68 protein-coding genes, 1 tRNA gene and 2 other annotated features (2 of these 71 running past the window's edge) are annotated in these 56,413 nt (G+C 45.5%); all 69 genes read left to right on the top strand.

Annotation, left to right across the window (positions count from 1 at the left end):
* A protein-coding gene (gene ispF, locus B5Y67_RS26035) for a 2-C-methyl-D-erythritol 2,4-cyclodiphosphate synthase (protein WP_242976053.1) crosses the window boundary here: on the top strand, positions 1-209 show its 3' portion. The gene continues 277 nt to the left of window position 1, outside the view; 209 of the gene's 486 nt are visible here — the last part of the coding sequence; the start codon falls outside the window, past its left edge; it ends in the stop codon at positions 207-209.
* A gap of 69 nt (positions 210-278) precedes the next feature.
* Positions 279-1,727, top strand: coding sequence for a glutamate--tRNA ligase (gltX, locus tag B5Y67_RS20080; protein WP_088228169.1), 1,449 nt, complete (start codon positions 279-281; stop codon positions 1,725-1,727).
* Between the two features lie 95 nt (positions 1,728-1,822).
* Positions 1,823-2,035, top strand: a binding site (T-box leader).
* Positions 2,036-2,113: 78 nt separating this feature from the next.
* A complete protein-coding gene (cysE, locus tag B5Y67_RS20075) occupies positions 2,114-2,860 on the top strand; it encodes a serine O-acetyltransferase (protein ID WP_242976078.1) in 747 nt (248 codons plus the stop codon).
* Entirely contained in the window at positions 2,757-4,187 is a 1,431-nt protein-coding gene (gene cysS / locus B5Y67_RS20070; RefSeq protein WP_088228167.1) for a cysteine--tRNA ligase, read from the top strand. Before cysE ends, cysS begins: the two co-directional genes overlap by 104 nt.
* 17 nt (positions 4,188-4,204) lie before the next feature.
* Positions 4,205-4,609 (top strand): ribonuclease III domain-containing protein, encoded by a 405-nt coding sequence (locus B5Y67_RS20065; protein ID WP_088228422.1) that lies wholly within the window; start codon positions 4,205-4,207, stop codon positions 4,607-4,609.
* Positions 4,610-4,633: 24 nt separating this feature from the next.
* Positions 4,634-5,314 (top strand): FAD-dependent thymidylate synthase, encoded by a 681-nt coding sequence (thyX, locus tag B5Y67_RS20060; RefSeq protein WP_088228166.1) that lies wholly within the window; start codon positions 4,634-4,636, stop codon positions 5,312-5,314.
* Positions 5,311-6,060: a 23S rRNA (guanosine(2251)-2'-O)-methyltransferase RlmB gene (gene rlmB, locus B5Y67_RS20055; RefSeq protein ID WP_242976052.1), complete on the top strand. Its 750-nt coding sequence runs from the start codon at positions 5,311-5,313 to the stop codon at positions 6,058-6,060. Before thyX ends, rlmB begins: the two co-directional genes overlap by 4 nt.
* A gap of 339 nt (positions 6,061-6,399) precedes the next feature.
* Positions 6,400-7,050, top strand: coding sequence for an RNA polymerase sporulation sigma factor SigH (sigH, locus tag B5Y67_RS20050; protein ID WP_047808613.1), 651 nt, complete (start codon positions 6,400-6,402; stop codon positions 7,048-7,050).
* A 98-nt stretch (positions 7,051-7,148) separates the two neighbouring features.
* Positions 7,149-7,224, top strand: a tRNA-Thr gene (locus B5Y67_RS20045).
* 170 nt (positions 7,225-7,394) lie between these two features.
* Positions 7,395-7,544: a 50S ribosomal protein L33 gene (rpmG, locus tag B5Y67_RS20040; RefSeq protein WP_014825554.1), complete on the top strand. Its 150-nt coding sequence runs from the start codon at positions 7,395-7,397 to the stop codon at positions 7,542-7,544.
* 85 nt (positions 7,545-7,629) lie between these two features.
* Positions 7,630-7,851 (top strand): preprotein translocase subunit SecE, encoded by a 222-nt coding sequence (secE, locus tag B5Y67_RS20035; protein WP_047808614.1) that lies wholly within the window; start codon positions 7,630-7,632, stop codon positions 7,849-7,851.
* Between the two features lie 42 nt (positions 7,852-7,893).
* Positions 7,894-8,421 (top strand): transcription termination/antitermination protein NusG, encoded by a 528-nt coding sequence (gene nusG / locus B5Y67_RS20030; RefSeq protein WP_088228165.1) that lies wholly within the window; start codon positions 7,894-7,896, stop codon positions 8,419-8,421.
* Between the two features lie 34 nt (positions 8,422-8,455).
* Positions 8,456-8,884: a 50S ribosomal protein L11 gene (rplK, locus tag B5Y67_RS20025; RefSeq protein WP_088228164.1), complete on the top strand. Its 429-nt coding sequence runs from the start codon at positions 8,456-8,458 to the stop codon at positions 8,882-8,884.
* Positions 8,885-8,933: 49 nt separating this feature from the next.
* On the top strand, positions 8,934-9,626 hold the full coding sequence (gene rplA / locus B5Y67_RS20020; protein ID WP_088228163.1) for a 50S ribosomal protein L1: 693 nt from the start codon (positions 8,934-8,936) through the stop codon (positions 9,624-9,626).
* Positions 9,627-9,664: 38 nt separating this feature from the next.
* Positions 9,665-9,795 (top strand) — a sequence feature (ribosomal protein L10 leader region).
* Between the two features lie 24 nt (positions 9,796-9,819).
* Complete coding sequence (gene rplJ / locus B5Y67_RS20015) at positions 9,820-10,347, top strand: 50S ribosomal protein L10 (RefSeq protein WP_088187394.1); 528 nt, start codon at positions 9,820-9,822, stop codon at positions 10,345-10,347.
* Positions 10,348-10,398: 51 nt separating this feature from the next.
* Positions 10,399-10,779: a 50S ribosomal protein L7/L12 gene (gene rplL, locus B5Y67_RS20010; protein WP_088228162.1), complete on the top strand. Its 381-nt coding sequence runs from the start codon at positions 10,399-10,401 to the stop codon at positions 10,777-10,779.
* Between the two features lie 446 nt (positions 10,780-11,225).
* Positions 11,226-14,600 carry a DNA-directed RNA polymerase subunit beta gene (gene rpoB, locus B5Y67_RS20005; protein WP_088228161.1) on the top strand — a complete coding sequence of 1,125 codons (3,375 nt, stop codon included), beginning with the start codon at positions 11,226-11,228 and terminating at the stop codon, positions 14,598-14,600.
* Between the two features lie 27 nt (positions 14,601-14,627).
* On the top strand, positions 14,628-18,062 hold the full coding sequence (rpoC, locus tag B5Y67_RS20000) for a DNA-directed RNA polymerase subunit beta' (RefSeq protein ID WP_088228160.1): 3,435 nt from the start codon (positions 14,628-14,630) through the stop codon (positions 18,060-18,062).
* 67 nt (positions 18,063-18,129) lie between these two features.
* Entirely contained in the window at positions 18,130-18,381 is a 252-nt protein-coding gene (locus tag B5Y67_RS19995) for a ribosomal L7Ae/L30e/S12e/Gadd45 family protein (protein ID WP_088228420.1), read from the top strand.
* A gap of 89 nt (positions 18,382-18,470) precedes the next feature.
* A complete protein-coding gene (gene rpsL, locus B5Y67_RS19990; RefSeq protein WP_088228159.1) occupies positions 18,471-18,890 on the top strand; it encodes a 30S ribosomal protein S12 in 420 nt (139 codons plus the stop codon).
* Positions 18,891-18,933: 43 nt separating this feature from the next.
* Positions 18,934-19,404: a 30S ribosomal protein S7 gene (gene rpsG, locus B5Y67_RS19985; protein WP_088228158.1), complete on the top strand. Its 471-nt coding sequence runs from the start codon at positions 18,934-18,936 to the stop codon at positions 19,402-19,404.
* A gap of 39 nt (positions 19,405-19,443) precedes the next feature.
* Positions 19,444-21,522, top strand: a complete 2,079-nt coding sequence (gene fusA / locus B5Y67_RS19980) for an elongation factor G (RefSeq protein WP_088228157.1) — start codon at positions 19,444-19,446, stop codon at positions 21,520-21,522.
* 107 nt (positions 21,523-21,629) lie between these two features.
* Positions 21,630-22,832: an elongation factor Tu gene (gene tuf, locus B5Y67_RS19975; RefSeq protein WP_088228156.1), complete on the top strand. Its 1,203-nt coding sequence runs from the start codon at positions 21,630-21,632 to the stop codon at positions 22,830-22,832.
* Between the two features lie 230 nt (positions 22,833-23,062).
* On the top strand, positions 23,063-23,368 hold the full coding sequence (rpsJ, locus tag B5Y67_RS19970) for a 30S ribosomal protein S10 (protein ID WP_088187398.1): 306 nt from the start codon (positions 23,063-23,065) through the stop codon (positions 23,366-23,368).
* A 181-nt stretch (positions 23,369-23,549) separates the two neighbouring features.
* The gene (rplC, locus tag B5Y67_RS19965) at positions 23,550-24,179 is read left to right on the top strand and encodes a 50S ribosomal protein L3 (RefSeq protein ID WP_088228155.1); all 630 of its coding nucleotides are present in this window, start codon (positions 23,550-23,552) and stop codon (positions 24,177-24,179) included.
* A 23-nt stretch (positions 24,180-24,202) separates the two neighbouring features.
* A complete protein-coding gene (gene rplD, locus B5Y67_RS19960; protein WP_088228154.1) occupies positions 24,203-24,826 on the top strand; it encodes a 50S ribosomal protein L4 in 624 nt (207 codons plus the stop codon).
* On the top strand, positions 24,826-25,113 hold the full coding sequence (locus tag B5Y67_RS19955; RefSeq protein WP_088228153.1) for a 50S ribosomal protein L23: 288 nt from the start codon (positions 24,826-24,828) through the stop codon (positions 25,111-25,113). Before rplD ends, B5Y67_RS19955 begins: the two co-directional genes overlap by 1 nt.
* Before the next feature lie 30 nt (positions 25,114-25,143).
* Positions 25,144-25,971 carry a 50S ribosomal protein L2 gene (rplB, locus tag B5Y67_RS19950; protein WP_088228152.1) on the top strand — a complete coding sequence of 276 codons (828 nt, stop codon included), beginning with the start codon at positions 25,144-25,146 and terminating at the stop codon, positions 25,969-25,971.
* Between the two features lie 18 nt (positions 25,972-25,989).
* Entirely contained in the window at positions 25,990-26,271 is a 282-nt protein-coding gene (rpsS, locus tag B5Y67_RS19945) for a 30S ribosomal protein S19 (protein ID WP_047808631.1), read from the top strand.
* 22 nt (positions 26,272-26,293) lie between these two features.
* On the top strand, positions 26,294-26,635 hold the full coding sequence (gene rplV, locus B5Y67_RS19940) for a 50S ribosomal protein L22 (RefSeq protein ID WP_047808632.1): 342 nt from the start codon (positions 26,294-26,296) through the stop codon (positions 26,633-26,635).
* A 4-nt stretch (positions 26,636-26,639) separates the two neighbouring features.
* Entirely contained in the window at positions 26,640-27,302 is a 663-nt protein-coding gene (rpsC, locus tag B5Y67_RS19935; protein WP_088228151.1) for a 30S ribosomal protein S3, read from the top strand.
* Positions 27,303-27,740: a 50S ribosomal protein L16 gene (gene rplP / locus B5Y67_RS19930; RefSeq protein WP_088228150.1), complete on the top strand. Its 438-nt coding sequence runs from the start codon at positions 27,303-27,305 to the stop codon at positions 27,738-27,740.
* Positions 27,730-27,933 carry a 50S ribosomal protein L29 gene (rpmC, locus tag B5Y67_RS19925; protein ID WP_088228149.1) on the top strand — a complete coding sequence of 68 codons (204 nt, stop codon included), beginning with the start codon at positions 27,730-27,732 and terminating at the stop codon, positions 27,931-27,933. The genes rplP and rpmC overlap by 11 nt, the downstream gene beginning before the upstream one ends.
* 23 nt (positions 27,934-27,956) lie before the next feature.
* Positions 27,957-28,217: a 30S ribosomal protein S17 gene (rpsQ, locus tag B5Y67_RS19920; protein ID WP_053006266.1), complete on the top strand. Its 261-nt coding sequence runs from the start codon at positions 27,957-27,959 to the stop codon at positions 28,215-28,217.
* Positions 28,218-28,253: 36 nt separating this feature from the next.
* A complete protein-coding gene (gene rplN / locus B5Y67_RS19915) occupies positions 28,254-28,619 on the top strand; it encodes a 50S ribosomal protein L14 (RefSeq protein WP_088228148.1) in 366 nt (121 codons plus the stop codon).
* 13 nt (positions 28,620-28,632) lie between these two features.
* Positions 28,633-29,001: a 50S ribosomal protein L24 gene (gene rplX / locus B5Y67_RS19910; RefSeq protein ID WP_088228147.1), complete on the top strand. Its 369-nt coding sequence runs from the start codon at positions 28,633-28,635 to the stop codon at positions 28,999-29,001.
* Between the two features lie 20 nt (positions 29,002-29,021).
* Positions 29,022-29,561, top strand: coding sequence for a 50S ribosomal protein L5 (gene rplE, locus B5Y67_RS19905; protein WP_088228146.1), 540 nt, complete (start codon positions 29,022-29,024; stop codon positions 29,559-29,561).
* A 20-nt stretch (positions 29,562-29,581) separates the two neighbouring features.
* Positions 29,582-29,767 (top strand): type Z 30S ribosomal protein S14, encoded by a 186-nt coding sequence (locus B5Y67_RS19900; RefSeq protein WP_083995860.1) that lies wholly within the window; start codon positions 29,582-29,584, stop codon positions 29,765-29,767.
* Positions 29,768-29,796: 29 nt separating this feature from the next.
* Positions 29,797-30,195, top strand: a complete 399-nt coding sequence (gene rpsH, locus B5Y67_RS19895) for a 30S ribosomal protein S8 (protein WP_047808639.1) — start codon at positions 29,797-29,799, stop codon at positions 30,193-30,195.
* 24 nt (positions 30,196-30,219) lie between these two features.
* Positions 30,220-30,777: a 50S ribosomal protein L6 gene (gene rplF / locus B5Y67_RS19890; protein WP_047808640.1), complete on the top strand. Its 558-nt coding sequence runs from the start codon at positions 30,220-30,222 to the stop codon at positions 30,775-30,777.
* A gap of 53 nt (positions 30,778-30,830) precedes the next feature.
* Positions 30,831-31,199, top strand: a complete 369-nt coding sequence (gene rplR, locus B5Y67_RS19885) for a 50S ribosomal protein L18 (protein WP_088228145.1) — start codon at positions 30,831-30,833, stop codon at positions 31,197-31,199.
* 27 nt (positions 31,200-31,226) lie between these two features.
* Positions 31,227-31,727, top strand: a complete 501-nt coding sequence (rpsE, locus tag B5Y67_RS19880) for a 30S ribosomal protein S5 (protein ID WP_088228144.1) — start codon at positions 31,227-31,229, stop codon at positions 31,725-31,727.
* A 12-nt stretch (positions 31,728-31,739) separates the two neighbouring features.
* Positions 31,740-31,919: a 50S ribosomal protein L30 gene (gene rpmD, locus B5Y67_RS19875; RefSeq protein WP_014825587.1), complete on the top strand. Its 180-nt coding sequence runs from the start codon at positions 31,740-31,742 to the stop codon at positions 31,917-31,919.
* An 18-nt stretch (positions 31,920-31,937) separates the two neighbouring features.
* The gene (gene rplO, locus B5Y67_RS19870) at positions 31,938-32,378 is read left to right on the top strand and encodes a 50S ribosomal protein L15 (protein ID WP_088228143.1); all 441 of its coding nucleotides are present in this window, start codon (positions 31,938-31,940) and stop codon (positions 32,376-32,378) included.
* A 1-nt stretch (position 32,379) separates the two neighbouring features.
* The gene (gene secY, locus B5Y67_RS19865; RefSeq protein WP_088228142.1) at positions 32,380-33,666 is read left to right on the top strand and encodes a preprotein translocase subunit SecY; all 1,287 of its coding nucleotides are present in this window, start codon (positions 32,380-32,382) and stop codon (positions 33,664-33,666) included.
* 13 nt (positions 33,667-33,679) lie between these two features.
* Complete coding sequence (locus B5Y67_RS19860; protein WP_088228141.1) at positions 33,680-34,321, top strand: adenylate kinase; 642 nt, start codon at positions 33,680-33,682, stop codon at positions 34,319-34,321.
* A gap of 6 nt (positions 34,322-34,327) precedes the next feature.
* Positions 34,328-35,074, top strand: a complete 747-nt coding sequence (map, locus tag B5Y67_RS19855) for a type I methionyl aminopeptidase (RefSeq protein WP_088228140.1) — start codon at positions 34,328-34,330, stop codon at positions 35,072-35,074.
* A 39-nt stretch (positions 35,075-35,113) separates the two neighbouring features.
* Positions 35,114-35,332: a translation initiation factor IF-1 gene (gene infA / locus B5Y67_RS19850; protein ID WP_014825592.1), complete on the top strand. Its 219-nt coding sequence runs from the start codon at positions 35,114-35,116 to the stop codon at positions 35,330-35,332.
* An 18-nt stretch (positions 35,333-35,350) separates the two neighbouring features.
* Positions 35,351-35,464, top strand: a complete 114-nt coding sequence (gene rpmJ, locus B5Y67_RS19845) for a 50S ribosomal protein L36 (RefSeq protein ID WP_083995862.1) — start codon at positions 35,351-35,353, stop codon at positions 35,462-35,464.
* A gap of 93 nt (positions 35,465-35,557) precedes the next feature.
* Positions 35,558-35,929, top strand: a complete 372-nt coding sequence (rpsM, locus tag B5Y67_RS19840) for a 30S ribosomal protein S13 (protein ID WP_047808647.1) — start codon at positions 35,558-35,560, stop codon at positions 35,927-35,929.
* 18 nt (positions 35,930-35,947) lie between these two features.
* Positions 35,948-36,337: a 30S ribosomal protein S11 gene (gene rpsK, locus B5Y67_RS19835; RefSeq protein ID WP_088187407.1), complete on the top strand. Its 390-nt coding sequence runs from the start codon at positions 35,948-35,950 to the stop codon at positions 36,335-36,337.
* Positions 36,338-36,350: 13 nt separating this feature from the next.
* Positions 36,351-36,980 carry a 30S ribosomal protein S4 gene (rpsD, locus tag B5Y67_RS19830; protein WP_088228139.1) on the top strand — a complete coding sequence of 210 codons (630 nt, stop codon included), beginning with the start codon at positions 36,351-36,353 and terminating at the stop codon, positions 36,978-36,980.
* Between the two features lie 69 nt (positions 36,981-37,049).
* Positions 37,050-37,997, top strand: a complete 948-nt coding sequence (locus tag B5Y67_RS19825) for a DNA-directed RNA polymerase subunit alpha (RefSeq protein ID WP_047808649.1) — start codon at positions 37,050-37,052, stop codon at positions 37,995-37,997.
* 24 nt (positions 37,998-38,021) lie between these two features.
* Complete coding sequence (gene rplQ / locus B5Y67_RS19820; RefSeq protein WP_047808650.1) at positions 38,022-38,360, top strand: 50S ribosomal protein L17; 339 nt, start codon at positions 38,022-38,024, stop codon at positions 38,358-38,360.
* 105 nt (positions 38,361-38,465) lie between these two features.
* Entirely contained in the window at positions 38,466-39,881 is a 1,416-nt protein-coding gene (locus B5Y67_RS19815; RefSeq protein ID WP_282432802.1) for an ATP-binding cassette domain-containing protein, read from the top strand.
* A gap of 14 nt (positions 39,882-39,895) precedes the next feature.
* The gene (locus B5Y67_RS19810; RefSeq protein WP_088228137.1) at positions 39,896-40,660 is read left to right on the top strand and encodes an energy-coupling factor transporter transmembrane component T; all 765 of its coding nucleotides are present in this window, start codon (positions 39,896-39,898) and stop codon (positions 40,658-40,660) included.
* A gap of 31 nt (positions 40,661-40,691) precedes the next feature.
* Complete coding sequence (gene truA, locus B5Y67_RS19805; RefSeq protein WP_088228136.1) at positions 40,692-41,564, top strand: tRNA pseudouridine(38-40) synthase TruA; 873 nt, start codon at positions 40,692-40,694, stop codon at positions 41,562-41,564.
* 199 nt (positions 41,565-41,763) lie between these two features.
* Positions 41,764-42,195, top strand: a complete 432-nt coding sequence (gene rplM, locus B5Y67_RS19800; protein ID WP_088228135.1) for a 50S ribosomal protein L13 — start codon at positions 41,764-41,766, stop codon at positions 42,193-42,195.
* 24 nt (positions 42,196-42,219) lie between these two features.
* The gene (rpsI, locus tag B5Y67_RS19795; protein ID WP_047808654.1) at positions 42,220-42,615 is read left to right on the top strand and encodes a 30S ribosomal protein S9; all 396 of its coding nucleotides are present in this window, start codon (positions 42,220-42,222) and stop codon (positions 42,613-42,615) included.
* 129 nt (positions 42,616-42,744) lie between these two features.
* Positions 42,745-43,473 (top strand): N-acetylmuramoyl-L-alanine amidase, encoded by a 729-nt coding sequence (locus B5Y67_RS19790; protein ID WP_088228134.1) that lies wholly within the window; start codon positions 42,745-42,747, stop codon positions 43,471-43,473.
* A 259-nt stretch (positions 43,474-43,732) separates the two neighbouring features.
* On the top strand, positions 43,733-44,899 hold the full coding sequence (locus tag B5Y67_RS19785) for a M20 family metallopeptidase (protein WP_088228133.1): 1,167 nt from the start codon (positions 43,733-43,735) through the stop codon (positions 44,897-44,899).
* 364 nt (positions 44,900-45,263) lie between these two features.
* Positions 45,264-46,289: an N-acetyl-gamma-glutamyl-phosphate reductase gene (gene argC, locus B5Y67_RS19780; RefSeq protein WP_088228419.1), complete on the top strand. Its 1,026-nt coding sequence runs from the start codon at positions 45,264-45,266 to the stop codon at positions 46,287-46,289.
* Positions 46,290-46,307: 18 nt separating this feature from the next.
* Positions 46,308-47,570, top strand: a complete 1,263-nt coding sequence (argJ, locus tag B5Y67_RS19775; protein WP_088228132.1) for a bifunctional glutamate N-acetyltransferase/amino-acid acetyltransferase ArgJ — start codon at positions 46,308-46,310, stop codon at positions 47,568-47,570.
* Between the two features lie 17 nt (positions 47,571-47,587).
* A complete protein-coding gene (gene argB / locus B5Y67_RS19770; RefSeq protein ID WP_088228131.1) occupies positions 47,588-48,484 on the top strand; it encodes an acetylglutamate kinase in 897 nt (298 codons plus the stop codon).
* A gap of 102 nt (positions 48,485-48,586) precedes the next feature.
* The gene (locus B5Y67_RS19765; RefSeq protein ID WP_088228130.1) at positions 48,587-49,798 is read left to right on the top strand and encodes an acetylornithine transaminase; all 1,212 of its coding nucleotides are present in this window, start codon (positions 48,587-48,589) and stop codon (positions 49,796-49,798) included.
* Between the two features lie 214 nt (positions 49,799-50,012).
* Positions 50,013-51,113 carry a glutamine-hydrolyzing carbamoyl-phosphate synthase small subunit gene (gene carA / locus B5Y67_RS19760; protein ID WP_088228129.1) on the top strand — a complete coding sequence of 367 codons (1,101 nt, stop codon included), beginning with the start codon at positions 50,013-50,015 and terminating at the stop codon, positions 51,111-51,113.
* Positions 51,103-54,297, top strand: coding sequence for a carbamoyl-phosphate synthase large subunit (gene carB, locus B5Y67_RS19755; RefSeq protein WP_088228128.1), 3,195 nt, complete (start codon positions 51,103-51,105; stop codon positions 54,295-54,297). Before carA ends, carB begins: the two co-directional genes overlap by 11 nt.
* A gap of 232 nt (positions 54,298-54,529) precedes the next feature.
* Positions 54,530-55,474 carry an ornithine carbamoyltransferase gene (argF, locus tag B5Y67_RS19750; RefSeq protein WP_088228127.1) on the top strand — a complete coding sequence of 315 codons (945 nt, stop codon included), beginning with the start codon at positions 54,530-54,532 and terminating at the stop codon, positions 55,472-55,474.
* 76 nt (positions 55,475-55,550) lie between these two features.
* Positions 55,551-56,413, top strand: partial view of an argininosuccinate synthase gene (locus tag B5Y67_RS19745; protein WP_088228126.1) — the 5' portion only. 346 nt of this gene lie beyond the right edge of the window; the window shows 863 of its 1,209 coding nt (coding positions 1-863); the start codon lies at positions 55,551-55,553; its stop codon lies off the right edge, out of view.

The following is a 56,413-nucleotide window of genomic DNA, read 5'->3' as shown; positions in this document are numbered from 1 at the left end:
TTGGAAATATTGACAGTCTTATCGTAGCAGAGCGTCCGAAGCTTGCTCCTTTTATACCCCAGATGCGCTCAAATCTCGCTCGGGCTTTAGATGTTGACCTTGAAAGCGTATCCGTGAAAGCAACAACTACGGAACGACTGGGCTTTGAAGGACGAAGTGAAGGCATTGGGGCCCAGGCTATTGTTAATGTCGTAAAGGATAAGCGATAAAAATGTTTTAAGAATTCTTTTGCCCTAAGAGACGGAAATTCTCAGAGAATTTTTTTAAGGTGGTTTGTTATGAAAGAAGTTAGGACGAGATTTGCTCCAAGCCCGACAGGCTATATGCATATTGGCAACTTAAGAACTGCTATTTATGAATATTTAATTGCGAAATCTCAGAGCGGAAAATTTTTGTTAAGAGTAGAAGATACAGATCAAGCCCGTTTTGTCGAGGGCGCTGTTGAAGTGATTTTAAAAACGCTGAATATTGTTGGTTTAAAGTACGATGAAGGCCCTGATATCGGAGGACCTTATGGGCCTTATGTCCAAAGTCAAAGGAAATCAATTTATAAGGAATATGCTGATAAGCTTGTTGAATTAAAGGGTGCTTATTTCTGCTTTTGCTCTAAAGAGCGAGGCGAAGGCTTAGGAAACAACAGTCAATCTGCAACTGTTCCTATCAAGCATCATTGTCAATGCAAACATTTAAAGTCAGCGGAAATCTCGGAAAAGCTAAGCAATAATGAATCTTATGTTGTGCGGCAATGGATACCTGAGGATGGTATAACAGAGTTTCATGATCTTGTCTATGGTACGGTTTCCGTCGCCAATTCAGAACTCGATGAGGGAGTGCTCTTAAAGTCTGATGGATTGCCAACCTATAATTTTGCCAATGTAGTTGATGATCATTTGATGGAAATCACCCATGTTGTGCGCGGATCGGAATACCTCTCCTCCACACCGAAATATAATTTACTCTATAAGTCCTTTGACTGGGACATTCCGGAGTATATTCATTTACCGCCAATTATGAAAACGGCTGAAAAGAAACTAAGCAAACGTGAAGGTGATGCTTCCTTTGAGGATTTTATTTCTCAAGGGTATCTGCCTGAAGCTATTGTAAATTATATTGTCTTGTTGGGATGGAATCCGGGGACTAATGAAGAATTCTTCACGCTCCAAGAGCTTGAGAAACTATTTAATGTTGAAGGCTTAAGCAAGTCTCCGGCAATCTTTGATGTCAATAAATTAAAGTGGATGAACGGCGAATACCTGCGGAGATTAAGTTTGGAAGAATTTAATGCTTTAGCCTTGCCTTATTACCAAGATGCTCTTGGCGCAGGCATCGATGTCCAAAAGGTCAGTGCCCTATTACAAAAGAGAATAGAAATCCTCGATGAGATCCCGGAGAAAATTGATTTCTTCAAGAGCCTCCCGGATTATGATATTAACCTATTTGTTCATAAGAAGATGAAAACAGACGCTGTCAATTCTTTAAGTAATTTAAAGGCAGCCCGTGAGGCTTTAACTGTTCTGGAAAACTGGGACCTGAGTGAACTGGAGAAAACTCTGGCCAACGTCATTTCACAACTTGGAGTCAAAAATGGACAAGTTCTCTGGCCTCTTAGAACTGCTCTTTCCGGCAAGGAGTCAAGTCCTGGCGGTGGTGTTGAATTAGCCGAAATATTAGGTAAGACAGAAACTCTGCGCAGACTGGATATTGGGGTCAGTAAATTATCAGTATAACATTAAACTGGAATTATATGAAATGACATCTAAAATGGTAGGACAGTTTATTGACAGTGGCAGGGATCTGTCTTATAATTGGGCATTAATTAATAATTAAGGCTATGATGAGAAAGAGTACAAAAAGGAATTGCCCTTAGCGAAGATGGGATTGGTGTAAGCCATCGGCAGGAATTTTTGGAAGTGCATCTCTGAGCTGAAGGGCAGAATTAAAGTATGCCTTTCCGTGTTAACTGCGTTAAAGTTTTGAGCTGGAATGACTTGGGTCGTTCAATCAGAGTGGAACCGCGGAACCTTTCGTCTCTGGACGGAGATTCCGCTTTTTTGTGTCCAATTTTTGGCTAATGGAATACGATGATAAAGGAAAGGGGTGTCTGTCAGCGATGATATTTGGGCAACTTCGGCGCGATATTCGCGTTATTTTTGAACGGGATCCTGCTGCTAAAAGTATACTAGAGGTTATCTTCTGTTACCCGGGCTTTCATGCGGTTCTTTTTCACCGCCTAGCTCATTGGTTATATAAACGCAATTTTGTACTGTTACCGAGGATGATCTCTCAATTTTCAAGGTTCCTCACGGGAATTGAGATTCATCCGGGCGCTACAATCGGGCAAGGCTTTTTTATTGATCATGGCAGCGGCGTGGTGATTGGTGAAACTGCGGAAGTTGGCGATAATGTTACTCTGTATCAAGGGGTTACTCTTGGGGGAACCGGAAAAGAAAAAGGCAAACGGCACCCGACCATTGGCAATAATGTTGTTATTGGAACGGGGGCTAAGATTTTAGGTTCATTCAAAGTTGGAGATAATGTTAAAATAGGAGCGGGATCTGTTGTAAATAAATCTGTTCCCAGTGATACAACTGTCGTAGGTATACCTGGTAAGATTGTCCTTCATCATGGGGTTCCCATTAAAGATCCTGATTTGAGACATGACGATCTTCCGGACCCAGTCAATGAAATGCTCCGATGTTTAATGCAGCGAGTAGACTATTTGGAAAAACGTTTAAAAGAAGAGGAGAGTCGATACAATGTCTTTGAAATTATTCAACACCATGACCCGACAGAAAGAGGAGTTCAAGCCCCGAGAGAGCGGAAAAGTTGCGATGTATGTCTGCGGTCCGACGACGTATAATTACTTTCATGCGGGAAACGCACGGATGTTTGTCGTTTTTGACATGATAAGGCGTTACTTTATTTATAAAGGATATGAGGTCCGCTATGTACAAAATTTTACGGATGTCGATGACAAAATTATTCAGAGGGGCAATGTTGAAGGAATGGACCCTCTGGCCTTAGCACAAAAGTATATCGATGAGTATTTTAAAGATGCCAAAGCTCTTAACATTCTCCCGGCTACGGTTCATCCCAAAGCCACGGAACATATACCGGAAATGCTCGAAATTATCCAGGGGTTGATTAAAAAAGGCCTTGCCTATGATGTCGATGGAGATGTGTATTTTGCTGTAGATCAATTTCCTGGTTATGGAAAGCTCTCGGGCAGAACATTAGAGGATATGAAGGCCGGTGCAAGGGTTGAAGTGGATGAACGCAAACACCATCCTATGGACTTTGCTCTCTGGAAAAAGGCCAAACCGGGAGAACCGGCCTGGGAAAGTCCCTGGGGTATGGGACGTCCCGGATGGCATATTGAATGTACGGCTATGTCTCTGAAATATTTAGGAGCGGGCTTCGACATTCATGGCGGGGGCGGAGATTTGGTTTTCCCGCACCATGAAAATGAAATCGCCCAGACGGAAGGTTATTTAGGTGGCCAAACCTTTGCTCATTATTGGATGCATAATGCTTTCCTGACGATTAATCAGGAAAAGATGTCTAAGTCCTTAGGAAATTTCTTTACGACCAGGGAACTGTTGGCCAAAAATTCCGGAGAAGTGATTCGTTTTTATTTACTTGGAACTCATTATCGCAGTCCGCTGGATTTTAACGACGAGAATTTGGGAATGGCCCAAAAAGGGCTTGAACGATTACAGACAAGCGTTCGCTTAGCCCAACAAGCCCTGGAAAGGACTGAATCCGCTAAAAATGAGCAGGCTGAGCAGGGATTAATCAAGGCTGCAGAAGAAGCACGCCAGGCCTTTGAAAAGGCGATGGATGACGATTTTAATTCAGCTTTGGCTTATGCGGCGCTTTTTGAATTAGCCAAGACGATGAACGGATCTGTTCAAGAACATCCTGCTTTTTCAGAAGGTCTGGCTAAAGCTCAAAAAACTCTCATTGAACTGGGAGAAATATTAGGATTCGATTTTCTGCATCCGGCTCAAGTTCAGGTAGAAAATGAAGAGATGCTCTCTAAGGTAATGGATCTTGTTCTTCAGATCCGCTCTAAAGCCCGACAGAAAAAAGACTGGGAAATGTCGGACTTTATCCGGGATGTTTTTAAGGCTCAGGGAATTGTAATTGAGGATACTCCACAAGGTGCGAGGTGGAAGATTAAATAGGTTTGAAAGGTGACCGTATGCGCAGTTGGCAAGAGATGAATCCTTTAACCCTGGCGTATTTGGGAGATGCTGTCTACGAATTATGGGTACGAACTCATTTGCTGGAGTTAGGGAATGAAAAAGTTAAGGAACTTCACAAACAAGCAATTAGTTATGTTCGGGCGGGGGCTCAAGCGCAGATTTTACAAGTCCTTTTTCCGGAACTTGATGATGTTGAGCGGAAGGTTGTTTTACGTGGTAGAAATGCTAAAGGCGGGTACCCGAAAAATGTTGACGTTGTAACCTATCGTTATGCTACGGCCTTTGAAAGTTTAGTTGGATATTGGCAATTAAGCGGACAAGCTCAGCGTATGCAGTGGGCCTTTAGTCAAGTTGATGGAATTATTGGCAAAGGGCCCGGCGAAATCGGTTTAGAAGAATGATGAAGAGGAAAGAAGGCCGTCGAGATGAGAGTGGATCTAATTCAATACACGCCAGATCCGGAAAAGGTGGTGGCCGCTGCTGCTCGGTTGTGTTATTCGGCAGATCCTGTGCCTGAACTTTTGGATCGCTTAGAGGATGAGACGGTGGCGCGCTTTGTGCGTAAACTGCGTGATATGGGACATTTATCGCCCTTTGAACATGTGAGCTTCCAGTTTTCAATCGATGGTGTCTCGCGGGTCTTGTCCCATCAATTAGTGCGTCATAGAATCGCCAGCTACTCTCAGCGCTCTCAGCGTTATGTCAAAGAGAATGGCTTTGAATATGTCGTTCCCCCCAGCATTCAGCGCAGCCCTGAGGCTATGGAGCGTTTTGCAAAGGTTATGGCAAACCTTCAAGAAGAATATCAAGCCCTTCAGGCTATGGTGCCTGCAGAAGATGCTCGTTTTGTCCTGCCCAACGCCTGTACCACCTCTTTAATGGCTACCTTTAACGCTCGCTCCTTATTAAATTTCTTTGAACATCGAACCTGCATGAGGGCTCAATGGGAAATTCGCGCTCTGGCAGATAAGATGCTGGACCTGGTACGGGTCCCAGCTCCAAACCTTTTCAGCGAAGCGGGACCGACCTGTGTTACTCAGGGAGTATGTCATCAGGGCGCCTATAGCTGTGGAAGATTAAAAACCCTTAAAGGAAAGAAGACGTGAACAAGTTGAACGATGAAATCGTTTATGGCAAAAATCCGGTTATTGAACTGCTGAGGAGCGGTAAACCTGTCAATAAAGTACTTATGGTTTCGGAGAATACCAGCGAGAGGAATCATGAAATCCTTTCTCTGCTGCAGGAACGGAACATTCCCTATCAGTTTGTTAAACGACAGGTTCTTGACCGCTTAGTGCAGAAGGAAAGCCATCAAGGTATTTTGGCTTATGTTGCTGCCAGGGAATACGCTGAAGTGGAGGACATTCTGGCACTGGCTGAAGAACGGCAGGAAGACCCCTTTATTCTGATGCTGGACGAAATTGAAGATCCGCATAATTTGGGTGCCTTGCTGAGAACCGTTGATGCTGTCGGGGCCCATGGGGTTATTATTCCGAAACGCCGCAGTGTTTCTTTGACCGGAACTGTTGCTAAAACATCGGCCGGAGCGGTTGAGCATGTTCTGGTTGCTCGTGTGAGTAATTTAGTCCAAACCATTAAGGATTTGAAAAAGAAAGGCTGCTGGGTGTCCGGAGCGGAAGCCGGAGGAGGTCATGTATTTACAGCAGATCTCACAGGCCCGCGAGTTATCGTTATTGGCAGTGAAGGCAAGGGGATTAGCCGTCTCTTAAGGGAGAATTGCGACGAAATTGTCAGTTTGCCTATGAAAGGCAAGGTAACTTCACTTAACGCCAGTGTCGCAGGATCAGTCATGCTCTATGAGGTCTTGAGGCAAAGATCTATAAAGCCATAAACTAGAGAAGTTGTAGGAATGTGAAATTGTTCAGCTAAAGCTGAACATCGAAACTTCAGTGGGGGGCCGGAGCCCCCCATCGAAGAAAGTACGATTGGATAAAAATTAGACTTGAAAGATTGGACGTCACTGGTTATGATACTTCTAAAAGAGTCGCTTTCACTCAATATTGAACTTCGGACATTGAATATCAGGACTCAAATGACGCCCATGCGACAGAACAACCAAAACTTCGCCTTGACGCTTTTCTTAGGGGTCGGGTATAATGAGAATGTTCCCATGGACAAGGGCTAGGCGAGATTGCGTCTTCTTCATGACGACATTGTAGGGGGGATCAACTTGACTTTTCAAGCCCAACCAGAACTACCAGAGTGCGAAATCATCGACATTATCGTAGATGAAGAGATGGTTGAGCTTGCCAAGGAAGGCGACGCTACAGCACTAGAGTATCTAATCAACAAATATAAGAACTTCGTTAGGGCAAAGGCTCGTTCCTATTTTCTCATAGGTGCGGATCGCGAAGATATTATTCAAGAAGGAATGATTGGACTCTATAAGGCCATAAGAGACTTTCGCGGCGATAAGCTCTCATCGTTCAGGGCATTTGCGGAGTTATGTATAACCCGCCAGATTATTACTGCTATTAAAACAGCTACAAGGCAGAAACACATTCCCCTTAACTCGTATGTCTCACTCAATAAGCCAATATATGACGAAGATTCTGATCGGACATTGCTTGATGTTATCTCAGGAACTCGTATTACGGATCCGGAGGAACTGATCATCAGCCGAGAGGAATTCGATGACATTGAGGAAAAGATGGGTGAGATTCTCAGTTCCTTAGAATGGAAGGTACTGATGTCCTACTTGGAAGGGAAGTCCTACCAGGAAATTGCTGTTGACTTGAAAAGACATGTGAAATCAATCGATAACGCGTTGCAGAGAGTGAAGAGGAAACTTGAACGCTATCTTGAACGTCGGGATGGGTAATTTTACATAAATTCCTGGAAAGAAAAATGCTTGCATTTTTTTATAAAAAGTGCTAGATTATATGAGTCCCCTTCGACAAGAGAGGTACTAAACAAAATGCCAACGTAGCTCAATTGGTAGAGCAGCTGATTTGTAATCAGCAGGTTGCGGGTTCGAGTCCCATCGTTGGCTCCATTTATTTTGAAGTTAAAAGGCAGCGCTGCTGTCTTTTTGTTTTATTCACTAAGAACGCTGGCCAAGTTGCTTCATCCCGTATTTTCTTGACAGGGTAATCATCTTGTGATACAGTACTTGAGTAATGGAATAAATGCAGCGTCCTACTGTTGTCTGGGAGGTGTTCGTGAGTGCGTGTGGGCATTATTTTAGCGTGTACGGATTGCAAGCACCGTAACTATGCTACGATGAAGAACAAGAAGAATAATCCTGATCGTTTAGAAGTCCAAAAGTATTGTAAGTTCTGCAAAAGCCATACTCTCCATAAAGAAACCAAGTAATTTTTTTTTGTGACGTTTTAAACTGTACGCCAGGAAGCGTTGTCACAATGTCGAGGACACCGATGTCGTTTAAGGATGTGAAGTGATGGGCGCGTTGAAAAAACCAGCTAATACTCAGAAGCAAGCGGATAAGACGAAAGACTACTTTCGCGGAGTTCTGAGTGAATTAAAAAAAGTTCACTGGCCAAGTCGTAAACAATTGCTTGCCTACACGGGTGTAGTATTTGTTGCGGTGGGGATTGTTTCTGTTCTCATGTGGGCTGTGGACGGCGGTTTAAGTATTGCCTTAACCAAGCTAGTGCCCTAAACTGCGAGTTTCTGCGGCAGTGTCTGAGGAGGTCCCTGAGAAATGGCTAAAGACTGGTTTGTTATTCATACGTACTCGGGTTATGAAAATAAAGTTAAAATGAATCTCGAAAAACGCGTAGAATCCATGAATATGGAGGAGAAGATCTTTCGCGTTCTTGTTCCCATGGAAGACGAGGTTGAGTTCAAAAATGGGAAGGAAAAAGTAACGAAGCGTAAGGTTTATCCCGGATATGTTCTTGTTGAAATGGAAATGACCGATGACTCATGGTATGTTGTTCGCAACACGCCGGGAGTAACGGGCTTTGTGGGCACAGGGACTAAACCGATTCCGCTCCTTGAACAAGAGGTTGTCCAGATTCTCCAGCAAATGGGAATGGATGATCTGCGTGCTAAAATTGATTTTGAGGTTAATCAAACGGTTCAGGTTATAGCTGGGCCATTTAAAGACTTTGTCGGAGTGGTTCGAGAAATATTCCCCGATAAGGGCAAGTTGCGTGTGGAAGTATCGATGTTTGGAAGAGAGACGCCTGTGGAATTAGATTTCGGACAGGTTCAAAAACTCGACTAAAATAGGGATTATTCTATCAAGGAGGTGTTAAACTATGGCAAAGAAAGTAATTGGTTTGGTCAAATTAGCAATCACTGCAGGTAAAGCTACACCGGCACCTCCGGTTGGTCCGGCTCTTGGTCAACATGGGGTCAATATTATGGCCTTCTGTAAAGAGTACAATGAGCGCACAAAGGATCAAGCTGGGCTTATTATTCCGGTGGAAATCACGGTCTATGAAGATCGCTCCTTTACCTTTATTACCAAAACTCCGCCTGCGTCTGTCTTACTTAAAAAGATGACCAATATTAATTCCGGTTCATCTGAACCCAATCGCAAGAAGGTTGCCACGATCCCTAAATCTAAAGTTCGCGAAATTGCGGACATGAAGATGAAAGATCTGAATGCAGCAAGTATAGAGGCAGCAATGCGGATGGTTGAAGGTACAGCCCGAAGCATGGGTATCGATGTTGTTGAAGGCTAAAATGAATTGTGGGAGGGTTTTACCCGCATAACCACAAGGAGGTAAAAGAATGGCTAAGGTTGGAAAAAGATATCAAGAGGCCGTAAAGACCTTTGATCGCACAGGATATTTCGAACCACTTGAAGCATTAACGCTCGTGAAGGCTAATGCCAAAGCAAAATTCGATGAGACGATCGAAGTTGCTTTTAAATTAGGAATTGACACTCGTCATGCAGACCAACAAATTCGCGGTGCTCTTGTGCTCCCTAATGGAACCGGAAAAACTCGTTCTGTTTTGGTCTTCGCCAAAGGAGACAAAGCGAAAGAAGCAGAAGCAGCAGGCGCAGATTTTGTGGGTGCTGAAGACATGATCGCTAAGATTGATCAAGGCTGGTTCGGATTTGATGTCGTAGTAGCTACTCCGGATATGATGGGAATGGTCGGTAGATTGGGCCGTGTACTCGGGCCTAAAGGCTTAATGCCAAACCCTAAGACTGGAACCGTTACCCCGGATGTAACTCGTGCCATCAAGGAAATCAAAGCTGGTAAGATTGAATATCGTGCCGAAAAGGCTGGAATTATCCATGCTCCCATTGGCAAAGCATCTTTCAGTGCAGAACAGCTGTTAGAGAACTATCGTACGTTAGGGGAAACCATCGCTAAAGCAAAACCTGCTGCTGCTAAAGGTCAATATATCCGCAGCATAACGGTTAGTTCGACTATGGGTCCCGGCGTAAGAATCAATCCGCTGAAGGCTCTCTAAAGTTCTCTTGACAGTATTCTACAATGAGGGTACACTTATCAGGAATTAAATATCCGCTGTAGATAGCAGGTGCCGTTGAGCTTAATTTCCTGCCGAGGTTGGAAAACGTGCCGATAGATATACTTGGCATTCTTAACCTCTGCAGCTGCGGAGGTTTTTTGCTGAGTTGCCCTATAGGAAGGAGGTACACAGAATGCCTAATATCGAGGAAAAAAGCCAGGTTGTCTCAGAGATTAAAGAGAAGTTTCAACAATCTTCAGGGGTTGTTTTAGCTGATTACCGCGGACTAACAGTAGCTCAAGTGACTCAATTACGGGCGCAGCTTCGTCAGGCTGGCGTGGAGTATAAGGTGTTAAAAAACACTCTTGTACGACGAGCAGCTCAAGAAGTGGGAGTCGAAGGACTTGAGTCCTATTTAGAAGGACCAACAGCGCTTGCTTTCAGCAAAGATCCTGTTGCTCCTGCTAAAATCTTATTGGATTTTGCCAAAGCAAATAAGCTTAAGAGCTTTGCCATTAAGGCTGGAGTTTTAGAAGGCAAAGTAATCGGACCTGACGGCGTTAAAAATCTTGCCGATCTGCCGTCACGGGAAGTATTGCTGGCCATGGTTCTGCGCGGTATGCAAGCGCCTTTGGCAGGTATGGCCAATGTTCTGCAAGGGCCTATTCGCAAAATGGGTTACGCTCTCGAAGAAGTGCGTAAGCTTAAAGAAGCTCAATAATTTTGATGTCAGAAACATAAAATGTTTCATAGTTTAAGGAGGAAATAAAAAATGTCTAAAGTTAATGAAATTCTCGAAGCAGTTAAAGGTTTAACTGTCCTCGAACTCTCTGAACTCGTTAAAGCTTTTGAAACCGAATTCGGTGTCAGTGCTGCAGCTCCTGTAGCTGTCGCAGCTGCTGGCGGAGCTGCTGCACCTGCAGGTGAAGCTGCTGAAGAAAAAACTGAGTTTGATGTTATCCTTACCAACTGCGGTGCATCTAAAATCAATGTTATTAAAGTTGTTCGCGAAGTAACTGGTTTAGGCTTAAAAGAAGCTAAAGATCTCGTAGATAATGCTCCGAAACCTATTAAAGAAAAGGTTGCTAAAGATGAGGCTGAAGCTGTAAAAACTAAATTAACTGAAGCTGGCGCAACTGTTGAAGTTAAATAGTTTAGAGAATATAGGAAGGCGCTCTCTAAGAAGAGAGCGCCTTCTTTAATTACAAGCAGAATAATTTTATCCGGCAAAAATCCATTTTTTATCCTATCAAGTCCACGCCGCAAGGCGGCAATCTTCACCGCCAACGCCATTATTAGTGTCATATCTTCATTATTTATTCCTCTAACTCTGAAGATTTTCTTGACAGTGTATGATGGATTTGGTATAATTTATAACTGTTACTATACATAGATGACGGTATTTGCTTGATTCTTCCATGCTATGGCAATTACTAGAAAGCATTGGATAATAAGGAGATAGTAGTTTGGAATTGTCACAATGATGCGGAATACCATAGATAGTTAAGCGAGGTTTTATTTAAAGGCCTTGCTTTTGGCTGTCTATGTCAATATATTATACCTCAATGAGAGAAATGCGCACTGAGGGGTGAAGCGTTAATGTTCTATCCTGTTAAGGTCGGGGTACGGGAGCGCTGGAGTTATTCCAGAATCCGGGAAGTCCTTGACATGCCAAATCTAATTGAAATCCAGCAGAACTCCTATCGATGGTTTCTTGATGAAGGATTGCGCGATATGTTTCGCGATATTTCCCCGATTCAAGACTTTACTGGCAATCTCGTTTTGGAATTTATCGATTACAGCTTAGGAGAACCCAAGTACCAGGTTGAGGAGTGTAAAGAGCGAGATGTAACGTTTGCGGCTCCTCTGCGGGTAAAAGTACGCCTTATTAACAAAGAAACCGGGGAAGTTAAGGAACAAGAAGTCTTCATGGGCGATTTCCCGCTAATGACAGACAAAGGCACCTTTATTATTAATGGTGCTGAGCGTGTTATTGTCAGTCAGCTTGTTCGTTCACCCGGTGTTTACTATGCGGAACAAATTGATCCGAGTGGTAAGAAACTTTATGGGGCTACGGTGATTCCAAACCGTGGAGCGTGGTTGGAATTTGAATCGGATATTAATGATAATATTTTTGTAAGGGTTGACCGTACACGTAAGCTTCCGGGCACGGTACTCATCCGTGCTTTGGGATATTCCAGCAATGGACAAATTCTGGAGTTGTTCAATGATAACGAATATATTCGTGCTACCCTGGAAAGAGACAATTCGGAATCTACCGAAGAAGCTCTCGTTGAAATCTATAAACGATTACGGCCAGGAGAACCTCCAACTGTCGACAGTGCCCGCTCGCTGTTAGAAGCATTATTTTTTGATGCTAAGCGTTACGACCTGGCAAAGGTTGGCCGTTACAAGCTTAATAAGAAGCTGGGTCAAGACATTCCCATGGAGGTTCGTCATCTGACCCGTGGGGATATCGTGGCGAGTATACAACGAATGTTAGACCTGATGGAAGGCGATGGATTTAAGGATGACATCGACCACTTAGGAAATCGCCGCTTGCGTTCGGTAGGAGAACTGCTCCAAAATCAATTTCGTATTGGTTTATCGCGAATGGAGCGTGTTGTCCGTGAACGAATGACTATTCAGGACGTCGAAGTCATAACTCCACAAGTTTTAATAAATATCCGTCCTGTTGTGGCGGCGATTAAGGAATTCTTCGGCAGCAGCCAATTGTCACAGTTCATGGATCAAACGAATCCCTTAGCTGAGTTAACTCATAAAAGGCGTTTAAGTGCTTTGGGACCGGGTGGCTTAAGCCGTGAACGGGCTGGCTTTGAAGTTCGTGACGTTCATCACTCCCATTATGGGCGGATGTGTCCTGTAGAAACCCCTGAAGGTCCGAATATTGGCTTAATCGGTTCCTTAAGTACCTTTGCCCGCATTAATCCTTACGGTTTTATAGAGGCTCCATATCGTAAGGTAGATAAAGAAAACGGCAGAGTTCTCGATGAGATTCACTATTTAACGGCAGATGAGGAAGAAAAGTACGTTGTCGCTCAGGCCAATGCGCCTCTTGATGAAAGTGGCAATTTCCTCTTAGATAAAATTGACGGGCGGCACGGTCCGGATTTCGTGCATGTTTCACCGAGCCAAGTGGACTACATGGATGTATCTCCGAAGCAAATGGTTTCAATTGCTACCGCTTTGATTCCATTTTTAGAGCATGATGATGCTAACCGTGCTCTAATGGGCTCAAACATGCAGCGTCAAGCTGTTCCCCTCTTGCGCACAGACTCTCCTTATGTGGGAACAGGGATGGAATATAAGACTGCTAAAGACTCAGGGGTTTGTGCGATCACCAAACAAGCTGGGGTTGTCGAACGGGCAACAGCGGATGAGATCGTAGTCCTTCATGACGATGGCACTACGGAACGGCATAAACTGCTTAAGTACCTGCGCTCGAACCAAGGAACATGTATTAACCAGAGGCCGATCGTCAAGAAGGGCGAGAAAGTTGAGGCGAGTCAGATCGTTGCTGACGGACCCTCCACCGACTATGGTGAACTTGCTCTGGGACGAAATGTCTTAGTGGCCTTCATGACTTGGGAAGGGTATAACTATGAGGACGCTATTCTGATTAATGAAAAGCTTGTCCGAGAAGATTATTATACGTCAATTCATATTGAAGAATATGAATCCGATGCACGGGATACGAAGCTGGGGCCTGAAGAAATTACTCGGGATATTCCTAACGTCGGAGAAGATGTTCTGAAGGATCTCGATGAACGTGGAATCATTCGCATTGGTGCGGAAGTTCGTCCTGGAGACATTTTAGTCGGTAAAGTTACTCCCAAGGGAGAAACGGAACTGACAGCTGAAGAACGCTTGCTGCGTGCTATTTTCGGCGAAAAGGCCCGCGAGGTTCGGGATACTTCTTTACGGGTTCCTCATGGTGAGGCCGGAAAAATTGTTGATGTCAAGGTCTTTACCCGCGAAAACGGAGACGAATTGTCACCGGGCGTTAACCAGCTGGTACGTGTCTATATTGCTCAGAAACGTAAAATCTCTGTTGGGGACAAGGTGGCAGGCCGGCATGGAAACAAAGGGGTTATTTCCCGGATTATGCGTCAGGAGGATATGCCCTTCATGCCGGATGGCACGCCGATCGAGGTTGTATTGAATCCTCTGGGTGTTCCTTCGCGGATGAATATCGGTCAGGTTTTGGAAACCCACTTAGGCTGGGCGGCCAAAGCTCTGGGTATTCGCATTGCTACTCCGGTTTTTGATGGTGCACGAGAAGAGGATATTTTTGAAACCTTGGAAAAGGCCGGGCTTCCCAAAGACGGCAAGACGATGTTGTACGACGGACGTACGGGAGTACCTTTTGACAGTAAGATTACTGTAGGCTATATGTATGTACTGAAGCTGCACCATTTGGTTGATGATAAGATCCATGCCCGTTCGACAGGTCCGTATTCCCTGGTAACGCAACAACCCTTGGGAGGGAAAGCGCAATTCGGCGGACAGCGATTTGGAGAAATGGAGGTTTGGGCTCTGGAAGCCTATGGAGCATCTTATACTCTCCAAGAAATCCTGACCGTTAAATCTGACGATGTTGTCGGCCGCGTTAAGACCTACGAAGCTATTGTTAAAGGAGAAAATATCCCCGAACCGGGAATTCCTGAGTCCTTTAAAGTATTGATTAAAGAGATGCAGAGTTTGGGATTGGATGTTCGAGTGCTCTCCTCAGATGATCAGGAAATTGAGATCCATGATACGGATGAGGATATCGCGGAAACTGCTAAAGAACTTGGTATCGATCTGCATGAGGAGCTTCCGGCTCCAGGCCCTCGTCTCGTAGAAACCGAAGATGAGGATGTAGAAGAAACTGTGGATGAAGAAGACCCTCTTGAAGATCTGAATGAAGAAGTCCTCGAAGAAGAGGAAATAGATTTCGACGATCTCAAATAGTCCCCCGGAGGAAAGGAGCGATAAGGATTGCTAGACGTCAATAACTTCGACCGTATGCGTATCGGCTTAGCTTCCCCGGATATGATCCGAGATTGGTCCTATGGAGAAGTAAAGAAGCCTGAAACCATTAACTATCGGACCTTAAAGCCGGAACGGGAAGGATTGTTTTGTGAAAAGATCTTTGGTCCGACAAGGGATTGGGAATGTCATTGCGGAAAATATAAACGGGTCCGCTACAAAGGTATTGTCTGCGATCGCTGCGGAGTTGAAGTAACTCGATCGAAGGTTCGCCGTGAGCGGATGGGGCATATTGTTCTGGCTGCTCCCGTTTCTCATATTTGGTATTTTAAAGGGATTCCAAGCCGCATGGGTCTGCTTTTGGATATGTCACCCCGCGCTTTGGAAAAAGTCCTCTATTTTGTTTCCTACATTGTTACCGATCCAGGGGATACTTCCCTCATGAAAAAGCAGCTTTTGACTGAAACAGAATATCGTGAATACCGGGAGAAGTATGATGACCGTTTTCAAGCAAGTATGGGTGCTGAAGCCATTAAACTTCTACTCGCAGAAATGGATTTGGATAAACTTAATGATGAACTGCGCGGCGAACTGAAAGAAGTTTCCGGGCAACGAAAAATTCGCGCTATTCGTCGCTTAGAAGTCGTTGAAGCCTTTAAGCAATCAGGTAATCGTCCGGAATGGATGATTATGGATGTCGTGCCGGTAATCCCGCCTGAACTGCGTCCTATGGTTCAATTGGACGGCGGCAGATTTGCTACTTCAGACCTTAATGACCTTTACAGACGCGTGATCAACCGTAACAATCGACTGAAACGTCTTTTGGATTTGGGGGCTCCGGATATCATCGTTCGCAATGAGAAACGAATGCTCCAAGAAGCGGTTGATGCTCTGATTGACAATGGACGGCGCGGTCGTCCAGTGACAGGACCGGGGAACCGTCCGCTGAAGTCCCTGAGCGATATGCTGAAAGGAAAACAAGGGCGTTTCCGTCAAAACCTTTTAGGAAAACGCGTAGACTATTCGGGACGTTCTGTTATTGTGGTCGGGCCAAACCTTAAATTGCACCAATGCGGCCTTCCTAAGGAAATGGCCTTAGAACTCTTTAAACCCTTTGTTATGAAGAAGCTCGTTAATGAAGGGCATGCCCATAATATTAAAAGCGCTAAACGAATGGTTGAGCGCGTACGCCCTGAAGTTTGGGACGTTTTGGAGGAGGTTATTACCGATCATCCGGTCCTCTTGAATCGTGCTCCGACCCTTCACCGTTTGGGAATTCAGGCTTTTGAGCCTAGCTTAGTTGAAGGACGTGCCTTACAGATCCACCCTCTCGTCTGCACAGCCTATAATGCTGACTTCGACGGAGACCAAATGGCTGTTCACGTCCCATTGTCTGCAGAAGCTCAGTCCGAAGCACGTTTGTTAATGCTGGCCTCTCATAACATCTTAAATCCTAAGGATGGCCGGCCCGTACAAACTCCTACCCAGGATATGGTCTTAGGCTCCTATTACTTAACGATGGAACGACCGGGGGCTTTTGGTGAAGGAAAAATATTCAAAGACTTCGATGAAGCAGTTTTAGCCTATGATTCGGGTGAAGTTCATTTACAAGCAAAGATTCAGGTTCGCCGTGATGATGGACTTTTGGAGACAACAGTCGGTCGTCTGATCTTTAATTCTGTAATCCCTAAAGAGATCGGCTACTTCAATGAAGTTGTCGGCAAAAAGGGTCTAGGTGAGATTGTGGCCAAGACCTACAGAATTGCCGGATATGAAGCAACCGCCGCACTGCTGGACGGACTGAAAAGTCAAGGATTTAAGTTCTCGACCCGTGCAGGGATGACCGTTGGTCTAATGGATATCACCGTTCCTGAAGCGAAAACGGAAATTCTCTCCAACGCCGACCAGGCCGTTGCCAAAACAGAATTGCAGTATCGCCGAGGTTTAATTACCGATGAAGAGCGTTATAATTTAGTTATTGATACTTGGGCTAAAGCGACTAAGACAGTCACCGATGCCTTGATGGAAAGCTTAAATCAGTTCAATCCTGTCTATATGATGGCAACTTCAGGAGCACGGGGTAATATTCAACAGCTCCGGCAGCTGGCCGGAATGCGGGGCCTTATGGCGGATCCATCCGGACGTACCATTGAATTGCCGATTAAGGCCAATTTCCGTGAAGGACTGACGGTTTTGGAATACTTCATCTCCTCCCACGGTGCCCGGAAAGGTCTGGCTGATACAGCTCTAAGGACGGCAGACTCGGGGTATCTGACCCGCCGTCTGGTCGATGTTTCTCAAGATGTCATTGTACGTGAAGAGGACTGCGGAACAACGACTGGTATTATTGTCGAAGATATCAAGGATGGTCCGGAAATCATTGAGTCCTTGGAAGAACGACTAGTGGGCCGTTTCGTGCTGGAAGAGTTATACCATCCTACAACAGGAAAACTCCTTGCTGCTCCGGATAAGGAAATGACGGAAGAGCAAGCTAAAGAAATCGCCTCTGTATTTGATTCGGTGGTTATTCGCTCCGTTCTGGCCTGTACTTCCCGTTATGGCGTTTGCAAGAAATGCTATGGACGAAACTTAGCTACTGGACGTCCGGTTGAAATGGGCGAAGCAGTAGGGATTATCGCGGCACAGTCTATCGGTGAACCGGGTACGCAGCTGACAATGCGGACATTCCATACCGGAGGTGTAGCCGGTGACGATATTACTCAAGGTCTTCCGCGGGTTGAAGAGCTTTTCGAAGCCCGTAAACCAAAAGGCCAAGCGATAATATCTGAAGTCAAAGGAAAAGTAGCGGTCAGTGAAGTTAAGGGACGCCGGGAAGTGGAGATCTCTACCGAATCCGATGAACATGTAACCTATACAATACCTTATGGATCACGTCTCAGAGTGCGGGACGGGCAGATGGTTGAAGCAGGGGATGAACTGACAGAAGGAAGTATTAACCCTCACGATATGCTGAAGGTAAAGGGCCTGAGAGGGGTTCAGGTTTATCTCGTAGGTGAAGTTCAGCGTGTTTATCGCCTTCAGGGGGTTGACATTAACGATAAGCATATTGAGGTCATGGTTCGTCAAATGCTTCGTAAGGTGAAAATAGATGACGCTGGGGACACAAGCCTGCTTCCGGGCGGCCTTATAGATATATTTGATTTCCAAGATGAAAACGCTACAGCGATTGCCAACGGAGGAGAACCGGCTGTTGCACATGCCGTTCTGCTGGGAATTACCAAGGCTTCTTTGGCGACAGACTCCTTCCTGTCTGCGGCTTCCTTCCAAGAAACGACTCGAGTCCTCACTGAGGCAGCCATTAAAGGAAAGGTGGATCCTCTCTTGGGACTCAAAGAGAACGTCATCATTGGAAAGCTCATTCCTGCAGGCACGGGGATGGCTCGTTACCGCAATATCAAAACCTCTGAAACAAATCTGGTTTGAAATTATTGACACCTTTGAATGCAAATGCTAAACTACTATAGTGTGTGCTAAGGAGGAAAGCATATTGTTGCTTGATGAAACCTTCAAACAGGCTAAAAATAAAACCGTTGGCTTAAAGCAGACTCAACGCGCCTTGGAAAAAGGACTTGTACGGCGCGTATATGTGGCTAAAGATGCGGAGTCCCAAGTCTTGCGCCCGATTATCGAGTGGTGCAGTACCCATGATGTTGAACATCTTGAGGTGCCTACAATGAAGGATCTTGGCAAGGCCTGCGGGATTGAAGTAGGAACAGCTGTGGCGGCTGTTTTGAAAGACTGATTTATTCACTGCTGGTTTTGGAATTGCTTGCTGGATGCTGAAGCAAGCAATTCCTTGTATATTGATTTGATCAGAAAGGAGGTAAAGACATGCCGACAATTAACCAACTCATTCGTAAAGGTCGTACTTCAGTTCAGAAAAAGTCGACAGCTCCGGCATTACAGTGGGGTTATAACTCTTTAAAACGTAAACAATTCCCGTCTGGCGGCTCCTCACAAAAGAGAGGGGTGTGCACGAGGGTTTATACTACCACTCCTAAAAAGCCTAACTCTGCGCTTCGTAAGGTTGCCCGTGTTCGTTTGACAAATCAACTCGAAGTTACTGCATATATTCCGGGTATTGGTCACAACCTTCAAGAGCACTCCGTGGTTCTTCTCCGTGGAGGTCGTGTTAAGGATCTGCCAGGCGTACGTTATCACGTAATTCGCGGCGCCCTTGATACAACGGCTGTGCAAAAACGTGCACAAGGCCGCTCGAAATACGGGGCAAAACGTCCGAAAAAAGCCTAATTTTGCTTTGAGTGCTTGAGTACGCTATAAAGGAGGGAAACTAATGCCACGTAAGGGATATATTGCGAAACGAGAAGTTCTGCCCGATCCGATTTATAAGAATCAGACGGTTACTAAGTTTATCAACCAGATTATGTTAGATGGCAAAAAGGGGACGGCTGAAGCTATTTGCTATAGTGCTTTTGATATGATTCAAGAAAAAGCCGGCAAAGATCCGCTGGAAGTCTTCAATAATGCTATGAAAAATGTAATGCCCGTTTTAGAAGTTAAGGCCCGTCGTGTCGGTGGAGCCAACTATCAAGTTCCTATCGAAGTACGTGCAGAACGACGATCGACTCTCGCTCTCCGCTGGATTGTCTCCATGGCTCGCAAGCGGGGCGAGAAAACGATGCAGGAGAAAATTGCTGCCGAGTTGCTCGATGCCGCTAATAATACCGGCGGTGCTGTCAAAAAGAAGGAAGATATGCATAAAATGGCTGAGGCTAATAAAGCTTTTGCGCATTACAAATGGTAGTTTGAGGCACACTGATTTTGACAGAAAGGGGGAATCGCAGTGGCAAGACAAAACTCGCTTGAAAATACGCGTAATATTGGGATTATGGCCCATATTGATGCTGGAAAAACGACGGTGACAGAACGTATTCTATTCTATACAGGACGCGTGCACAAAATTGGTGAAGTACATGATGGCGCAGCAACAATGGACTGGATGGTTCAGGAGCAAGAACGCGGTATCACGATTACTTCAGCAGCAACTACCTGCCAATGGAGAAATAATCGGATTAACATCATTGACACACCAGGGCACGTGGATTTCACCGTCGAAGTTGAACGTTCTCTGCGGGTACTTGATGGTGCTGTAGCAGTATTCTGTTCAGTCGGCGGAGTCGAACCGCAGTCTGAAACCGTCTGGCGTCAAGCGGACAAATACAAAGTTCCGCGTATTGCATATATTAATAAAATGGACCGGATGGGAGCCGACTTCTTCCGTGGCGTTTCTATGATCGCGGATAGATTGGGTGCTAAGCCTGTACCAATTCAAGTGCCTATTGGAGTAGAAGACAACTTTAAAGGTGTCGTGGATTTGGTAACAATGTCTGCGATCATTTACACGGATGACTTAGGAACAACCGCAGAGCATAACGCGATTCCTGAAGATTTACAGGAAATATCAAATAAATACCGCGAGAAGCTTGTTGAAGCAGTTGCAGAGACCGACGAAGAGCTCATGATGAAGTATCTCGAAGGTGAAGAATTAACGGAAGAAGAAATACGAACCGGCATACGCAAAGGAGTTATCAGCAATACCTTTATTCCGGTATTGTGCGGTTCCGCTTTTAAAAATAAAGGGGTTCAACCTCTTTTGGATGCAGTAGTAGACTATATGCCGTCTCCTTTGGATGTCCCCCCCATTAAAGGGGTTAATCCGGATACAGGCGAAGAGGATCATCGAACCGCATCCGATGAGGAACCATTCTCTGCTTTGGCCTTTAAGATCATGGCAGACCCCTTTGTCGGGAAACTGGCTTTCTTCCGCGTTTATTCCGGTGTACTGAGTGCAGGTTCCTATGTCTTTAACTCAACGAAAGGCAAGAAGGAGCGTATTGGACGTATTCTCCAAATGCACGCTAACCACCGTGAAGATATTCCTGAGGTTCGTTCGGGCGATATCGCCGCTGCAGTCGGTTTGAAAGAAACGACTACAGGAGATACTCTTTGTGACGAAAAAATACCGATTATCCTTGAAAAAATGGTCTTCCCGGAACCGGTTATTGACGTTGCTATTGAGCCGAAAACAAAAGCCGACCAGGAAAAAATGGGCGGTGCGCTTTCGCGTTTGGCTGAGGAAGACCCGACGTTCAGAATGCGTACAGATGTTGAGACAGGGCAAACAATTATTGCCGGAATGGGCGAGCTCCATCTGGAGATTATTGTTGACCGTCTGCAGCGCGAATTTAAGGTTCAATGTGATGTTGGACGTCCGCAGGTTGCTTATAAGGAAACCATCCGCAAAACAGTTAAAGCTGAAGGTAAATTTGTAAGGCAGTCCGGCGGCCGTGGACAATATGGACACTGCTGGGTTGAATTTCAACCTCTGGAACCAGGATCTGGTTTCGAATTTGTCAACAAGATCGTCGGAGGGGTTATTCCTCGCGAATACATCAACCCGATTGGTGATGGTATCGAAGAAGCCATGCAAAACGGTATCCTCGCAGGATATCCTGCTCTCGATATCAGGGCTACAGTCGTTGACGGTTCCTATCACGATGTTGACTCTTCGGAAATGGCCTTTAAGATTGCCGGTTCTATGGCTTTCAAAGCCGGTGCCCTAAAAGCTGATCCGGTAATTTTGGAACCTGTAATGAAAGTTGAAGTAACGGTTCCTGAGGAATATATGGGCGATGTTATTGGTGATATCAGCTCTCGCCGCGGACGTATTGAAGGTATGGAAGCCCGCGGAAATTCCCAGGTTGTTCGCGGTTTTGTCCCTCTTGCCGAAATGTTTGGCTATTCGACTGATTTGCGTTCAGCCACTCAAGGCCGCGGTGTTTACGTGATGCAATTTGACCATTACGAAGAAGTTCCAAAGACCATCGCTGATGGAATTATTGCTAAACGTCAAGGTTCGTAAGCGAGGTTTGAAGTCCGAGGCTGCGATTTAAGCTGATAAGTTATGATCACAACCTCGGCACCTCACTGAATTATAAATCCCTGAAATAATTTAAAGGAGTGAAAAACATGGGAAAAGCGAAATATGAACGTACAAAACCTCACGTTAACGTTGGAACCATCGGACACGTAGACCATGGTAAAACTACCACTACTGCTGCAATCACAATTGTTCTTTCTAAAGTCGGCGGTGCTATTGCTACTGCATTTGACCAAATTGACAAGGCTCCGGAAGAGCGCGAACGTGGTATTACCATTTCTACAGCTCACGTTGAGTATGAGACAGAAACTCGTCACTATGCACACGTTGACTGCCCAGGGCACGCTGACTATGTTAAGAACATGATCACCGGTGCTGCTCAAATGGATGGCGCAATCCTCGTTGTATCAGCTGCTGACGGCCCGATGCCGCAAACTCGTGAACACATCCTCTTGGCTCGCCAAGTTGGTGTTCCCAGCATTGTTGTTTGGCTTAACAAAGCTGATATGGTTGACGACGCTGAACTCTTAGAGCTTGTTGAAATGGAAATCCGTGAACTTTTAAGCTCTTATGAATTTGATGGCGACAATATCCCCATCATTCCCGGTTCCGGACTTAAAGCCCTTCAATGTGGCTGCGGTAAACGTGAGTGCGAGTGGTGCGGAAAGATCTGGAATCTCATGGATGCTGTTGATTCCTACATTCCTACTCCTGAACGCGATACCGATAAGCCTTTCTTAATGCCTGTTGAGGACGTTTTCACGATTACCGGTCGTGGTACTGTTGCTACCGGCCGTGTTGAGCGTGGTCAAGTAAAGGTTGGCGACGAAGTTGAGATCGTTGGCTTAAGCACGGCTGCTCGTAAGACAGTTGTAACCGGTGTTGAAATGTTCCGCAAACTCTTAGACCAAGCGCAAGCCGGCGATAACATTGGCGCACTTCTCCGTGGTGTTGAGCGTAAAGACATTGAACGTGGCCAAGTTTTAGCTAAAACTGGATCCATTAAGCCTCACACCAAATTTTCCGGCGAGGTTTACATCCTGAATAAAGAAGAAGGCGGACGTCATACTCCTTTCTTTAACAACTATCGTCCCCAATTCTATTTCCGTACAACGGATGTAACCGGTGTCATCAACCTTCCTGAAGGAACTGAAATGGTTATGCCTGGAGACCGTGTAACGATTGACGTTGAGCTCATCACTCCAATCGCTATGGAAGAAGGACTTCGCTTCGCTATCCGTGAAGGCGGACGTACCGTTGGTTCAGGAATCGTTGCTAAGATTTACGCCTAATTAATGCATTCAAGGCACGAGATTTAGAGAGGAAGAGATTCTTCCTCTCTAATTGTGAAGGTCAGGTAAAGGAACGTCGATTGCCGTAGTCATACTCGTCAATCAGATCTACGACATCTGACCGCTGATATCTGGAATGGCGTAAAAGGTTGCTGGGCAGGTGACTCCGCTTGTCTGGGGAATTTTTGCGCTCGACCCGTGTAACGGGAATTAAGGAGGTAAAAGAAACAATGAGTCAAAAGATTAGAATTCGCTTGAAAGCTTTCGATCACAAAACGTTAGATCAATCTGCAGAACGTATTGTAGACACAGCAAAACGTACCGGCGCTCAGGTCAGTGGCCCGATTCCGCTCCCGACGGAGAAGAATATTTACACGATTTTGCGTTCGCCCCACGTTAATAAGGACTCAAGGGAACAATTTGAGATGCGGACCCATAAGCGTCTAATCGATATCCTTGAACCAACATCAAAAACTGTGGATGCATTAATGCGTTTGGATCTGCCTGCAGGGGTAGACATTGAAATAAAGCTTTAAATAAAGCTTTAAAATCATAAGTTTTTGTAGCTTAATAAAAAAACTTATGATATAATAGGATGTGCTTGTCGCGAGAAACACCCGGTAGCGTGTAGAAAATATCGCGGTAAGATAAATAAGGTGACGCTCTCGTGCACCAGAGTATTCTGGCGCACTTCAAAGCGTCTAGGAGGTGGCATTCGTGTCAAAAGGAATTCTAGGTAAAAAAATAGGGATGACTCAAGTCTTCACCAGTGAAGGCAAAGTTATTCCGGTCACAGTCGTGGAAGCAGGTCCCTGCCCGGTAGTTCAAAAGAAAACGGTTGCCTCAGACGGATATAATGCTATCCAATTGGGCTTTTCCGTACTTCGTGAAAGCCTGGTAAACAAGCCTCGACAAGGACATTTCCAGAAGGCAAGTTTAAAGCCTATGCGCTATGTCCGTGAATTTAAAGTTAATGACATTGACAATTATGAACTCGGCCAAGAAGTCAATGTGGACCTTTTTGCAGTCGGCGACAAAGTGGATGTCGTTGGTACTTCAAGAGGTAAAGGTTTTCAAGGCATGATCAAACGCAATAGTGCCAGTCGTGGACCGATGGCTCATGGATCTAAGTATCATCGCCGTTCGGGTTCCCTTGGCGCGAAGGGTCCGGCTCGAGTGTTTAAAGGACGTGTTTTGCCAGGCCGAATGGGCGGCGAACGTGTAACTGTACAAAACTTGGAGGTCATCCGAGTTGACTTGGATAAAAATTTGATCTTGATCAAAGGGGCTGTCCCGGGAGCGAAAAAATCATTGCTCATTCTGAAGCCTTCTGTCAAGGCGAAGTAGCACTGAGAAAGGAGGAATAAGCAATGCCTAAAGTTCAAGTAGTAAATATGCAAGGCGCACCCGTTGGTGAAATTGAACTTAGTGATAATGTCTTTGGAATAGTACCAAATGTTCATGTTCTTCATTCGGCTGTAGTTTCCCAATTAGCTTCTCTTCGGCAGGGAACACAATCTGCTCTGCTGCGTGGTGAAGTACGCGGAGGCGGACGTAAACCTTGGCGTCAAAAGGGAACTGGCCGTGCGCGTTCTGGTAGCTCACGCTCCCCGGTTTGGAGAGGCGGCGGTGTTATATTCGCGCCGAAACCACGGAAATATGGATTTAAATTACCGAAGAAAGTTCGTCGTTTGGCTTTGCATTCGGCACTCTCTTCGAAGGTTATAGAGCAACAGCTCATTGTTTTGGATGATCTTAACCTCGCAGAGGTTAAGACTCGTGAAATCGTCAAGCTCCTCAAGGCTCTTCAAGTTAACAAGAAGGCCATGATTGTCACGGATGAGACTGACGAAGCAGTATTTCGTTCGGCTCGCAACATCGAGGGCGTAATCTCAATGGATGTTGCCGGAATGAATGTTGTAGACCTGCTCAATCATGATGTTCTAGTGATGACCAAGGCTGCTGTATCAAAAACAGAGGAGGTGTTTGCGTAATGCGCGACGCACGTGAGGTCCTCAAAAACCCGGTTATTTCTGAAAAATCCGTTGGTCTTGTTGAGGAAAACAAATACTCCTTCTGGGTAAATCCGGCTGCCAACAAAATCGAAATTAAAGCCGCAGTGGAAAAAATGTTCAAGGTTTCAGTGGTTGAAATTCGCACGATCAATGTTCGTGGAAAAATGAAACGGGTAGGCAAGTATGCCGGAAAGACCCCGAACCGTAAAAAAGCGATTGCTACGCTTAAAGCTGGAGATAGAATCGAAAACTTCGCAGGCCTGTAAGCAGCTTAAAGCAAAGGAGGAAAGAAACCTATGGCACTGAAGTCATTTAAACCAACGTCAGCCAGTCGACGTCAAATGACTGTTTCGACGTTTGAAGAAATCACTAGAACTGAGCCGGAACGTTCCTTGTTAAAGCCGTTGCGCAAGAAAGCCGGTCGTAATAGCGAAGGTCGTCTAAGCGTACGCCATAAAGGCGGCGGACATAAGAGAATGTACCGCGAAATTGATTTTAAGCGGAATAAAGATGGTATTCCGGCTCGGGTGGCCAGTATTGAATATGATCCTAACCGATCTGCTAATATTGCACTGCTCAATTACAGAGATGGGTTCAAAGCCTATATCCTTGCTCCCAATGGATTGGAAATCGATCAAATGATCGTATCCGGACCGGAGGCGGATATCAAGGTGGGAAATGCACTGCCGCTGCAAAATATACCGGTTGGTACTTTATTGCATAACATTGAGATGAAACCCGGCAAAGGAGCCCAAATGGTTCGAACAGCTGGAGTTTCGGCTCAATTAATGGCTAAAGAGGGCGCTTATGCCACATTACGTCTCCCTTCCGGAGAAATGCGTATGATTCGGCTCGAATGCCGTGCTACCATTGGCCAGGTTGGAAATTTAGACCATGAAAATATTAACATTGGTAAAGCCGGACGCTCGCGCTGGCTGGGAATACGCCCGACGGTCCGTGGTTCTGTTATGAACCCTTGTGATCACCCTCACGGCGGTGGAGAAGGTCGTAACTCGATCGGTCGTAACCCTGTTACACCTTGGGGAAAACCAGCTCTTGGTGCAAAGACTCGGAAGAAAAAGAATTTGTCGAATCGCTTTATTGTGAAACGGCGCAGTAAGTAGTCGAAAGGAGGCCCATGAATGAGCAGATCTGTAAAAAAAGGACCTTTCGTCGAAGCTCGTCTCCTCGCACGTGTTGACGCGATGAACGAATCCGGTGACAAGCGCGTTGTCAAGACATGGTCCAGACGCTCAACAATTTTCCCGCAAATGATTGGTTTTACTATTGCAGTTCATGATGGACGGAAACATGTCCCTATCTATATTACCGAAGATATGGTAGGGCATAAACTTGGCGAGTTCGCGCCGACTCGCACCTATAAGGGCCATGCTGGCAGTGAAAAGTCCAGCGGTCTACGATAATTCGAGAGGAGGCTAAAGACACATGCAAGCAAAAGCAGTGGCAAAATACGTACGTATCTCTCCTCGTAAGGTGCGCCAAGTTGTAAATTTGATCCGCGGCAAAAAGGTTAGTGATGCGTTCGCCATTCTACAATTTACTGCTAAGGGATCAAGTGCTGATGTTACAAAGGTGCTCAAATCAGCAGTTGCAAATGCAGAGCATAATTATGACATGGATACGGATGAACTTATCATCACTCAAATTTGTGTGGATGAAGGACCAACTTTAAAACGCATTAAGCCAAGAGCTATGGGACGTGCTGATCAAATCCGGAAACGGACCAGTCACATTACCGTGGTTGTCGGCGAGAAGAAGGAGGACTAAAACTGTGGGTCAAAAGGTTAATCCCAAAGGCCTCCGCATCGGGATAATCCGTGATTGGGAAAGCCGATGGTATGCAGATAAAAACTATGTAGAACTTCTTCACGAAGATTTAAAAATTCGTGAATTCGTAAAAAACAAGCTTAAACAAGCTGGTTGTCCCAAAGTTGAGATTGAACGTGCGGCAAGCCGTATCAAGATATCAGTCTATGCTGCTAAACCGGGGATTGTTATCGGTCGCGGTGGTGCAGAAGTTGAAAATTTGCGGAAGCAGCTCGAAGCCATGACTGGCAAGCAAGTTGCTGTTAACATTGTCGAAGTTAAAAAGCCTGAGTTGGATGCGCAATTAGTTGCCGAAAATATAGCCCAACAACTGGAAAAGCGTGTATCCTTCCGTCGTGCCATGAAACAAACGGTTGGCAGGACCATGCGCCAAGGTTCATTGGGAATTAAAATTCAATGCAGCGGTCGTCTGGCTGGAGCCGAAATTGCCCGAACAGAATGGTATCATGAAGGTAAAGTGCCCCTTCACACCTTGCGTGCTGATATTGACTACGGGTTTGCCGAAGCTAATACAACGTACGGTAAAATTGGTATCAAAGTTTGGATTTATAAAGGTGAGGTTCTTCCAGCGAAGAAGGTCGTCGCTCAGGTGGAAGGAGGAAACTAAATGTTAGTCCCAACCAGAGTGAAACATAGAAAACAGCATCGTGGTCGGCTGTCTGGTAAAGCAACTCGCGGTACCACGATTACCTTTGGTCAATACGGTCTTGTAGCCCTGGAAAGCGGCTGGATTACCAATCGTCAGATTGAAGCTGCACGTATTGCTATGACTCGATATATTAAACGGGGCGGTCAAGTATGGATAAAGATTTTCCCGGATAAGCCAATTACGGCTAAACCTGCTGAAACTCGTATGGGTAGTGGTAAAGGTTCCCCGGAATATTGGGTAGCCGTTGTTAAACCAGGTCGTGTCATGTTTGAACTCGACGGTGTTGCTGAGGACGTGGCTCGCGAAGCTCTTCGTTTAGCAATGCATAAACTCCCGATCAAATGTAAGATCGCTTCCCGTGCAGATTTACTAGGAGGTGACGCAAATGAAAACTAAGGATTTCCGTGATCTGACAGATGATGAAGTCGTTAAGCAGATTGACGATTACAAAACCGAACTGTTTAATTTGCGTTTCCAATTGGCAACGGGACAACTTGATAACCCGATGCGAATCCGTGAAATCCGCAAAGGAATTGCTCGTGGCAAGACGATTTTGCGCGAACGTGAATTAAAGATTGAACGTTCTTAAGTTGAGAAAGGAGGCTTTTTAGCGTGGAAAGAGCCCAGCGTAAAGTTCGGATCGGCAAAGTAGTCAGCGATAAGATGGATAAAACCATTGTTGTCTCTGTAGAAATTACTGAAAGCCACCCTCTATATAAAAAGACATTTACTCGCACGAAGAAATTTAAGGCTCATGACGAGAATAATGAAGCTCATATCGGCGACACTGTTACAATCATGGAAACTCGCCGTTTAAGCAAGGATAAATGCTGGCGCATGGTTAAAGTTCTGGAAAGGGCTATTGCGCTCTAATTTACTGATATTTAGTTCGGAAGGGGGTCAAAGGGAATGATCCAGGTACAAACCAGGCTTCGGGTTGGAGACAACTCTGGTGCAAAAGAATTGATGTGTATTCGGGTGCTCGGGGGCTCAATGCGTCGGTATGCATCAATTGGAGATATTATTGTAGCTTCTGTTAAAGAGGCAACGCCAGGGGGCGTTGTTAAAAAGGGTGACGTTGTTAAGGCTGTCGTTGTCCGCACAAAGAAAGAAATTCGGCGTACAGACGGTTCATATATCCGTTTTAGCGAGAATGCTGCCGTCATTATCAGAGATGACAAGAGTCCTCGTGGAACACGTATTTTTGGACCTGTTGCACGTGAACTGCGTGATAATTATATGAAAATTATTTCCCTGGCACCGGAAGTTATCTAAGACCCCATGATAGATGGAGGTGAAGAAAGTGACTGCTACTAAGCATAAAGTACAACCGAATAAACTACACGTTAAAAAAGGCGATTATGTCATGGTCATCAGCGGTAAAGATGCTGGTAAAAAAGGTAATGTAATCGAAGTATTCCCGAAAAAGGGCCGTGTTGTCGTAGAAAAGGCTAATATTGTTAAACGTCACACGAAACCCTCTCAAGCAATGCCTCAAGGCGGCATTATTTCCAAGGAAGCTCCGATGGCCAGTTCTAACGTTATGCTATATTGCCAAGAGTGTAATTCCGTGACTCGTGTAAGCTTCAAGTTGACGGATAACGGAAAAGTTCGCGTCTGCAAACATTGCGGAGTGAATCTTCCAGATAAACACTAATCGCGAAAGGAGGGACCCCAGTGGCTCGTCTAAGAGACAGATACATTAGTGAAATAGCTCCTGCGCTGCAGCAGAAGTTTGCTTATAAAAATGTTATGCAAATCCCTAAACTTGAAAAGATTGTGGTCAACATGGGTGTGGGAGAAGCTGTTCAAAACTCCAAAGCGATTGATTCTGCTGTAGGAGATCTTATGATTATCACAGGGCAAAAACCCATTGTGACCAGAGCTAAAAAATCAATTGCAGCTTTTAAACTTCGTGAAGGTATGCCCATCGGATGCAAGGTAACTCTTCGCGGTGAAAGAATGTATGAATTTATGGATCGCCTCTTAAGTGTAGCATTACCCCGCGTTCGTGATTTCCGCGGAATCTCAGGTAAGGCGTTTGACGGACGAGGAAACTACACTTTAGGGATCAAGGAGCAATTGATTTTCCCAGAAATTGAGTATGACAAGATCGATAAGCTCCGCGGCATGGATGTAGTTTTCGTAACGACGGCAAAGACCGATGAAGAAGCGCGTGAGTTGCTTCGCGGATTCGGAATGCCGTATCGTGATTAAAGAAAGGGAGGTTCAAGAGCGTGGCTAAAACATCGATGGTTGTCCGCCAAAATCGCGGGCAAAAGTTCGCCGTACGTTCGCATAACCGTTGTAAGCTTTGTGGACGTCCCCATGCTTATATTCGGAAGTTTGGTATATGCCGGGTTTGCTTCCGGGAGTTGGCTCACAAAGGTGAACTTCCTGGGGTCACGAAGGCCAGTTGGTAATACTATTGTAAGGAAGGGGGACGACTGAAGTGTCAATGTCAGATCCGATTGCAGATTTTCTAACACGTATCCGCAACGCTGGGATGGTTTATCACGATAAGGTTGAGGTACCATCATCACGGATTAAACGGGAACTTGCGGAGTTGCTTAAAGCCGAAGGCTACATTAAAGACGTAGAGTATATTGCGGACGACAAACAAGGTGTTATCCGGATGTATTTGAAATATGGTCCCAATCGTGAACGCGTTATTACTGGGCTTAAGCGAATAAGCCGTCCAGGATTGCGTGTCTATGCGAAAAAGGATGAAATTCCCAAAGTCCTCGGAGGCCTCGGAGTTGCCATTATTTCAACTTCAAAGGGGATTATGACGGATAGGAAAGCCCGTAAAGAGGGTCTTGGAGGAGAAGTAATCTCCTATATTTGGTAATTATCGCAATGGGAGGTGCAGTGAATGTCCAGAATTGGTAAGCGTCCCATTGGAATCCCCAATGGCGTCGACATCAAAATAGAGGATAACTTGGTCACTGTGAAGGGTCCTAAAGGCACCCTGAGCAGACAAATTCATTCGTTAATGACGGTCACAGTAGAAAATTCACAGGTCACTGTCACTCGAGCCGATGATGAACCTTTGAGCCGATCCTTACATGGGTTGTCTCGCACTTTGATTGCCAATATGGTAGAAGGTGTGACAAACGGGTTCACAAAAGGACTTGATATGGTTGGGGTTGGATACCGTGCAGCCAAGCAAGGTAACAAGCTTGTTTTAACGGTCGGTAAATCCCACCCTGTGGAATTAGTACCTTTTGAAGGTATTGATTTCGAAGTTCCAGCTCCCAATAAGATCCTAATTAAAGGAATGGATAAGGAGCTTGTCGGAGCTTTTGCGGCTGTTGTCCGCTCAGAACGACTGCCTGAGCCCTATAAAGGCAAAGGAATTAAGTATGAAACTGAAGTTGTTCGTCGTAAAGTTGGTAAGACCGGCGGTAAAAAGGGCGGCGCTAAGAAATAATCCAAAATAGCAAGGGCCAAATCTCTTGCAGTTCTGAAAGGAGTGTGTACCCTTTGATTAAGCGCATTGATCGAAAGGCTCTTCGCATCAAAAAGCATAAGAGTATCCGCAAAGCAATAACCGGCGTCGCAGATCGTCCGCGTTTGGCTGTATTTCGAAGCTTGAATCATATCTACGCTCAAGTGATCAATGATGAGCTTGGTGTGACACTGGCAGCTGCTTCTTCCCTTGATCCGGAATTTAAAGCAGCAAACCTGTCCGGTGGAAATACTTCTGGGGCTCAAAAAGTCGGCGAGATGATCGCAAAAAAAGCTCTTGAAAAAGGGATTACGCAGGTTGTTTTCGATCGTGGAGGCAATCTCTATCATGGCCGAATCTCTGCATTAGCAGAATCAGCACGTGAAGCTGGACTCAGCTTTTAAGCTAGGGTAAAGGAGGGAAAAATCAAATTGGCGAAATTCGAAGCAAACAAGTCGGAGTTGAATGAGAGGGTTGTTCATATAGCCCGGGTTGCTAAAGTTGTAAAGGGCGGACGCCGTTTTAGTTTCAGTGCCCTCGTTGTTGTTGGTGATGGTCATGGACGTGTAGGAGCAGGATTAGGCAAAGCTAGTGAAGTTCCTGAGGCTATCCGCAAGGGAGTCGAAGATGCGAAGAAGAACCTTCTTTCCATTCCTATGCATGGTTCGACCATTACCCATCCTATTTTGGGAATATTCGGCGCGGGACAAGTTTTGTTAAAGCCAGCTTCCAAAGGAACTGGTGTTATTGCAGGAGGCGCAGTTCGTGCGGTTCTTGAAGCCGCAGGCGTGCATGATATCTTAGCAAAGTCTTTGGGTTCGGCAAACGCGCATAATATGGTCAATGCGACAATGGCTGCGTTAAAATCTCTTAAGCGTCCAGATGAGATTGCCAAACTCCGAGGTAAAAACGTAGAAGAAATTCTAGGTTAAGGAGGGTTGGTCATGAAAATTAAAGTGACGCTGACGAAGAGTCCGATTGGTTATTCAAAGGCGCAGCATAAAGTTTTGCAAGCACTTGGCCTGGGAAAAGTTGGCTCAAGTGCTGTTCATGAAGACTCCCCAAGCATTTTAGGGATGATTCATAAATGTATGCATTTAGTAACAGTCGAACAAGTTCAATAGAAGGAGGTGTGGGCGAGTATGAAACTGCATGATCTTAAGCCTGCTGAAGGATCGACTCATGCCCCGAAACGTCTCGGGCGTGGAATAGGATCGGGTAACGGCAAAACAGCCGGCAAAGGGCATAAAGGACAAAATGCCCGTGCAGGCGGAGGTGTCCGTCCTGGTTTTGAAGGCGGACAAAATCCACTTTACCGCAGAATGCCGAAACGTGGCTTTAAAAATATTTCCAGAAAAGAAATTGTTGCTCTGAATGTTCGTGATCTAGAACGTTTTGAGAACGGGACAGTAATCACTCTTGAAAGCCTCTTAGAGAGCGGTCTTATTAAGGCTGTAAAAGATGGTGTCAAGATTTTAGCAACGGGGGAATTAACCAAAGCTCTGACCGTCAAGATTGACAAAGTCAGTCCTGCCGCGGCAGAAAAGATAGTTGCAGCTGGTGGCAAAGTAGAGGTGGAGTAGGATGATTTTCGATTCCCTGAAGAATGCGTGGAATGTAGCGGATCTCAGGAAGAAAATCGGTTACACTCTTCTTATGTTCCTGATCTTCCGTATCGGAGCACATATTCCCATTCCGTATGTTAATCATGAAGTTTTAAAGAATATGCTTGGAACCGGGGGCATGTTCGATTTTATGGACACGCTCTCAGGGGGTTCCTTCAAACGACTAACAGTATTTGCTTTAAGCATTACTCCTTATGTTACAGCTTCTATCATTTTACAGTTGCTGACGATAGTAATCCCATCTTTAGAAAGACTCTCTAAAGAAGGCGATTATGGCCACAAAAAGATTACCCAATATACACGATATTGTACCGTTGCTTTGGGTTTTATTCAGGCCTTTGGTCTTACCTTTGGGATTCGCAGCGCCTTAATGGTTCCCAGCTCCTCTTGGAAGTGGGCAATTTACATTTTGGTGGCTCTCGTCTTAACTGCAGGTACAGCATTTTTGATGTGGGTTGGTGAAGCGATAACAGAAAACGGTGTCGGAAATGGTATCTCGCTGATTATTTTTGCAGGTATTGTTTCGCGTGTACCTGATGCTCTAAAATACTTGTATAGTTTGTTTACGGTCAATGAGATCAACATCTTTTCGCTTCTTGGACTGGCAGTCATTGTGGTATTTATTATTGCAGGAGTAGTCTATGTTCAGGAAGGAACTCGACGAGTGTCGGTTCAATATGCGAAACGAGTAGTTGGTCGCCGGGTCTATGGAGGACAAAGCAGTCACATCCCCTTGAAGGTTAATCAAGCCGGTGTTATTCCGGTTATCTTCGCGATTTCTTTGCTCGCGTTTCCGCAGACGATTGCAACATGGATGCCAACTTCTGGATTTGCGAGATTTGTCAACACTTGGTTCAGCATGAATGGCTCGGTTCAGTCCATTCCATATTTGCTGGTCTACGCAGTGCTCATAATATTCTTTACTTACTTCTACACGGCTGTTACCTTTAATCCAGTGGATGTAGCAGACAACTTGAAGAAGTATGGAGGATTTATCCCTGGCCTTCGTCCTGGGCGTCCTACGGCTGAATATCTGTCTAAGATTCTTAGCCGCATCACGCTGGCAGGCGGCATATTCCTTGCATTGATAGCAATTCTACCGACAATAGTCATGGGACTGACGGGTCTTAAAAACATCTATTTTGGTGGTACTTCCCTTTTGATCGTAGTTGGGGTTGCGCTTGAAACGATGAAACAGATCGAATCCCAGCTTATGTCAAGGCATTATCAAGGGTTTATGAAGTAAAGGAGGAATAGAGATGAAAATTATATTAATGGGCGGTCCAGGAGCAGGTAAAGGTACTCAAGCAGCTCCACTGGTGGAAAAATTTCATTTCCCTCATATCTCCACAGGTGATATGTTCCGTGCTGCAATTAAAGAAGGAACAGCTTTGGGTTTAAAAGCTAAGTCTTATATGGATGCCGGCGGATTGGTTCCAGATGAAGTTACCATTGGAATTGTGGCTGAACGATTAGCACAGCCGGATTGTGCTGAAGGGTTCCTTCTTGATGGGTTCCCGCGTACACTGGCTCAAGGGAATGCTTTAAATGAGATCTTGGATCGTCTTGGCATGAAGCTTGATGGCGTCATAAATATCGAAGTAGCCGAGGATGTCTTAATTCCGCGTCTAACCGGCCGCCGCGTCTGCCGCAAATGCGGGGCTTCGTATCATATGGTTTTCAATCCTCCCCAACAGGAAGGTGTCTGTGGTCAGTGCGGCGGAGAGCTTTATCAACGCTCCGACGACACTGTGGAAACTGCCAAGAATCGCTTAAACGTTTATAATCAACAGACAGAACCCTTGATTAATTTCTATCAACAACAAGGACTGCTGAAACGCATCAATGGCGATCAGCCAATTGATAAGGTCTTTGCGGATATTCTCAAGGCCTTGGGCTAATTAACCATGATAGAGCTTAAAAATGCAAGCCAGTTTAAGAGGATGCGTAAGGCAGGAAAAATTGTGGCAGATACCCTCGCATTAATGCGGGAGGTCGCAAGGCCTGGGATTACAACCCTCGAACTGGATCGCAAGGCAGAGGAATATATTCGTGCTCAAGGTGCAATTCCTGCATTTAAAGGTTACAATGGGTTTCCGGCGACTCTCTGTACATCCGTTAATGAACAGGTTGTTCATGGAATACCAAGTTTAAGGAGTTTAGAATCTGGAGATATTATCAGTATTGATTGCGGAGCGGTCATTGATGGATATTTCGGAGATGCTGCTGTAACTCTGGCAATTGGAGATGTTGATGAAAATCTCTTAAAACTCTTGAAGGTAACTGAAGAATCATTAATGTTCGGTATTGCTCAGGCGAAAGTTGGAAATCGACTTTATGATATATCACACGCAGTTCAAAAGCATGTAGAAGACAACGGCTTTTCGGTTGTGCGTGATTATGTCGGGCACGGAATTGGCCGAGCCATGCACGAGGATCCGCAGATCCCTAATTTTGGCAAGCCTGGCCGGGGGCCACGACTCGAGGTAGGTATGGCCTTGGCTATTGAGCCCATGGTAAACATGGGGACGTATGAAGTGCTGACGCTGAAGGATCACTGGACTGTGGTCACGAAAGATAAGAAGCCGTCGTCTCATTTCGAGCACACAGTCGCAATTACGGAAAATGGCTTGGAAATTCTGACTCGAAGTTAGGTCTATACCGTAGGATTGTCAGAGGAGGGGAATTTAAGTATGTCTAAAGAAGACGTTATTGAAGTAGAAGGTAAAGTATTAGAGCCATTGCCAAATGCCATGTTTTCCGTTGAATTACCCAACGGACACAAAGTATTGGCCCATGTCTCTGGTAAAATACGCATGAATTTTATTAGGATTCTTCCTGGTGATCGGGTGACGGTGGAACTTTCTCCCTATGACCTGTCACGGGGCAGAATCACTTATAGGTTTAAGTAAGTCAAGGGAGGGATTACGGTGAAAGTAAAGCCTTCTGTTAAAACCATCTGCGAAAAATGTAAAATTATTCGCAGACATGGCAAGATCATGGTCATTTGCGAAAACCCAAAGCACAAACAACGCCAAGGGTAAACAGTTTCGGTTGCGCGGCTGATTGGAGATTTTCTCTAATGCACCGATTTTTATAATGGTAAGAGCTGAAAACAATGGAGGTGTAAATTTTAGATGGCACGTATCGCTGGGGTTGATTTACCGCGCGAGAAACGTATAGAAGTTGCCTTGACCTATATTTATGGCATTGGGCTTCCGACTTCACATAAGATTCTCGCCAAAACAGGTGTGAGTCCAGATGTCCGAGTGCGTGACTTGTCAGAAGACGAAGTCGGCAAGCTTCGGGAAGTTATTGATAAAGAGTTTAAAATTGAAGGCGATTTGCGTCGCGAAGTTTCCCTCAATATCAAGCGTCTGATGGAAATTGGTTGCTATCGTGGTTTGCGTCATCGTCGGGGACTTCCCGTAAGAGGACAACGCACGAAAACCAATGCTCGTACTCGCAAGGGTCCGGCTAAAACTGTTGGAGCAAAACGTAAGAAGTAATAAGGAGGGATAACCGAGATGGCACGTAAAGTTGTCCGGACAAAGCGCCGGGAACGTAAGAATATTGACAGTGGAATTGCCCATATCAAGTCCACCTTCAACAATACCATGGTGACCATTACGGATACCAGCGGGAACGCACTCTCCTGGTCAAGTGCGGGTTCCTTAGGGTTTAAAGGTTCACGTAAAAGCACACCATTTGCAGCACAAATGGCTGCTGAGACTTGTGCAAAGGTTGCAATGGAACATGGTTTGAAAGATGTTGAATGTTATGTAAAAGGTCCTGGAGCAGGACGTGAGGCTGCCATTCGTGCTCTGCAAGCTGCAGGGTTAGAAGTTAATTTGATTAAAGATGTGACGCCGATTCCACATAATGGTTGTCGGCCACCAAAACGCAGAAGGGTATAGGAGGTGTGTAATCATGGCTAGATATACTGGACCAGTTTGTCGCTTATGTCGGCGTGAAGGTATGAAGTTGTTCCTTAAAGGGGAACGTTGCTATACTGGAAAATGTGCTATTGACCGTCGTGCTTACGCCCCCGGACAACACGGTCAGGCTCGTGGCAAGAAGCCTACTGAGTATGGTCTTCAGTTGCGTGAAAAACAAAAAGCCCGTCGTTTATATGGTGTCATGGAAAAACAATTCCAACACTATTTTGATGAGGCAGCTCGCCGTAAAGGAGTTACCGGTGAGAACTTATTAGTCTTGTTAGAACGACGCTTAGATAATGTCGTATTCCACTTGGGTTTTGCTTCATCCCGTCCGGAAGCCCGTCAACTCGTGTGTCATGGTCATTTTACCGTGAATGGTAAACGAGTCGATATACCTTCCTATTCAGTACGTGTTGGTGAAGTTGTTGCTGTCAAAGAAGGCAGTAAGAGTTCACCCAGAGTGAAACAACTTCTGGAAAACTTGGGATCACGTTCTGTACCGGGATGGTTAAACCTGGATGCAAATGCAGCTACAGGAACCGTTGTTGCGCTTCCTACTCGTGAAGATATTCAACTGCCAATTCAAGAACACCTCATCGTGGAGAAATACTCCCGTTAATGTTGACGTTCTGCCCTTTTGGGTCGGATGGTTTGTATATCAAGTTCTCGAGAAAGAAGGTGCATTCCGATGTTAGAAATCGAGAAGCCCAGAATCGAGTGTGTCGAGCGTTCTGAAGATGACTCCTATGCAAAATTTGTAGTTGAGCCTTTGGAAAGGGGTTACGGGATCACCTTAGGAAACTCACTAAGACGGATCCTGTTATCCTCTCTTGAAGGGTCAGCGGTTACATCAGTCAAAATTGAAGGGGTACTCCATGAGTTTTCCACGATTCCGGGTGTCTTAGAAGATGTCACTGACATCATTCTTAATTTAAAGTCCTTAGCCTTAAAAGGCTATACTGACGAACCCAGAGTCATTCGTTTAGAATCCCAACATGAAGGGATTGTGACGGCGGGAGATATCATAACCGACCCAGATATTGAGATTCTAAACCGTGACTTAAAAATTGCTACTTTAGACCATGATGGCCGATTATTTATGGAAATGACTGTAGAACGCGGACGTGGTTACGTTTCTGCAGACCGAAATAAAAAGCCTGATCAAGTTATAGGAGTTATCCCTATTGACTCTATCTTTGCTCCTATTTACAAGGTTAACTATACCGTAGAGGACACTCGGGTAGGGCAAACTACGGATTATGACAAGTTAACCCTTGAAGTTTGGTCTAATGGCAGTATTTCTCCAGAAGAGGCTACAAGTTCGGCTGCAAAAATTTTGAGCGACCATCTGCGCCTCTTTATGGGACTTACAGATAAACTCAATAATGTTGAAATCATGGTAGAAAAAGAAGAAGAAGCCAAAGATAAAATCCTCGAGATGACGATTGAGGAATTGGATCTGTCTGTCCGTTCCTACAATTGCCTGAAACGTGCAGGAATTAACTCCGTTGAAGAGTTGACTCAGAAAACGGAGGAGGACATGATTAAAGTACGTAACCTTGGTCGTAAGTCTTTAGAAGAAGTGGAATTCAAGCTTAAAGACTTAGGTTTATCGTTCCGCCCGTCTGAGGACTAATTCGGTGCAAAAGGAGGGAATGTAATGGCTTACCGCAAGTTGGGAAGAAACTCGGGTCATCGCGGAGCAATGTTACGCAACATTGTCACTTCCCTATTACGACACGAACGTATTGAAACGACCGAAGCACGCGCCAAGGAACTTAGTTCAATTGCTGAAAAGATGATTACGCTTGGAAAGCAAGGCGATCTGGCAGCACGTCGCTTAACGATGTCTTATCTGATGGATGAGGATGTTGTTAAAAAGTTATTTGATACCATTGCGCCAAAGTATGCTGACCGTCAGGGAGGCTATACTCGTATTATGAAACTCGGCATGCGCCGGGGAGATGCTGCGTCATTGGTTATCGTTGAACTCGTCTAGAAGCGAGTTGCTAAAGGCCGGGTTGCTTACAGGTTAAGCGCCCGGCCTTTGTTAACTTTAGGGAGTGGTATCTTGTACTCACCGAAGGTTCTCGAACTTCAAAACGTGTGCTATGGTAACATCCTCAAAGGAGTTACCATGAACTGGCGGCAAGGAGAAATCCTTGCCCTGATGGGTTTGAACGGTGCCGGTAAATCGACTTTAGCTCGTTTGCTTGCTGGTCTAATTGCACCCAATAAAGGTGAGATCCGCTTACGGCAAAATGAAATTTTTCTTCCCTGGGAGAGTGTTGAACGATGGCGGGAGATAGGTTTTATAGGCCAACATCCACGGCGTCAGACAATCGGGGCAACAGTTGCTGAAGAGTTGGGTTTCGGATTAATTAACCTCGGAATGGATCAAGAAACTGTGCGTAATCATGTGTCCCAATTGACAAATGAGATTGGTCTGCAGGGGAAAGAGAATCAATCTCCCGCGACACTATCCGGTGGACAACGCCAAAGACTTGTCACAGCAGCGATTTTAGCTCTTCAACCATCCTTTTTAATCCTGGATGAAGCGTTAAGCATGCTTGATGCCAAAGCTCAAGAGAGGATTTTAGAGATCCTAAGACAAGCACGGTCTACGACAGGACAGCTATGGATTACCCACGATTCGGAACTGGCCCGTCAGGCAGACAGATTGCTTGTCCTTGATGATGGATTTCTTGTCGATTGGGGCAACCCCAGAGATGCCTTTAAGAACCATTATGCTGAGCTCTCAATGTTTGAAACGAAGCTGCAAAGTCAAGGATCTTTAGAGTTGAAAGCCAGACCAGTGAAAGAGGATCAAAATCCGATTTTAGTATGGGAAGAGGCAGATTTTATTTCACGTCTGAAGATTGATAGGGCCATAAGGCCTGGTGAATTTTTGGCAATTGTGGGACCTTCGGGAGCTGGTAAAACAACAATTTTAGAAAGCGTTTATGGCTTTACCCTGCCGTCAAAAGGGCGATTATCGGTTAACGGGAAAGTAATGAACAAGCATAATATCAGCGATTTGCGGCGAAAAATGGGCTTCGTTCTGCAAGAGGCGGGAGAATATCTTATCGGCCGCAGTGTTTCCGGAGAAATATTTTACGGCCAGCAAAAGTCTGCTCCAAAATCTCTCAGCCCAGAGCAGGAATTGTATTTGAACCGCTATGGAATCCCTGCTCATCTGGCAAGGGTTGCTCCTGAAAGGCTAAGCGGCGGCGAGCGGCAAAAAGCAGCGTTGGCAGCCGCTATGAGGACCTTACCGGAGATTCTGCTTTTGGATGAACCATTGCTCGGCCTGGATGCAAAGAGCAGGGAGAGTATACAGAGGCTAATTTTCTCTCTCCAGGACATTACAATTCTATTCGTAACCCATGATCTTAGAGACGTGTTGGGGGCGGCAGACCGGATTTGGCTCGTCGAGAACGGCGAAGTCGTGCTTGATTGTCTCGCCGAGGAGTGGAGCAGCTATCAGGACAAATTCATCCGCTCTGGGGTGCGTTGTTAAGAGGAGGAGAGGCGATGAATTCTCATGAACTCTATTGGTTCAGCGATAGTGTTCTCCATCGGCTGGACCCAAGGCTAAAGGTGGGCGGATTAGCGATTTTGTCACTCCTCCTGACGCTGACTCGTTGGCAGGGGTTATTTCTGACGTCATTGGCATTAATGGGGCTGGTGATCATAAGCAATACGCCTTTGAGGTTATTTCGGGGGATGACTTTTGTTCTCCTATGGTTAGGATTATTTTATGGTTTCGCTTCGGGGTGGGTCTGGGGTCAATCAGCTTCCTTCTGGCAGGGGCACTGGTCGAAGGTTGGTTTATTGCAGGCTGTTTTAATGCTTTGGCGTATAACCTTAATTTTTGGTTTGACCAGGCTTTTTGCGGCAGTAACACTTCCCATGGAACAAGGCCTGGGAATTGTTTATTATTTCGCACCCCTGACTCGACTTTCAACTAAAGCAGCAGAATTTGCTCTTTTGCTGACTCTGACCCTGCGTTTTATTCCGCTCCTGGGTGAAGAAGCTGTGTTAATCTGGAAGGCGAGAATGATAAAGGGAAATTGGCCAACCACATGGCTGCGGCGCTCATGGGAGATATGCCAGCTTGTAGTTCCCATAATTCTTATTAGTTTAAAGCGAGCAGAAGAACTTGGGGAAACTATGTTAGCCCGCGGATATGGTTCAGGCAGCTTTAGAACATTCTTAATTCATGAAAGAACCGCTCTGGACCGTTGGGGCGGAATTGCTGTTGGACTATGGGGATTGCTGCTGTTAATCTGGCACTAAAACGGGACTTCGTGGAGGTTGGTGGCATACGATGCGAAACATACGGCTCAAGGTAGCCTATGACGGTACAAATTATCATGGTTTTCAGCGCCAGATCGAAACAGCCGGTCCTACGATCCAAGGAACCTTAGAAGACGTATGGAAACGACTGGTGGATGAAAAGGTAACTCTAGCTATGGCTGGACGGACTGACGCCGGTGTTCATGCCTCCGGCCAAATTGTTAATTTTGAAACAGTAGCAAGAATACCGGAAGATAAAATCCCTAAGGCTTTTAATAGTTTGCTCCCTAAGGATATACGCATTCTTCTGGCAGAGAACGTCCCTTTCGATTTTAATGCACGCTGGTCTGCTGTGTGGAAGCGCTATGATTACCAGATCGATAATCGGCGGATACCGGATGTCTTTAAACGGTTCTATTCCTGGCACATTCCCGTACCTCTTAATATTTCCGACATGCAAGCGGCTGCAAACTTCCTGGAAGGAAGGCATAATTTTAAAACTTTCGCTGCCGCCGGAGGTGACAGCAAAACCTTTGAAAGAATGCTTTATCGCTGTCAGGTACGGTTTGATCAAGATTTGATCCGTGTAACCTGTGTTGGAGATGGATTTTTATATCATATGGTACGGATTATTGTTGGCACACTCGTTGATGTGGGAAGAGGGCGAATTGTCCCGGAAGAGATACCGGATATTATTATGAGTCAGGAGCGGAGACGTGCCCGCTTGATTGCTCCCGCTCATGGCTTGTCTCTGATGCATGTGAATTACACGGAGGAAAGCCCTTTTGAAGTATTTCCCGATCTTAAANGCTTGATTGCTCCCGCTCATGGCTTGTCTCTGATGCATGTGAATTACACGGAGGAAAGCCCTTTTGAAGTATTTCCCGATCTTAAATCTAAGTGAGCTCGTTCAGCTAAAGCTGAACAAATTGAACTTGACAAGGAATTGACTTGACAAGAAAAGAAAATCTAAATAAAATAGCATTATGAGTTTTTATGTCATGGTTGTGATTGAGCCCCATAACTTTGGCATATCACGAGCATGATTGAGCCCCATGAGCGTGAAACAAAACGGAAAACTGATAATTTTTGGAGGGAAAGTCATGACTACGTTTTTTGCGAAGGCGCAGGACCAAGAGCGCAAATGGTATATCATTGACGCTGCAGGTATCCCTTTGGGCCGTGTTGCCACAGAAGCAGCACGTATCCTAAGAGGTAAACATAAACCAACTTTTACCCCGAATGTCGATACAGGGGATCACGTTATTATTATTAATGCAGAAAAGTTATTACTCACGGGTAATAAACTCAATGCTAAACTTTATCGTCGTCACTCCGGCTATCCTGGCGGATTGAAAGAGATCCCTTACAAGAAGCTGATGAAAATAATGCCTGAACGTGCGATGGAACATGCTGTTAAGGGAATGCTTCCTCATAACAAGTTGGGCGCTCAAATGTACACTAAGTTAAAAGTGTATAAGGGAGAATCACACCCTCATCAAGCTCAACAACCTGAAGTTTGGACAATACAGTAGGTATAGGAAGGAGGAAGAATAACTATGGCAACTCAATTACAATATGCGGCAACAGGCCGCCGCAAGAACGCTATTGCTCGCGTTCGTCTTATTCCCGGTGAAGGGAAATTTACGATCAATAAACGTGAATTATCGGAGTACTTCGGTAAGAAAACTTTAGAAATGATTGTTCAGCAACCTTTTAATATAACGGATACTCTTGCTAAATATGATGTTATCGCCCTTGCCCACGGTGGCGGAACTACCGGTCAAGCTGGTGCAATTCGTCTCGGAATAGCCCGCGCTTTATTGAAGGCTGATGCAAGTCTTCGTCCAAGCTTGAAACGCGCCGGTTTCCTGACTCGTGATCCACGAATGAAGGAACGTCGTAAATACGGCTTGAAGAAAGCCCGTAAGGCTCCACAATTCTCTAAACGTTAATCATCAGAATCCCTCAGGCCTTCTTGGTTTGGGGGGTTTTGTCTTTTTACTCGAAAGTAACCTGCACAACGCATATTTTTCTCCCTCTCCCCATATTGTAGTGACGGAATAGATGGGGAGGGTGAAAAAATGAAAACAATCCGGGTAGTTGCTTTTAAGCCTCGAAAAGTGATAATCACAGGCAGCATTCTAATGGTTTGTCTAATTCTTGCTGTGACTTGGAAATTAGAAGGCACAAATCAAAAAATTTGGAGCTGGACGCTTGGTCATCGGGTGGTTGTTATTGACGCAGGTCATGGCGGAGTTGATCCCGGAGCCGTAGGAAAGAACAAAGTCTTAGAAAAGGATATTACCTTAGCGGTAGCGAAACGTCTGCAAGCTCATATTCAGCAAAGCGGCGCAAAAACAATTATGGTTCGTGAAGAAGATAAAGATTTAGGAACATCCCAAGGACTTTTAAAACGGAAACGAGAAGATTTAGCTCAACGAATTCAATTGGCACTGGAAGCTCAAGCCAATGTATTTATTAGTATTCATGCTAATAGTTTTCCCAATGAAAAATTGACTGGAGCCCAAACGTTTTATAATGCAGATTCAGCGGAAGGAAAGTTTTTAGCGCAAGCTATTCAAGAAAAATTGAATCTTATGACGAAGGGCAAACGGGTTATTAAGGCTAATAAGGATATCTATATTCTCAAAAAAGCACATCAGGCAGCTGTCACCGTTGAAGTCGGTTTCTTATCGAACCCTGCAGAAGAGCAATTATTAACGACTCCGGAGTATCAGGAGACATTGGCTGTCGCAATTTATCAAGGTTTAAACGAGTATTTTAGTAAACAAACAGCAACTCAGAATTGAATCGAGACTTGGCCATCGGTCCACTCGTTCAGTTTAAACTGAACAACGTGACTTCGCTAAAGAAGTCGAGGAAGAAACAGAATATTCGTTGCGCCGAAAATGAATTGTAGGTAAAATAGTATTAGAAACGAAAACGCGGCGGCCTTGAATTAAGAAGCAAGGTTTTACAGAATACTTTTTGAATATGTATGCAGTAAACCTTAGAGATTTATGGGAGATATCAGGGGACTGAAAAAATAAGCAGAGAGATGGGATGTGCATGGATGCCATAAAGGCTTTTTATCGAGATCAGGCACAGCATCTGCACAAAGAAGTGTGGGAAATTGCTCGTCAGATCGGTGAGCACCCGGAACTCGGATATAAAGAATACTTTGCTTCTGAGGTGTTAAGTAATTTTCTTAAAAAGCATAAGTTTGAGGTGAAGAAAGGAGTTGCGGGAGTAGAAACTGCTTTTTTGGCTTGTTTCAAAAGCAATATTCCCGGACCTAAGATTGCCTTTCTGGCCGAGTATGATGCTTTGCCCGGAGTTGGCCACGGCTGTGGACATAATTTGATTGGTGCCGCCAGTGCAGGAGCGGCTGTGGTATTAAGCAAAAGTTTGGAACTCCCCGGGGAAATTATTGTGGTTGGCAGTCCGGCTGAAGAAACCAGCGGAGCGAAAGTGACGCTCGTCGAAGAAGGAATGTTCAATGGTGTCGATGCCGCAATAATGTTTCATCCCGGAAGTCAAAATGTTCCTGTGATTTCCAGCCTGGCTTTGGATGCTTTGGAGTTTACCTTTCATGGCAGGGCTGCTCATGCGGTTGCGGCCTCTTATTTTGGAATAAATGCCCTCGATGCAGTGATAAATTTCTTTGTGGGGATAAATTCTCTCAAAAAGCAAATTCCCCAGGACATGAAGATTAATGGAGTTATTACTGAAGGAGGCACGGTTCCGAATATTATTCCGGATCGCGCCGTTGCTCGCTTTTACCTCCGGGCGCGGAAGAGAAAAGAACTTGATGAATTGCGAGAGCAAGTAATTCGCTGCGCCGAGGGGGCAGCAGCGATGGTTTCAGCCAAAATGACTTGGCAGAAATTCGAATTTTCTTACGATGAAATGCGCACAAATTTAACCTTGGCAGATTGTTTTACAAAAAATCTGCGAGAGTTAGGGATTCATCATATTGCCCCTCCTCAGACGGCAATGGGTTCAGTGGATATGGGCAATGTCAGTCGGGCGGTTCCGGCAATTCATCCCTATTTAGCCTTGGGCAGCGGGACAGAGATACCACATACTAAAGAATTTGCGAAGACAGCTCTGTCTTCGGAAGGGGAAAAGCTTGTTATGCTGGCTATGCAAATTCTTGCTTTTACAGGATCAGATGTACTGCGGGACAAAAAACTGCTGCAGCAAATTAAGAAAGAGTTCCGATCCAAAACTTGAATCGGTTCATCATAGCGTAAGCATTGCCTTACGCTTTAAATTTATATCAGACTAATAGCCGTGAAGCGATGTTAGTAGCAAGGATGAAAATAGATCCTTTGTGGGCGAAGCTACCTACTCTGAGGTCTATAGTTTTCGAGAGAAAGTGTGGATTTTTAAGCATAAGTACGACTTTCTTAACTTGAAGGATAATGAATAATAATTGGGGATAAATTGTCATAAACTAAGGCAAGTTAACCTTGATCAACGATTAAGAGAGAAAAAGAGGCTGGTTAAGACAGGCTCTTTTTTAATGGGGGGCATTGAATTATTATACGCACGAATGTATAATTATGAAAACGAAACAAGAGTGGAGGAAATGACAATGAGAGTTGGTGTACTGGGGGCCACGGGGTATGCAGGACAGGAATTGGTACGGCTCTTGCGTCGCCATGAAGAAGTTGATGAGATTGTTCTTTCATCGTCCAGTGTGGCAGGCCAAGGGTATGAGGAGGTTTATCCGCACTGGAGCGGTCAAAATATTGGTGTTTTGCAAGATGAAGATGTTCCTGATCTTGATGTTTTATTCTGTGCTCTTCCTCATGGCTTGACAGCTTCCAGGGCAAGAGCATTTCTTGATCACAAGATAAAAGTTATTGACTTAGGCGCGGACTTTCGCCTGAATTCAGCTCAAGTTTATGAGGAATGGTACAAGTTAAAGCATCCTGACGTAGATTTGCTTGCCAAGGCGGTATATGGTTTACCAGAGTTATACCGCGAGAGAATTAAAGGTCAATCTTTAATTGCCAATCCTGGCTGTTATCCTACGGCGACCTTATTGGCTCTTGTCCCGCTGCTGAAAGAGCGGCTGCTTCAGACGGAAATGTTGGTTATTGATGCTAAATCGGGTGTTTCGGGAGCAGGCCGAGGGGTTTCTTTAGGCAATCATTTTTCAGAGGTTAATGAAAATTTTAAAGCCTATGGAGTGGCTAGCCATCGCCATACTCCTGAAATAGAGCAAGAACTTTCCCGGGCAGCCGGTCAGCCATTAACGGTTAATTTCACCCCTCACCTGGTGCCCATGACACGGGGAATGTTAATCACCATCTATGCCAAGGTTAAAGAGGGGATCAATGAGACAGACTTAAGGAACTGCTGGTTAAAACACTATGAGAACGAACAGTTTGTTCACCTTTTGCCGCAGGGAACCTGGCCGCAGACGAAATTTTCCAGTGGCAGCAATCACGCCTTTTTGCAATTAACTGTAGATCAAAGAACCGGTAATGCCATTATAGTATCTACTATCGATAATTTGATGAAAGGTGCTGCAGGGCAGGCAGTGCAAAATATGAATCTGATCATGGGATGGCCGGAAGGACAGGGAATAAGCGGGACAGCGCTCTGGCCCTAAGTGAAGGAGTATGAGACTATGGATAGAACAGTTGAACCTTGGAAACAAATTGCGGGCGGTATCGCGGCAGCGCAGGGATTCTATGCTGAAGGTGTAAAAGCAGAGATTAAATATCCGGACAAATATGATGTCGCGTTAATTTATTCGAAAGTTCAAGCTCAAGCTGCAGGAGTATATACAAAAAATTTGGTTAAGGCGCATCCTCTTTATTTAAATCAGCGTCATTTGCAGAATGGAATGGCTCAAGGTATTGTCATTAACAGCGGCAATGCCAATGCCTGCGTCGGTGCGTTTGGAGACCAATCTGCTGCAGCAATGGCTGAGGCAGTGGCAAAAGCTGCGGCGATTCCTCAGGACGATGTGCTTGTGGCTTCAACCGGAGTGATTGGTGTAGAAATGCCCCTTGAACGAGTGTTAACCGGTATTAAAAACGCCGGCGCGAAGTTGTTCAACACTATGGGGAAGGCTTCTGAAGGAAAGCTTGATGCTTCTTTAGCGGAAGGAGCTCATCGAGCAGCCTTAGCCATTATGACAACAGATACCGTCGTTAAAGAATATGCCTATGAACTTCCTTGCTCTCAAGGAGGAATTATCAAACTTGGGGCCATGGCTAAAGGTTCCGGAATGATTCACCCGAATATGGGAACGATGTTAGGGTTTCTGACAACCGACGCAGCGGTTCCCTCGTCGGTTTTGCAGCGTCTTCTCCGTGAAGCGGTTGAGGAGAGTTTCAATATGGTGACTGTGGATGGAGACACGAGTACCAACGATATGGTGCTGATTTTGGCCAATGGTGTGTCTGGGATTGCACCAAATGGCGACGATATGGTTAACTTTGAAGCTATGGTCAAGGCGATGTGCATACAACTGGCTAAAGATATTGCCCGTGATGGGGAGGGCGCCAGTAAGTTTATGGAGGTAGAGGTTACTGGTGCTAAAACAAAGGGAGATGCCCGTAAAATCGCTCGCAGTATTTGCGGATCCAGTTTAGTCAAAGCCGCTTTGTTCGGGGAAGATGCCAACTGGGGAAGGATTTTGACTGCCGCAGGTTATTCGGGTGCAGACTTTAATCCGAACAGTGTTGATATTTTCCTGGGTAATTTGGCTGTAGCTCAAGCAGGGAAAGGGATTTCTTTTTCCGAAGAAACCGCGAAAGAAATTTTGCAGCACAGAGAAGTAGAGATACGGTTAGTTTTAAATGATGGATCGGAAAATGCTACAGCCTGGGGTTGTGATCTTACCCATGAGTATGTCACGATCAATGGGAGTTATAGAACCTAAGAGCGGAGGCGGAAGAAATGACCCCGATTGAAGAGGGAATTGGCAAAGCCGGTGTTTTGGTAGAGGCACTGCCCTATATTCAAAAATTCGCAGGGAAGACAGTCGTCATTAAATATGGCGGGCATGCTATGGTAGATCCGTTACTCAAGGAATCTGTCATGTTAGATATTTTGCTTTTGCATTCCGTGGGGATCCGTCCGGTTTTAGTCCATGGCGGCGGGCCAGAGATTAATTCAATGCTGAAAAAGGTGGGCATTGAGAGCCATTTTATCAAGGGCTTGCGAGTTACCGATGCGCAAACGATGGAAATAGCCCAAATGGTTTTAGTAGGGAAGCTGAACACGGAGATCGTCGCTATGTTGAACCGTTTTGGCGGAAAGAGCGTTGGTTTATCCGGAAAAGATGCCCAGCTCTTAAAGGCAACCAAGAAACCTCTTAAAATGGAAAATAGTGACGGAACCATGGAAGAAATCGATTTAGGACTTGTCGGTGAGATTCAAACAGTGACACCCAGTATTTTAAATACTCTGTTAGAGCAAGGATATATTCCTGTAATATCTCCGGTCGCCAGCGGTGAAAACGGTGAAACCTTCAATGTCAATGCGGATACCGCCGCGGGAAAAATTGCGGAAGCCCTGAAAGCAGACAAAATGCTGTTGTTGACCGATGTGCGTGGTATTCTCCGTGATGTCGGAGATCCGGGTTCACTAATCTCAACGGTTACTCGAGATGAAGTAGATACGCTGATTGAAGAAGGAATTTTGCAAGGCGGAATGCTGCCTAAAGTTGAGTGTGCTGTGTCCGCCTTAGAACAAGGGGTAGGCAGTGTCCATATCCTCGATGGGCGAATACGCCATGCTATACTTCTGGAACTATTTACCGACGGTGGTATAGGGACAATGTTTAAGGACTAAGGCAATTAGAACTGCTTTAAGAATTTTGTAAAAGAAGTTAGCCGTTGTTTTTCGAGAATATGAATTATCGGATTTGAAATCGAGATAGGGAGGAACGAGACAATGAAACAGTTAGAAGGTTTATCCTCAGAGGCCATCATTGAGCGTGGGAAAAACGTGGTTATGAATACTTATGGCCGCTTGCCTATGACCATCGTTAAAGGGAAAGGCGTTTGGGTTTGGGATACTGAAGGAAAACGCTACTTGGATTTTTTAACGGGCCTAGCCGTCAATTCTTTGGGACATAGCCATCCGGCGATTGTGCAGGCCATTCAAGAACAGGCTGAGGAGATATTGCATACTTCAAATTTATATTGGATTCCCAATCAGGTTGCTCTCGCAGAGCGTTTAGTGAAGCATTCCTTTGCTGACAAAGTGTTCTTTTGCAATAGCGGAGCTGAAGCCAATGAAGCGGCTTTTAAACTGGCTCGTAAATATGCCAAAGAAATGTACGGTGATCATAAATATGAAGTGATATCCCTGGAAAACTCCTTTCATGGGCGTACTTTGGCGACGTTAACCTTAACGGGACAAACTAAGTATCAAAAAGGATATGCTCCTTTGCCTGTCGGTTTAAGCTATACGGCTCTTAACGATTTGGAAGGGTTAAAGGCTAAAGTTAACGAAAAGACGGCTGCGGTCTTTATTGAACCCATTCAAGGTGAAGGGGGAGTTATTCCTTGTTCCAAGGAGTTTCTCCAAGCTGCGCGGGACCTGTGTGATCAACACGGTGCCTTGTTAATTTTTGATGAAGTACAGTGCGGCGTGGGAAGAACTGGTAAGCTCTTTGCCTACGAGTGGAGCGGAGTGACTCCCGATATTATGACTTTAGCCAAGGCTTTAGGGGGCGGTGTTCCCATTGGTGCAATGCTGGCCACCGATAAGGTCGCAAATGTGTTTCAGCCTGGAGACCATGCTTCAACCTTTGGCGGCAATCCTTTGGCTACAGCAGCCGGATGTGCAGTTTTAGATATTATGCTTCAAGACGGATTTTTTACGGGTGTTCAAGAAAGAGCGAACTATTTTCGACAAGGACTGGAACATCTGGCACAGAAGTATCAAACAGGAGACCCTATCCGAGGACAAGGCTTTATCCTTGGCTGGCCGGTCTCTAAGTTTGGCCCGGAAATTGTAGCTCGTTGTCTCCAAAAAGGATTGCTCATTAACTGTGTAGGCGGCAAGACTCTGCGTTTTCTTCCTCCACTGATCGCGGAAAAACCTGAAATTGATGAGGCTTTGAAACTATTAGACGAAGTGTTCGCTGAACTTCTATAAGTGGGGGTGGGTTCTTCGTTAACTTCAGGTGGGGTAGAGTCCTCCTTCGCCGCTAAGTATTCCTATTGGGAAAGGCGGCTCGGCAATAATGTTCACTGGACATTATTGTATCTGAAGCCCCGATGTTCAGCCTAAGCTGAACGAGTTCACTGGGGATGTGCAAAACGAATAGACAAGGCAGAACTAATTTATTGATGATCCGAGGAGGGATGAAATGAAGGCAGCACTCGTTCTTGAGACAGGCAAAGTTTTTATGGGGGAATCCTTTGGAGCTTCTGGCGAGACCCGGGGTGAAGTGGTCTTTAACACAGGAATGACGGGTTACCAAGAGGTACTGACAGACCCCTCATATGCCGGGCAGATGGTCTGTATGACCTATCCTCTCATCGGAAATTACGGAATCAACAAGCAGGATGATCAGTCTGAAAAAGTCCAAGTACAGGGATTTATCGTCAAAGAGGCCGCCCTTAATCCCAATCATTGGCAGCTTGAGAAAAATATCTCGAGAACATTGGCACAAGCCGGCGTTGTGGGGATTAAAGGGATTGATACCCGTGCCCTAACCAGAATTATTCGCGAATATGGGGTTCTGCGCGGTGTAATCACAACCCGCCTGGAACACCTTAACGAGATAACTGCTAAACTAAAAACCTGGCAAGTTCCAGAGAACGTTGTAGCAGATGTCAGCACCAAGAAAATATATACCTTGCCGCCTACGGAATCGGAAAAAGGCTCCTTTCATGTTGTGGTTATGGATTTCGGGATCAAAAAAAATATTTTGCAGGCCATGCAGGCTCAGGGATTTCAGTTGACGGTTGTTCCCTATAACACCTCGGCAGAGCAGATCCTCAAGCGGCGTCCTGATGGGGTATTCCTTTCCAATGGTCCTGGTGATCCTAAATGTGTTCAAGCAGGGATAGAAACAATTCGTAACTTGATTAACCAATGTCCTATTTTCGGTATTTGTCTCGGCCATCAACTCTTGTCATTGGCCTTAGGAGGCGATACCTATAAGATGAAGTTTGGACACCGGGGAGGAAACCAACCTGTACAGGAACTTGAGACAAAGCGGGTAACGATTACTTCCCAGAATCACGGTTATGCGATTTCTGAGGACAGTTTAGCTCAGACTCCTTTATATGTAACCCATCGCAATCTCAACGACCAAAGTGTTGAAGGGGTTAAACATCAGGATTTACCCGTATTTTCTGTTCAATATCATCCGGAAGCCGGTCCCGGTCCGAGTGAATCTCTATATTTATTTGATGAGTTTGCGCAATTAATGCAGGAATGGAGGGCTCAGCATGCCTCTTAATCCGGCTTGGAAAAAGGTCCTTGTCATTGGGTCAGGGCCGATTGTCATCGGGCAAGCCGCAGAATTTGATTATGCCGGTACTCAAGCCTGCAAAGCTTTACGGGAAGCGGGCTTAGAGGTGGTTTTAGCAAACAGTAATCCTGCCACGATTATGACTGATGTCAAAATGGCTGATCTTACGTACATTGAACCACTTCTGCCTGAATCCCTGGCCAGAATTATCGAAAAGGAAAATCCCGACGCCCTGCTGCCAACCCTGGGAGGTCAAACGGGTCTTAATCTCGCCATGGAGTTGGAACGCAGGGGCGTGTTAAAGAAATACGGTGTTGATTTGATTGGCTGCAATGCGGAAACGATTTATAAGGCGGAAGACCGTGATGCTTTTAAAGAGACCATGCTTGCTCTGGGTGAGCCTGTAGCTGAAAGTACGATTGTGACAACCCTTGATGAAGGAAAAAGTTTCGCACGGAGCCAAGGCTTCCCGCTGATTATTCGGCCCGCCTATACTTTAGGCGGGACAGGCGGCGGAATCGCAAAGAATTCCAAACAATTAGAAGAAATTTTACATCGAGGACTGCAAGCCAGCCCCATAGGTCAATGCCTTCTTGAGCGAAGTGTAGCGGGCTGGAAGGAAATTGAATATGAAGTTATGCGGGACGACGCTGACAACTGTATTACAATTTGTAATATGGAAAATATAGATCCCGTCGGTATCCATACGGGAGACAGCATTGTAGTAGCCCCTTCGCAAACGTTGAGTGATGTAGAATACCAAATGCTGCGATCATCGTCCTTGAAAATTATTCGGGCTTTAGGTGTCAATGGAGGGTGTAATGTTCAGTTTGCCTTGAATCCTGTGAGCCGGGAGTATGTGGTCATCGAGGTTAATCCTCGGGTTAGCCGGTCCAGTGCCTTGGCCTCCAAAGCAACGGGCTATCCCATTGCCAAAATGGCTGCTCTTCTCTCTGTCGGTTTTACGCTTCCGGAATTAACGAATCCCGTCACCGGGCACACGAGCGCCTGCTTTGAGCCGGCCCTGGACTATGTGGTTGTTAAATTTCCGCGCTGGCCCTTTGATAAGTTTCCGGCGGCAGACCATCGCTTGGGCACACAAATGAAAGCAACGGGCGAAGTTATGGCGATGGAACGAACCTTAGAAGGTGCTCTCTTAAAAGCAGCCCGTTCCCTGGAAATCGGAAGTGTAGGCCTTCGTATTGCCGCTTCCGGGGGCTGGACAGAGATGGAAATCGAAGACAAGCTGGCCTCAACAGACCATGAACGGTTTTTTGCGATTGCGGAAGCTTTTCGCCGGGGTTGGACGAGTTTAGAAGTTCAAATGCTTACGCAAATTGATCCCTTCTATTTAGCTAAAATTAAGGAACTGGTATCTTTGGAACGCCGCCTTCAAGGTGAACCCTTAACTTCAGAATTGCTGCGCCTGGCTAAGGTCAAAGGGTTTTCGGATTTAGCCGTTGCCAAGCTGACGGGGCGGACGGAGGAAGCGGTAAGGAATTTGCGGATGGAACTGGGGATAATCCCTGTCTTCAAAACTGTAGACACTTGTGCCGCGGAATTCGCCTCGGCAACTCCTTACTATTATTCTTCTTATGAAGAAGAAGATGAGGGCGAGGTAACTTCCGGTCCTAAAATTGTTGTTTTGGGTTCAGGACCGATTCGGATTGGGCAAGGGATTGAGTTCGATTATTGCTCCGTCCATGCTCTTATGGCTTTGCAAGGGGCCGGTGTAGAAGCAATCATGGTTAATAATAATCCTGAAACAGTTTCTACGGATTTTGATACGGCGGATAAACTCTATTTTGAGCCGTTAACTGTCGAAGATGTGCTCCATGTTTTGCATAAAGAGCGGGCAGATGGGGTGCTTGTTCAATTTGGCGGGCAAACAGCCATTAATTTGGCTGGTCGTCTTGAAGGCGCTGGAGTAAAGATTTTTGGCACTCCGGTAGATTCTATTGACCTGGCTGAGGACCGGGAACGTTTCGCCGAGTTATTATGCCGCTTAGGAATCCCGCAGTCTGAAGGCCGCAGTGTGACCTCTATTACTCAGGCAGCGACGGTTGCGGAGGAACTGGAGTTTCCGGTAATTGTCCGCCCCTCCTATGTCATTGGAGGCCGTGCCATGCAAGTTGTCTATACTCTTGAAGAACTGGAAGACTACTTGCGTCGGGCCATCTATCTGTCGCCGGAACATCCGATCTTAGTGGATCGCTATTTAGATGGCAAAGAAGTCGAAATTGATGCCGTTTCCGACGGAGAGACCACGGTGATTGCCGGAATCATGGAGCATATAGAACGCGCCGGTGTCCATTCCGGGGATAGTTTAGCGGTCTACCCTCCCCAAAGCCTGACTCCTTCCGAAATTGACCAGATTCAGGATTATACTTGCCGCTTAGCCGCTGGAATTGGCATTCGAGGACTCATCAATATTCAATTTGTCGTTGTCCGCGGTAAAGTGTATGTCTTAGAAGTAAATCCCAGAGCAAGCCGAACGGTGCCGATTCTTTCTAAAGTAACGGGAATTCCTCTCGTTAATTTAGCGGTCCAGGTTGCCTTAGGCAAGTCGCTGCAGGAATTGGGCTATAAGCATGGCCTTGCTCCCGAGATGCCCTATGTTGTCGTTAAAGCCCCGGTTTTTTCCTTTGAAAAACTGACTAAAGTTGAAACTTCCCTGGGACCGGAAATGAAATCAACGGGGGAAGTTCTGGGAATGGACACTCAGTTCGGCCATGCTTTGGCCAAGGCCTTTGCAGCCTCGCGTATTCCCCTGCCGCAGGACGGCAGCATATTAGTATCTGTGGCTGAAAAGGACCGCCCTGAGGCAATAACTCTTGCCCGACAACTATCTCAGCTTGGGTTTGGGGTTAAGGCAATCGGTGATACGGCCAAGGCTTTAGCTCTCTGTGGTGTAGAGGCTGACGTGGTCAGTGAATCAAGCCAGGCTTTACAGGAAGCCATTCGACAGCGCGAGTTTTCGTTTATCCTTAGCACACCGACAAAGGGAACGACTCCGGAACATACAGGTTATTTGTTAAGACGTTTAGCTGTTGAACATGGCGTCCCCTGTTTTTCCTCAATGGATACAGCAAAAGCAGTTGTGCGTGCGCTGCAGGAGATTAGAAGCCAGACAAAACCGCAAGTGCTTTCGCTGCAGGAATATTTAGCTTAGTTCCTTGGATAAAAAGAACTCCTGGATGACACTTTTGTCAACAGGAGTTTCTTTATTATTTACCTAATATAGTTTTGTTCCGCATAATGATATTCATTTAAATATGGTCCATCGAATTTAGAAATTGGGGCATGATAATATTAAGCGGCGTTGATAAAAACTATACATTTTAACTATTGCATTTTTATACATAAATAAGTATAATAATACACATTGAAGGGGTGGAAGAGATATGATAACAATTGATCGTTCACAGTTTAAGGGTCGGGATTTTATTTCTTTACATGACTTTACTCAAAAAGAATTAAAATGTTTTTTAGATGTTGCTGCTGAGCTTAAAAAAGAACAAAAGGCCGGACAGCCGCAACCAATTCTTCAAGGCAAAACCTTGGGTATGATTTTTACAAAATCTTCAACCCGGACCAGGGTTTCATTTGAAGTAGGAATATATCAACTCGGGGGACAGGGCCTCTTTTTAAGCGGCCGAGACATTCAGCTCGGCAGGGGGGAAACAATCGCCGATACGGCTCGGGTACTCTCCCGTATGGTCGATGGCATTATGATCCGTACCTTTAGTCATCAGGAAGTCTTGGACTTAGCTCAATATGCGACAATTCCCATAATCAATGGCCTGACGGATTTGCTGCACCCCTGTCAAGTGCTGGCAGATCTTATGACGATTCAGGAGCATAAAGGACGCTTGGCAGGGTTAAAATTGGCTTATGTCGGGGATGGCAACAATATGGCCCATTCGCTGATGTTCGGGGGAGCCAAAATGGGGTTACAAGTTGTGATTGCTTCTCCTCAGGGTTATAAGCCAGATCCTGCTCTGGTGGCTTTAGCCCAGGAAGATGCTAAAGAGAATGGCGGCAGTGTGGAAATTATTGATGATCCCTTAGAAGCGGTGCAAGGTGCCGATGTTCTTTATACCGATGTTTGGGCTAGTATGGGGCAGGAAGCGGAAGCCAGTGAACGCATGAAGGCTTTTCAGGGCTACCAGCTCAATGCTGAGTCCCTTAAACTTGCACATCCGTCTTCAATTGTTCTGCACTGTTTGCCAGCTCATCGCGGCGAGGAAATTACTGATGAAGTTATCGAAGGCCCTCATTCCGTTGTTTTTGATGAAGCAGAAAATCGTTTACATGCCCAGAAGGCAATTATGGCTTTGGTGATGTAAGAGCATACTGCTTGACTTAGCTTCCTTGGTTATATATGATTTTTAATGACGTATTGAATGAAAAGGAGAATAGGGTATGAAAAAGGTTGTTTTAGCATATTCCGGTGGCTTGGATACATCTATTATTATTCCCTGGTTGAAGGAAACCTATGGATATGAAGTAATTGCAATGGTTGCCGATCTTGGTCAAGGTGAAGAATTGGCTCCTCTTCAGGAAAAGGCTACAAAGAGCGGAGCAAGTAAATTATACATTGAAGACCTCAGAGAACCATTCGTGACTGAGTTTATCTTTCAGACCTTGAAAGCCGGAGCAGTTTACGAAGGTGATTATCTCCTGGGGACATCCTTCGCTCGCCCTCTGATTGCCCGTCGGCTCGTGGAAATTGCAGAGAAGGAAGGCGCTGTGGCCATAGCCCATGGAGCTACGGGTAAGGGTAACGACCAAGTTCGTTTCGAGCTGAGTGTTAAAGCGTTAAATCCGGATTTGGAAATTATCGCTCCCTGGCGGCAGTGGAACCTTAAATCCCGCGAGGACTGCATCGATTATGCGGCAGCGCGCGGAATTCCCGTTCCTGTGACGAAAGATCGCCCCTATAGTATGGACCGCAACTTATGGCACCTAAGCCATGAAGGCGGGGACTTGGAAAACCCTTGGAATGAACCTAAAAGAGACCTCTATTTGCTTGGCGTTGCTCCGGAAGATGCTCCGGATGAAGCGACTTATCTGGAACTTGGCTTTGAGCAAGGGATTCCTACCACATTAAATGGTGAGAAGGTTGCGCCTGTTAAATTATTGGAAACTCTTAACGACTTAGGCGGAAAAAATGGAATTGGCATTGTGGATATGGTAGAAAACCGGCTGGTGGGCATGAAATCCCGGGGCGTTTATGAAACACCGGGTGGAACGATACTCTATACTGCACATAAAGCTTTGGAGCA

Origin of the sequence: Desulfosporosinus sp. FKB (assembly GCF_002196705.1) — a bacterium.
In the GTDB taxonomy this organism is placed as follows: domain Bacteria; phylum Bacillota; class Desulfitobacteriia; order Desulfitobacteriales; family Desulfitobacteriaceae; genus Desulfosporosinus.
This window is presented reverse-complemented; position numbering and strand designations above follow the sequence as displayed.

Coding starts and splice junctions, on each gene's coding strand:
- gltX (WP_088228169.1), top strand. CDS start 279: ATGAAAGAAGTTAGGACGAGATTTGCTCCAAGCCCGACAGGCTATATG.
- cysS (WP_088228167.1), top strand. CDS start 2,757: ATGTCTTTGAAATTATTCAACACCATGACCCGACAGAAAGAGGAGTTC.
- B5Y67_RS20065 (WP_088228422.1), top strand. CDS start 4,205: ATGCGCAGTTGGCAAGAGATGAATCCTTTAACCCTGGCGTATTTGGGA.
- thyX (WP_088228166.1), top strand. CDS start 4,634: ATGAGAGTGGATCTAATTCAATACACGCCAGATCCGGAAAAGGTGGTG.
- secE (WP_047808614.1), top strand. CDS start 7,630: ATGGGCGCGTTGAAAAAACCAGCTAATACTCAGAAGCAAGCGGATAAG.
- nusG (WP_088228165.1), top strand. CDS start 7,894: ATGGCTAAAGACTGGTTTGTTATTCATACGTACTCGGGTTATGAAAAT.
- rplK (WP_088228164.1), top strand. CDS start 8,456: ATGGCAAAGAAAGTAATTGGTTTGGTCAAATTAGCAATCACTGCAGGT.
- rplA (WP_088228163.1), top strand. CDS start 8,934: ATGGCTAAGGTTGGAAAAAGATATCAAGAGGCCGTAAAGACCTTTGAT.
- rplJ (WP_088187394.1), top strand. CDS start 9,820: ATGCCTAATATCGAGGAAAAAAGCCAGGTTGTCTCAGAGATTAAAGAG.
- rplL (WP_088228162.1), top strand. CDS start 10,399: ATGTCTAAAGTTAATGAAATTCTCGAAGCAGTTAAAGGTTTAACTGTC.
- rpoB (WP_088228161.1), top strand. CDS start 11,226: ATGTTCTATCCTGTTAAGGTCGGGGTACGGGAGCGCTGGAGTTATTCC.
- rpsL (WP_088228159.1), top strand. CDS start 18,471: ATGCCGACAATTAACCAACTCATTCGTAAAGGTCGTACTTCAGTTCAG.
- rpsG (WP_088228158.1), top strand. CDS start 18,934: ATGCCACGTAAGGGATATATTGCGAAACGAGAAGTTCTGCCCGATCCG.
- tuf (WP_088228156.1), top strand. CDS start 21,630: ATGGGAAAAGCGAAATATGAACGTACAAAACCTCACGTTAACGTTGGA.
- rpsJ (WP_088187398.1), top strand. CDS start 23,063: ATGAGTCAAAAGATTAGAATTCGCTTGAAAGCTTTCGATCACAAAACG.
- rplD (WP_088228154.1), top strand. CDS start 24,203: ATGCCTAAAGTTCAAGTAGTAAATATGCAAGGCGCACCCGTTGGTGAA.
- B5Y67_RS19955 (WP_088228153.1), top strand. CDS start 24,826: ATGCGCGACGCACGTGAGGTCCTCAAAAACCCGGTTATTTCTGAAAAA.
- rplB (WP_088228152.1), top strand. CDS start 25,144: ATGGCACTGAAGTCATTTAAACCAACGTCAGCCAGTCGACGTCAAATG.
- rpsS (WP_047808631.1), top strand. CDS start 25,990: ATGAGCAGATCTGTAAAAAAAGGACCTTTCGTCGAAGCTCGTCTCCTC.
- rplV (WP_047808632.1), top strand. CDS start 26,294: ATGCAAGCAAAAGCAGTGGCAAAATACGTACGTATCTCTCCTCGTAAG.
- rplP (WP_088228150.1), top strand. CDS start 27,303: ATGTTAGTCCCAACCAGAGTGAAACATAGAAAACAGCATCGTGGTCGG.
- rpmC (WP_088228149.1), top strand. CDS start 27,730: ATGAAAACTAAGGATTTCCGTGATCTGACAGATGATGAAGTCGTTAAG.
- rplN (WP_088228148.1), top strand. CDS start 28,254: ATGATCCAGGTACAAACCAGGCTTCGGGTTGGAGACAACTCTGGTGCA.
- rplX (WP_088228147.1), top strand. CDS start 28,633: ATGGAGGTGAAGAAAGTGACTGCTACTAAGCATAAAGTACAACCGAAT.
- rplF (WP_047808640.1), top strand. CDS start 30,220: ATGTCCAGAATTGGTAAGCGTCCCATTGGAATCCCCAATGGCGTCGAC.
- rpmD (WP_014825587.1), top strand. CDS start 31,740: ATGAAAATTAAAGTGACGCTGACGAAGAGTCCGATTGGTTATTCAAAG.
- rplO (WP_088228143.1), top strand. CDS start 31,938: ATGAAACTGCATGATCTTAAGCCTGCTGAAGGATCGACTCATGCCCCG.
- secY (WP_088228142.1), top strand. CDS start 32,380: ATGATTTTCGATTCCCTGAAGAATGCGTGGAATGTAGCGGATCTCAGG.
- B5Y67_RS19860 (WP_088228141.1), top strand. CDS start 33,680: ATGAAAATTATATTAATGGGCGGTCCAGGAGCAGGTAAAGGTACTCAA.
- map (WP_088228140.1), top strand. CDS start 34,328: ATGATAGAGCTTAAAAATGCAAGCCAGTTTAAGAGGATGCGTAAGGCA.
- infA (WP_014825592.1), top strand. CDS start 35,114: ATGTCTAAAGAAGACGTTATTGAAGTAGAAGGTAAAGTATTAGAGCCA.
- rpsM (WP_047808647.1), top strand. CDS start 35,558: ATGGCACGTATCGCTGGGGTTGATTTACCGCGCGAGAAACGTATAGAA.
- rpsK (WP_088187407.1), top strand. CDS start 35,948: ATGGCACGTAAAGTTGTCCGGACAAAGCGCCGGGAACGTAAGAATATT.
- rpsD (WP_088228139.1), top strand. CDS start 36,351: ATGGCTAGATATACTGGACCAGTTTGTCGCTTATGTCGGCGTGAAGGT.
- B5Y67_RS19825 (WP_047808649.1), top strand. CDS start 37,050: ATGTTAGAAATCGAGAAGCCCAGAATCGAGTGTGTCGAGCGTTCTGAA.
- rplQ (WP_047808650.1), top strand. CDS start 38,022: ATGGCTTACCGCAAGTTGGGAAGAAACTCGGGTCATCGCGGAGCAATG.
- B5Y67_RS19810 (WP_088228137.1), top strand. CDS start 39,896: ATGAATTCTCATGAACTCTATTGGTTCAGCGATAGTGTTCTCCATCGG.
- rplM (WP_088228135.1), top strand. CDS start 41,764: ATGACTACGTTTTTTGCGAAGGCGCAGGACCAAGAGCGCAAATGGTAT.
- rpsI (WP_047808654.1), top strand. CDS start 42,220: ATGGCAACTCAATTACAATATGCGGCAACAGGCCGCCGCAAGAACGCT.
- B5Y67_RS19790 (WP_088228134.1), top strand. CDS start 42,745: ATGAAAACAATCCGGGTAGTTGCTTTTAAGCCTCGAAAAGTGATAATC.
- B5Y67_RS19785 (WP_088228133.1), top strand. CDS start 43,733: ATGGATGCCATAAAGGCTTTTTATCGAGATCAGGCACAGCATCTGCAC.
- argC (WP_088228419.1), top strand. CDS start 45,264: ATGAGAGTTGGTGTACTGGGGGCCACGGGGTATGCAGGACAGGAATTG.
- argJ (WP_088228132.1), top strand. CDS start 46,308: ATGGATAGAACAGTTGAACCTTGGAAACAAATTGCGGGCGGTATCGCG.
- argB (WP_088228131.1), top strand. CDS start 47,588: ATGACCCCGATTGAAGAGGGAATTGGCAAAGCCGGTGTTTTGGTAGAG.
- B5Y67_RS19765 (WP_088228130.1), top strand. CDS start 48,587: ATGAAACAGTTAGAAGGTTTATCCTCAGAGGCCATCATTGAGCGTGGG.
- carA (WP_088228129.1), top strand. CDS start 50,013: ATGAAGGCAGCACTCGTTCTTGAGACAGGCAAAGTTTTTATGGGGGAA.
- carB (WP_088228128.1), top strand. CDS start 51,103: ATGCCTCTTAATCCGGCTTGGAAAAAGGTCCTTGTCATTGGGTCAGGG.
- argF (WP_088228127.1), top strand. CDS start 54,530: ATGATAACAATTGATCGTTCACAGTTTAAGGGTCGGGATTTTATTTCT.